This is a genomic window from Streptomyces sp. SM11 (assembly GCF_002910905.1).
Taxonomy (GTDB): domain Bacteria; phylum Actinomycetota; class Actinomycetes; order Streptomycetales; family Streptomycetaceae; genus Streptomyces.
Window position 1 is genome coordinate 1 of sequence record NZ_NEUE01000151.1, and the last position, 48,719, is coordinate 48,719.

Genomic DNA, 48,719 nt, shown 5'->3' on the forward strand with positions numbered 1-48,719 from the left:
CGGGGGCCGCCTGGACCGGGGCGTGGGCCTCGGGGCCCGGCACGTACCCCATCGGCACCCCGGCGGCGGGCGGAACGGCGAACGAGGCGGCAGCGGCGGCCGAGGCCCCGCGCTCCAGCCGGTCGAGCCGGGCCTGCAGCGACCTCTCGTCGTCGTAGGCGGCGGGCAGCAGGACCCGGGCGCAGATCAGCTCCACCTGGAGGCGCGGCGTGGTGGCCCCGCGCATCTCCGTGAGCCCGTCGTTGACCAGGTCGGCGGCGCGGCTCAGCTCTGCGGCGCCGAAGACGGAGGCCTGGGCCTGTATGCGCTCGACGACGTCGGCGGGGGCATCGATGAGCCCTTTCTCCCCCGCGTCCGGCACGGCGGCCAGGATCACGAGATCACGCAGCCGCTCCAGCAGGTCCGCGACGAAGCGACGCGGATCATTGCCGCCCTCGATCACCCGGTCCACGACCTCGAAGGCTGCGGCCCCGTCGCCGGCGGCGAAGGCGTCGATGATCGAGTCCAGCAGCGAGCCGTCGGTGTACCCGAGGAGCGAGGTCGCCATGGCATACGTCACACCGTCGTCGCCCGCGCCGGCCAGCAGCTGGTCCATGACGGACATCGAGTCACGCACGGACCCGGCCCCGGCCCGTACGACGAGCGGGAGGACGCCGTCCTCGACGGGGCTGTTCTCCCTGCCGCAGACGTCGGCGAGGTAGCCGCGCAGGGTCCCGGGGGGCACCAGCCGGAACGGGTAGTGGTGCGTACGCGACCGGATCGTCCCGATGACCTTCTCGGGCTCCGTGGTCGCGAAGATGAACTTGAGGTGCTCCGGCGGCTCCTCGACCACCTTCAGCAGGGCGTTGAAGCCCGCCGGGGTGACCATGTGCGCCTCGTCGATGATGTAGATCTTGTAACGACTGGAGGCGGGCCCGAAGAACGCCTTCTCGCGCAGGTCACGGGCGTCGTCCACACCACCGTGCGAGGCGGCGTCGATCTCGATCACATCGATGGACCCCGGCCCGTTGCGCGCGAGGTCCTGGCACGACTGGCACTCCCCGCACGGGGTGGGCGTGGGCCCCTGCTCGCAGTTCAGACAGCGGGCGAGGATGCGCGCGCTGGTCGTCTTCCCACAGCCGCGCGGCCCGCTGAACAGGTACGCGTGATTGACCCGGTTGTTCCGCAGGGCCTGCTGGAGCGGGTCAGTGACATGCTCCTGACCGATGACCTCGGCGAATGACTCGGGGCGGTAGCGGCGGTACAGCGCAAGGGACGACACACCTACGAGGTTATCGGGGCCGACCGACAACCGAACCCACACCGCCCGAGCGCCCGCTCCCCAAGGCTGGACGTTCCCCTTCCCCAGGCCCGCGGAGCCCACTCCCGAGCTCCCGGCGAGCCTGCGCACCCGACCGGGCAACCGGCCCCGGAACGCAAAGGGCCCCCCACGCACCCGCCAGAGCCGACCTACCCTTGCTGCCTTCCGGCCCTGGGGGAGTTCAGTCAGATAGCGCCACGTGAGGGGCTGACGCCCACCTTAGCGGATCCCCACCCCCTCCGGTCCACCCGCCCACCCCGCCGAACGACAACCGAACGGCCCCGCAGCCCCTCTCCGGACGATCTTCGGGGAACGTGTTCGCGAGCACCCTCCAACGTCTTGTATTGTTTGCGGCGGAGGATTCGCCTAGTGGCCTAGGGCGCACGCTTGGAAAGCGTGTTGGGGGCAACCCCTCACGAGTTCGAATCTCGTATCCTCCGCCATTGCTCTCACCGGGCAATACGTCGAAGAGCCCCACCGCTTGCGGTGGGGCTCTTCGACGTTCGTAGTCTCATCTGCAGTCTCAACGAGACTCTTCGGAGCCCTCCGTGCTGTTGTCGTCAGCGTCGTTGGCCACTTCCCAGATGAGTCCTCCGACCCGCTGCGCGACGTCGGCCAGGATGCCGCCCGTCACGTGCTGGTACCGGGCCGCCATCGCCGTGGACGACCAGCCCATGATCTGCATCACGACCCGTTCGGGAACACCGAGGATGAGCAGAACCGTCGCCGCGGTGTGCCGAGCATCGTGCAGGCGCCCGTCCCGAACCTTCGCATCGATCAGCAGCCGCTTCCAGGCGTCGTAGTCCGTGCTCGGCACCAACGGCTCCCCCACGGGAGAGGTGAAGACGAACCCAGACTCTCGCCAGTCCTCCCCCGCGATCGCCCGTTCGCGCGCCTGCTCTCTGCGGTGGAGCTCCAGCAGCCTCACCAGTTCGTCAGGGACACCGATGACGCGTCGGCCGGCGCGCGACTTCGTGCTGGCCGTGTCCTCGTTCTTCCTGACCCGCTTCTTGCAGTACCCCGGCTTCGTGCCACAGTCGCCGCCGCACCCGTGGAGGTACTTCGGCCTCAGCCTGTTCTTCCTGACGCGCAGGACTCCGCTGCTCGTATCGAGGTCCGCCCACCGCAGCCCGAGCGCTTCCCCCTGCCGGAGCCCCAGAGCGAGCGCGATGGACCAGCGAGCGCTGTTTCGGAGCTTGGCGGCCTCCGAGAGCAGGCGCTGCACCTCTTCGATGTCGTACGGCTCCACCTCCTCTTCCTCGATCCTCGGCGGGACCGCGAGGGTGGCGACGTTCCGTGTGACGTGGCCGCGACGCATCGCGTGATTCAACGCGGTACGGATGGTCCGGTGCGCCTGGTGCGCGGTGGCGGGCTTGCTGCCGTTGGCCAGCATCCGGCTGTAGAAGCGCTCCAGGTGTTCGGGCTCCAGCTTGTCCAGCCGGTGAGCCCCGACGCCCGGTACGAGGTGCACCCGTACGGCCACCTCATAACCGGCGTACGTGTTCTCTCGCACCGACGGCTTGGCGATCTCCTCGACCCAGTGCAGCAGCCATGCATTGACGGTCCACGGACGTCCGGGCTTTCGCACCTTGCCTTCGTCCCGTTGCTTCTCCAGCGCGCGGACCTTCTTGATCACCTCCCCTTCGCTGATCTTGCTCATGACGTGGCGCCGGTCCGACTTGCCGTCGTCACGGATGCCGACGGTCACACGTCCGTGCCAGTAACCGTCACTGCCGAGATAGATGGATGACGCCCCATCCGGGCGCTTGGGCCGCTTGGCCATTGGTGCTCCTTACGCCGCGGCGTGGTTGTTGCGGGTCTGCATGCGCTCGTTCAGGTAGTCGATGAGCGCTTGAACGGGGACACGTCGGCTGCGACCGAACGGGACCGTCTGGACGGCTCCGTCACGGATCAGGCCGTACATCGTGGTCCGGCCGATGCTCAGGCGGCGGGCAGCTTCCTCGACTGTCACGGCGAGGAGCGTGAGGTCGAGGTCCTGCGGGTTCTCGTCGTTCTTCAGCAATTCGAGCTGGGGCATGGCACTCCTCGGTGCGGTCATGCGAGCTGGTGTGTGTGGAGTCCGCATTGCTGTGTGTCGCGACTCAAGCGGCTCAGGGGCCGTTCCGGGGCGGCGTGAGTCGCTTGAGTCGCGACACGGGCTATCGCCGATCGGACGGCGTGAGGGTGATGCCGGTGTACGTGGGCACCTGCCGGCCGTACGCGTCGCGGGGGCGGGCCCGGTGCAGTTGCGGGACGACGGAGAGCAGATTCCGTCCGAACATCTGCTTGGTCCCCACGGCCCGTACGCCGTTGTCCTCGGCCCACTCGCGCCAGACCGCCCACAAGGTGTCCACGGGGACCTCGCAGGCGGCACCGACCGTGCAGCGCTCGCGAATGAATGCGCTCGTGGGCGAGGCGGTGTCCTGCATCGTGATGACCGCTTCCTGCGAGGAAGGCGGGTCCGTGATCCGGCCGATGCTCTGGAGACGGGCCAGCCCTTCCAGTGCCCAGTTGAGAATGCCTGGCATCTCGGCGGCCAGCTTGTCGGTGAGGTTGGTGTCTTCCTTACCGAGCCAGGACACCGTCATGTTGAGCACGATGAACCGGCGGGCGATGACCCCGGAGGAGTCCCCGAAGCTCGGCAGCTCGTTGGTGAGGATCATCAGCCGCGTGGGCAGTTTGCCGGTCCACGGGTCGCGGAACTTGCGGTCGATGTCGATGGTGTCCTCACCGGAGATGGTGAGCAGCCGTTCGACGACCTGCCCGCCGTCCTTGCCGGACAGACGGGCGTCGGAGATGACGGCGAGCGGCTTGCCGAGCAGCGTGGACAGACCAAAGTTGCTGCCGAGACCGGCGAGCGTCGGCCCGGCGAGATTCTCGCGTCCGACCAGTTCCTTGAGGACCCGGGCGATGGTGCCTTTACCCGAGCGGGAGGGCCCCTTGATGAGCAGGATCTTCTGTTGGTCGGTGCGGCCGGAGAGAACGTAGCCGAACCATTCCTGCAGCGCGTCCAGGGCGGCTTGGTCGTCGGGCCAGATCTGCCGCAGGAAGCGTTCCCACGTCGGCGCCGTGGCGGCGGGGTCGTAGTGGAACGGGACGGAGACGAGGTTGAAGAAGCCGGGTGTGTGCGGCAGCAGGGCCCGGTCCCGGATGCGGAGCAAGCCGTTCTCACAGGCCACGATCGGACTGCCGTCCTTGCCCGCGGCGTCCTGCTCGACCCACGAGGGAGCGTCGGTGTCGGTGGGCAGGAGCGTGATGGCTCCCAGGGCATCGAGCAGGTTGCTGATCTTCTGCTTCGTGGGCGACCAGTCGCGGATCTCGGGCTGGCCGTCCTTACCCGGGACGCTGTAGGTGGCGTACTCCAGCCGCTTGTAGAGCGAGGACCGCATCTGCTGATCGTCCAACTCACGCCAGCAGGTACCGGTCCAGCGCATCCACGATCCGCGCCAGCGACGGCACACAAGCCGCTGGTTCTCGTTCTGCCAGCTCGGGAGCAGACGGCGCGCCACGGCCATCGGATTGGACGGCACGGGCAGTTCCTCCCGGCCGGTCATGCCGCACTCACCTCCAGCGCGCCGCCCCGGACGAATCCGGACCGGATCGCGGTGCGGCACTCTCCGGCAGGCAGGCCGATCGACTGCCCGGCACTCATCAGTTCGCTGCTGACGGCGGCCTCGGTGAGGTCACCACTCCGGATCATCCGGGCAAGGGCGTAGGCCGCGAAGTACACGGCACGATTACGACCGCCCTCGCGGGCGGACAGCACCTTTTCGAGCTCCCCGCGCAGAGCAGCGGTGCTGTAGGCGGTGGCGTTGCGCATCCGGGCCGACAGCTCAGACAGCGGCATGGGGGCCGGTGCGGGCTTGGGGGTGAGCAGGTCACTGAGCCACGCAGGGAGGGGGGCCGGAGACGCGTCGTGAATGATCTCGTACGACGCTCCACCTACGGTGCTGCCGGCGCCCACCACGTACCCGCCCCAGGCCCGGGTGTCGACCTTCCAGCCCAGGACATCGGCCGTACTGCGTAGCTGCTTTCCGGCAGGCGCGGTGAAGTACAGGTGCTGGCCGCCACGGCGGGTGCGCACCGTGTACGTCTCGGTCGGCAGCCGTTCCCCGGCGCGCTCACAGAGCATGGCGAACACGTCCAGACCGTCCGCTGCTCCCGCCCAGGCGGTGGGTGGGGTGTCGGTGTCGTCCTTGGGCAGGTCGAGGTCCAGGACCACGAGGTTCGCGGGCCCGGTGGCGATGCCGACGTTGTAGGGGACCGTCTGCCAGCACGTGGCGATGTTCCCGGGGTCGGTGGTGGCGCGCTGCTCAGGGGTGCGGTGGCCACTCGCGCAGCGGCCGGTGCCGGGGCAGTGGCGTTCAGGGTGCCCTGCGGGCCGCTTGTCGTCCGGCCGGAGGGGGAAGACGTGCCAGCCTCGCTCGGCAGCAGCCAGGGCGGCGCTCAGCAGCGCTGGGGCAGGGGTTGGTGTCATGCTGGGGGTTCTCCTGTTTCCGCGAAGGGACAAGGGAACCGGGGCGGTCGCGGTCTTTGGCGAGAGGCGACCGCCCCGGGCATAGCTACTGCTCGTCGGCCCACAGGGCGTACTGCTGGCGGACGTAGTGGCGCGGGTCGCAGATGGCGTCCGGGTCGTCCAGGTCCATCAGCCGCGCCGCGGCGAGTTCGGCCGCTGCGATGGCGTCCCCGCCGTGGCCCGCGGCTTCTTCGGACAGCGCGATGCGGTCCAGGAGCGCGGCCTTGCGAAGCCAGAACTCCCGGCCCATGCGCGTGCCGAACGGCTTGTCTGCTGCGGTCTGAGCGGTCCATCCGATTTCACGGACGATGCCCGGGGCTTTGGCGTATGCCGCGCTTGGGGTCGGCCACTGTTCGGTGCCAGTGCTCATGTTCAGTGCTCCTTGGTGGTGTCGGTGGCTGGGAGTTCGGGGAGTCCGGCGTGGGTGAGTACGGCGGGGTCGAAGCCGGGCAGGGCGGCGCGGGTGATGAGTGCGGCGGCGAGGTGTTCGGCGTAGGCGGCGCCGGAGCGGGCGACCTCGATCTGTGCACCGGCCCGCAGTGCTTCGACGCGTTCGACGTGGGCGTGGTCCTCGCGGCGGATCGTGGTCTGCCGCTCAAAGGCCGCCGTGTCACGGCGGTCGGTGCGCCAGTAGCGGGCGGCGAGTCCGTAGGCGACGGCGGTGGCCACGGCCCACAGGAGGACCGGGAGCGGGAGGCCGTCGGCGTATCCGGCGACCCCGGCCAAGGCCAAGGTTCCCGAAGTGGCGAACGCAGTCCCGGCAAGGACCCCGTCGCCACCCCCACGTCCGGCGGCGGCGAAAGCGCCGGCCGTTGCGGCACCTGCTGCGAGGACGACCACCAACGCGGCGTTGCCGGTGGAGTGTTCGGCGCCGTTGGCGTTCCAGATCCGTCCGAGGATCAGCACGGTGGAGGTGGCGATGGCGGGGGCCACCTTGGGGGCGGCGAGTGCGGCCCAGTGGCGTTGGATCAGGGGTTCGTTCATGACGGTGCCTCCTACAGGTCGGGGATGGCGTCGATGACGGCGGTGGTGAGTTCGTTGATCGGGCCGGACGCGCCGGTGGAGGCGAGGAAGAACCCGAACATGACGGCGATGAACGCGGAGCCCCAGCCGAGGGTGTTGGAGCGCAGAAGGAAGAACAGGACGAGTCCGAAGAGCAGGACGAGGGAGACGGTGACAGCCACGACGGGAACTCCTTGGAAGCTGATGGGGAGTGCTGGGTAGGGTGCGGGGCCCCGGGTGCTCGCAAGTTCGGGGCTTGGACCGGCGGTCAGGCTGGCGAGCGCCTGACATGGTCGGGATCGCCTCAGGGCGGGTGACCGCCGGTCCACTGCGTGGTTAGCGGGTGCCGTCGCGGTGGAGGCGGGCGGCGACGTTGTAGAGGTGGCGGCCGATCCGGATGCGTTTGCCGGTGGCCTTGCAGCGGCGGCAGTCCTTACCGCGCTTGGTGCGGCCCTTGCGGTCGGTCTTGGTCGCGAAGCCCCAGCCGCGGCACTTGCGGCAGTCTCCGAACGGCGAGACCGCACACAGACCGCTGTAACTGAGGGTGATGAGCAGGAGGAGTGCGCTAGCGAGCAGGGCAGGGGTCATGAAGGGCCTCCCGGGCCTGTTTCGGGGGTTTGCGCAGGTGGGGCGCTAGAGGCTAGTAAGCTGATCAAGCGGCAGATGTGCCGCTAGCGGTGCCGCTAGACCTAGCGGGGTGTGCTGCTAGGTCTAGCGGCGAAACCGGCTAGCCCGCGTCCCGGTTTCCGTCACGCTCCGCAATCACGGTGAGGATGTGGGAGCGCTCGATGCCGCGCCGGTTGGCGCCCTTCCCGGCCTCCGTCTTGCCCCAGACCTGGCCGGTGCTGACGCCGTGCGGCTTGAGGGCGGCGGCCAGCTGCTCGGGCTCCCAGCCGCCGTAGACGTCCGGCCGGAGTTCGGCCAGGCGTGCCACGACGACTTCGGACCACAGCTTCGGCTCTTCGGCCGGCACGACCGCGAGGATGTCCGCGAGGAGATCGAACCCGGACGACTCCCGGTCCTCGAAGACCTCCCCGGCCGCGTGCCCGGTGAGCGTTCCGGCGGCTTCGCGCAGGCGGCGGGCCCGCAGCCCGATCACCTCAGCCGTCGGGGCATCGACGTAGACGGAGGAGACGATCCGCGCGTCGGAGCCTTCGCCAACGAAGTAGTGGATCCCCTTGTCCTTCCAGCTGAACATCGTGGCCCTGATCCCCCGCTTGTAGGAGGAAGTACCGAGGACCATGTCGTTCTCCAGCTGGCCCATGACCTTCAGGCACCACCGGGCCGACGCGTTCGCGCTGATGCCGGTGGGCAGGGCCTTTGCGTCCGGGCGCTGGGTGGCGAGCAGGAGCACGATGCCGGTGGCGGGGCCGCGCTTGACGAGGTCGGTGCAGATCTCTTCGAACTCCCCGCCGTGCTTGGGGTGCTCGAACCAGACCTGGCACTCATCCACCCCGATGACGATCGGGTGCAGCCCGAGCTTGGGCTTGTTCGCCAGCTCGGACGTCACCTTCGACTCCGGGCAGATATCCCGCGGCAGGGACCGGATCATCTTGGCCCTGCGGCGGAGCTCGGTGCGCAGTTCCCGCAGGTCAGCCAGGGCGTATTCGATGTCCTCGTCATCGTCCCCGGCCCGGTGGCGGTGCGAGACCCGCTCGCCTACCGGGTCGAGGTCGCCGGTGCCCTTGAGGTCGTAGGTGTGCAGCTCGGCGCGGTTGTCGAGGGCGGCGATGAGCAGGAGCAGGCGGAGCAGGAACGTCTTGCCCATGCGGGGGATCGCTCCGATGACCCCGGCGATGTACATCAGGGTGATCTCGACCCACCGGCCGCGCTGGTCGGTGCCGAAGGAGACCGGCTTGAACAGGTCGACGGACCCGCCCTTGATCAGCGGCCATGCGGGCTTCGTGGCCGTGGACATGTCCTGATCCCCGACCCAGAGCACCAGGCGGCCGGTGTGCTCGTCCGGGACGGCTTCGGGCCACACACACCCGAGCGGGCGGCGCAGCCCGGATGCCAGCTTGTCGCGGCGCTCGATGACGTCGGTGACCGTGACGCCGTAGGGGAGGTCCCCCTCCGCACGCCATCCGGGCCCGTCACGGGTGATCGGGGCGGTGAACGTGAACCCGTCCCGGCCCTTGCTCTGCACCTGATTGATCGCCGTGATCCCGAGAGCCCCGAGTGCCCGCAGCACGATGTCACTGGTGAGCTTGGGTGCCTTGGTCATCTCCACGGCGCGGGTGATGACCGGTGCGTCGGCCTGAGTGCCGGCCGACCCGAGGGCCAGCAGCAGAGCCCCCACCGACAGGGCCTGGAGCCATCCGGGGGCCAGGACGTAGATGGCGAGCGCGATACCGAGTCCGACGAACATGCCGAGCACCGCAACGAGGGTGCGCAGCCGGACCCGGCCGTCCCGCTGGCGGGAGAGCTTGAGGTACTCGGCTGCGTCCTCGCGCCGGACGGAAGCGAGCCGGACCGGCTCGCCCTCCCGGTCGGCCACCCACCGCATCGTCCCGCCCATGAACTTCGCCGCCCCGACCGGGGCTTGGAAGGTGAGGCGAGCGGCGTAGTACGGGGAGCGCAGTGCGTGGTATCCGGCAAGGTGGCCGTAGTGGCCTGCGGCCCACCGGGTCGCGGTCCGCAGCTCGGTGGTGGAGCGCAGCCACGCGGGGACGATCGCTCGGCGCTTGGCTCCGATGATCCGGCCCATGAACCCGGGCCCGACTTCGGCCGGACCATCGACCATCACCGGCTCGTCCGGGTCGCCCGACCCGTCACCCGACCGCGCGTGAGCCGAGTCGGGCGACCGGTCGGCTCGCGGGTCGGCCGACTCGGTCCGGGCCGACCGTGCCTTGTCGAGGTCGACTACTTCCCCACCCGAGTCGGGTGCGGTGGGGGTGTTCATGTCGGCTTCGAGTCGGTTGAAGAGTTCGCTTTCGTCGTCGTGATTCACTGACTGTCCTTCCTGGACAAGGGAGTGGACACGGGCCCGGCCGACGCTGTGAGAGGTGAGCGGTCGGGCCCGTGGTTCGAGGATCGCGTCCGTGAGAGGGCTCAACGCTCACAGTTCTGTGAGCGTGATCCTTTGTGGATTTCAGGCGGCGCGCTGTTCGTCGAGGTAGGCGCAGGAGGGGCACATGCCGAGCGACGTCGGGATGCAGTACCCGGCATCCGTGCGGCACTTCGGGCAGGTCCGGCGGGCGAGCATCGCCTTTGCGAGCGCCGCGGTACGGCCCGGGGTCATCGGCCGGACGGGCTTGGCCCGGTCGATGCGGTAGAGGTAGGCGACGGTCATACCGGCTTTGCGGCGGCGCGAGCGGCGCATGATCTGCGCGGCCACCTCCTGCCCGCCGGGCCGCAGCCCGCGGGCACGGAGCTGGCGGCGGGTGGCATAGCCGTCGGGTGCGTACTTCCACGGGAACGTCGGTATCCCGTGCAGCGCCCCGGTCGGGTCGTAGCACTTGCCGAACGCGGGGGACATCAGGCCGCGTCCCGCGGTCCTGCAAGTGCGGTGCCGCGTCGGCCGGCACGACGGCCGGACCACGTAGCGAGCAGCCTGCCGAGCCCCGCCCGGCGAATACCGGCCCGGCCCTGCTTTGCCGCGTACATCGCCTCATCCGCCCGCCGCAGCAGACCAGAGAGATCCTCACCGGGGTGGTCTGCAGCCCGGACCCAGCCGAGCGACACCGTGGTGTGCACCACCGGATCCAGACCGTCTGCGGGGCGGGCAAGCACGCCGTGCAGGACCGCGAGGAGGTCTGAGACGGTGCCGTGGTCGTCGATGACAACGGCAGCGAACTCATCGCCCCCGAGCCGTCCGGCGACACCGGCCCGGCCGACGTAGTGGGCCAGCCGGTCCGCGGTTGCCCGCAGCAGGGCATCCCCCGCTGCGTGGCCGTAGTTGTCGTTGATCTGCTTGAAGCGGTCAACATCCGCGAGGACCACCACCGCCCGCGGATCCCTGAGCAGAGTGGAGGCACGGCGGGTGAAGCCGTCCCGTGTGTGCAGCCCGGTGAGCGGGTCCCTACGAGCGCTACGCAGGGAACGGCGCAGCCACAGCGAGTGGACCGCCCATCCAGCCGCGATCGGCCCACCAGCAGCGAGGGCGGATAACAGGGCGTTCATGCCGCCACCGCCCCGTCCGTGTCGTCACCGTCGTTGTCCTGCTCGGTGTCCACGGAGTGCAGCGGGAGAGCGGCGCGCTCGGCCTTGAGAGTGTCGCGCAACGTACGGGCGGTCGCCGCAGAGACGCGCACCGCCATGCGGATGCCGTCCGCGGTAAGGGCCGCGTCCGGCCACGCCGTGGTGACCTCCCTGGCCTCGGCCAGGGTTTCGTCCGGCGTCCGCCGCGGCTTCGGCTTCGGCTTGACGTTGCGGCGAGCAGGCTTTGCAGGCACCCTCAGCTCCGCCTTGGGTTCCTCGCTGCGCTCCTGCTCCGGGGCCGTTACCGAGTCCTTGGCAGGCGTTTCCTGCTCGGTGGCGGGGTTGAGCTCGCCGAGCTTGAGCAGGACACGTTCCCTGCGGGGCGTCTGCGAGCGCCACCGGCGGCCGTGCCGCTCGCGCAGCTCGGCACGGGCGAGCAGACGTTCCCGCTCGCGGGCCAACGCATCGGCGTAGGAGGTGACCTCCCACAGCGTCATCCGGCGCCACAGGGCGAACGTGGAGGGGAAGGCGAGCAGCCACCGGGAGGCGCGGATCTTGTCCATGCGGCGGCCGGTGACGGCGCCGATGCGGGAGGCGTAGATGTGGGCGCCGATCTCGGAGAACACCACCCACAGCAGCGGCATCGTTCCGTGCGCCACCTTGGCCCACAGGCCGTGTCCGGCGGAGATGTTCAGTCCGCAGGTCACCAGGGTCAGGATCCAGGGGACGAAGCGGACCCAGGCCAGCGCCATGTCCATCCGGATCAGCAGCAGGTTCGCCACGGAGAACACCGGGATGGACACGTCCATGCCGACCGGGACCATCCACGCTTCACTGAACCCCCACCGGGCCGCCGCAGCCGAGACCGCGTCGAACGAGGAGATCAGCCCCAGCGCACCGACACCGGCTGCGGCAAGCGCACCGACACCGGCCAATCCCAGTTCCGGACGGGTCAGCGGAGGAACCGCCGGCCGAACCACGTCGTGCGTTGTAGTCGTCATGCCGCCGCACCGCCCCGGTACTGCCGTCGGCCGGCCGCCCGGCGGGTGGGGAGGAGCTCGACATTGAAGAGCTCCGGGGCATGAGCCTCGATCGCCTCGGCGGCGGCCTGGCTCACGCGGTCGGGCAGGTCGGGGTTGTCGGCGAGGATGCCGCGGGCCGCATCCAGACGGGCCGCCCGCTCCATCTCACTCTCACCCTCCACACCCAGCCAGAGATCCAGCGGGGTACCGAGGGCCAGTTCTACGAAGTCGGTGTCTGAGACGACCTGGTGGCCGCCGATGTACATGCGCATGAGAACTCCAGGACTACGAAGGGATCGGAAACCGGGGCGGTCGCGGTCTTTTGGCGAGAGGCGACCACCCCGGGTGCAGCAGGATCAGACGGCGGCGATGATCAGCAAAGCGATCAGCCTCCGAGCGGACAGACACAGGGCTTGACCTGCCGGCCGATGCCACGGCCAACAGGTTCCGAGCCTGGGGAATCGGGCGCGTCATCGTCGCTGCTCTGACGCCAGCAGGGCGGCGCGCACACGGGTGGCACCCAGAGGTGTTCTCAGGTGTTCTCCAGAGCCGTTGCGCAGAAGGTTGGGCGCCGGGTGACATCACCCGGTCACCGCGGGGACGAGGACTTCCACCCCGTCATTCGTTCTTGGCACGCTGTTCAGTTCTCAAGCCACGAGCGCTTCCTTCGAACCCGTTTCACGGAGCTCTCCGGGCGCAGGTTGAGCCGTTCGCTACGATCACCCCGAGGTGATGCAGTACCTCTACTACAGGTACTGCATCGATTGCCGTCAAGCTCATCGACGGAACCTCTGGGCTCTGCGCCGGAACTTCTTGGCGCACCATCAGCATCGCTGCAGGCCAGGGGCGTTGGTCACCCCCTCCGTAGACACCTTGGGTACATCTGGCTACCTTCGAGAAGTCCCAAGACGTCCCACCGGGGGTAGAGATGACCAACGAACGCTTACGGTCGGCGCTCCTCGCGCAGGGCATGACCGTCCGCGACCTGGCCGAAGCCATCGACGTGAACGCCAAGACAGTGGAGCGATGGATCACGCAGGGGAAGGTGCCGTACCGGCGGCATCAGTACGCGACGGCTTCCGTGCTCGCCGTGGACGTCACGACGTTGTGGGACGACGGCAGGTCTGTCGACAGCGCAACCGACCTGAGCAAGGCGGAGATCGTCACGGTCTATCCGCACCGCCACATGGTCCCGAACGGACTGTGGCGGGAGCTGTACGCGCGGGCACGCAGCCACCTCGATGTGCTGGTCTACTCCGGGCTCTGGCTCTCGGAGGACCCCCTCTTCCACAACCTGCTGAAAGCCAAGGTTGAGAGCAACGCACAGGTGCGGATCATGCTTGGGGACCCCGGCTGCGACGCTGTGCGGCAGCGCGGCATAGACGAGGGGCACCGCATCATGGACGGCAAGATCCGCAACGCCCTGGTGAACTACCAGCCGCTCTTCACGAGCCACCCAGATGTCGGCTTCCGGCTCCATGACGCCACGCTCTACAACTCACTCTTCCGGTCCGACGACGAGATGCTCGTGAACACGCACGTCTACGGCATCGGCGCCTACATGGCCCCGGTCCTGCACCTGCGCCGGCTGCCCGGCGGCGGCCTCTTCGACACCTACGCCCGTAGCATCGAACAGACCTGGGGCAGCGCACGCCCGATCACCGACGACGACATGGTGGGAGCCTAAACATGGGACGCATCGACTACCTTCACGACCCGGACGCCCCGCCGGCCAACTCGGTGGTCCCATCCGTCGTGGCATTCGTGCGGAACGACGAAGGCGCTGTCCTGCTCATTCAGCGCTCGGACAACGGCCGTTGGGCACTGCCCGGTGGCGGCCACGACGTCGGCGAGTCCATCAGTGACACGGTTGTGCGCGAGGTCTGGGAAGAGACCGGCATCAAGGCCGAAGTCATAGACATCTCTGGGATCTACACCGACCCCGGGCACGTGATGCTCTACGACGACGGAGAGGCACGCCAGCAGTTCAGCATCTGCTTCCGCGCTCGCCCCGTCGGTGGTGACGTACGAACGAGCGACGAAACAACTCAGGTCCGCTGGGTCACCCCAGCGGACCTGTCCACGTACGACATCCACGCGACCATGCGCCTCCGAATCGAGCACGCCATGGACGAGGCGCGGCCGGCGCCCTACATCGGCTGACGCTTGACCTCTGCAAGCCGCAGCACGACCCGCGCAGTGCAGGCGAGAATCTCCGGTTCCGCGCGACGAATGAACGTACCGATGAGACTGTCCGGCCCATACCGGCCGGTGATCTCGTTCACCCGGTCCACCGGGTTGGTCGACGTACCGTCTGGCGTCGTGTTCATGTCGCAGTAGCAGAGCGCGTCTGCAAGGTCAGGGTGCTCGCGCGGGAACTCGGCCTCCAGCTCGTCGCGCATCCCGCGCGCCTCGGCTTCCATCCACGCGCACGAGTGGTGAGCGACGAGGCGCACGATGCGCTCGTCCGCATGCGCGACGTCCCGGAGGTACCGCGCGCCATCCAGCGGATGAAAGCCGGTCTTGGCCAGGTCCGGCGCGTACCCGATGTCATGCAGGACAGCCGCGGCCTCCAACAACTCGGCATCGTCCCCAAGGATCGGGACCAGGGTTCGGGCCCGCTCGGCCACCCCCTGGCAATGCGCCCACCGACGCGGCAACGGCTCGGCAAGCAGCTTCTCGGCGAGGGGGTAGGCCCACGCGGTCAATCCCATGGTCGTCAAGATTCCGAAGACTCCGTTCGCTTCGGCAGCGCTCGGACAGTGCGCTGCTTGCCTTGCCGAGCCTCAGACAGCAGGCCAGCAGATTCCAGCTTGTCGAGCGCCTTGCTCACCGTGGGCCGCGAGACCCCGAACCGCGAGCTGAGTTCGGTCGTACTCGGGAAGCGTGCCCCGATGGCGAGCTCGTCATCAGCGATGACGTCCGCCAAGCGCTCATCCAATGGACGCCTGTCGACAGCTTCGCCACGCCTGATCACTCGCCAGCGCCCCCCGGGCACCGGCGCAGCCAAACCGTCCTGTTGGAGTGCACCGAAGACACGGAGCGCTACGCCCCGCGAGACCCCGTGTGCGCTCATCAGTTCCGCGGCAGACGGCAGCTCAGTCATTGCTTCATCAGCCTCAACCTGAGCACTGACCAAATCAGCAATTTTCCGAAATGTTCCCCGAGGGCTGGCTTGCTGCGACACCCGCGCTCCCCACTCCATCTTCATTACCTCAAGCCTGCCACGCTCCGGTGACGATCTGCGCGGCCTGCCACCTACTTACATTCCCCTACCTAGAGATTATCGAATCTACGGACCGAAAATCTTCGTCTAGAGGCACTCTCGAAGGGGGGAGCGTCGTGATTAGAACCTCCTCAGCCGCTCCTCGCCCCTGACGGGCGGAAGCTGTATACCGAAGGGACACGACGCGCTTCGTGATTCTCCACTGTTTAACCCCGAGAAGTTCTCTTTCGGTCACGCTGGGCGTCATTTGATCTGCGGCATACAGAAAACGACTCTGCAACAACTCTGGTTTGGCGTCGTAAGACAGAACCCACCGAAACTGCATTCTTCGAGTAAGATAGTCGGCAAGCCTGTAATGCATAAGATTGTCGGACCAGTGCAAATCTTCGACAGGTGCACCAACTCGGTGATGCATATCGAACGACTTCTGGTAAAGCTTCTCAGACTTTTCCAGGTATGGCGGGTCTAGATAGGCGACCACACGATCCGGGATTAGGTCTGCATACCATTCCGGAACGTCGGCCAGCGTATCCTTCCAATCCTTACACCAAACATCTACTAGCCGATTCGTGTCGTAGAGATGTCCTACGTAACGGATACGATCAGACAGTGCATCGACATTGAAGCGACACCCTATGCCGTAGGCAGATTCCTGCTTTCGGCCGCCAATTGGCCCTGCACTTCCGTGCAGAATCCCAGAGAATGTAGTGCGATTAAGAAAAAGGCATTTCATTGCTGTTTCAAACCGGGCGGATGATTCAGACATTCCCGGAGACGGCGCCCAAGCGCGCCAATAATCCCAACGACTTAGAGCAATATTTCCACCCTTGGCAACATACCTTTCATGTTCCTCGACCATCCTGCCGACAAAGTTTTCCGTCTCAGCTGCAGCAACCTGCCAAAATGCAGCCACAAGAGGATCGGCATCTGCGAGAAGAATTCGGTTAACTACCCCGGCACCCACGAGTCGCAGCGATGTGGAGGCTCCGCCAGCAAACGGTTCCACGAGAAGATCGATTTTCCCGACTTGCGAGGAACCTCTAGCCGCGCCAATCAGATTGCCAATAAGGCTCGAAAGTCCTGTTTTAGCACCGGGATACCTTAGAGGGGTCTGGTATCTCCCCTTCGCAAGCGGGTGCGACAGTGGGCGAATCGCCTTCCCTGCTGTCACTCGACCCGAAATGCTCCGCGGTGCACTAGGGATGACCACTAGGCGATTTGGCAACCTTGGGGACTGGATGGGCAATTCGGGTCGAACCCCAATATTGCCTGGCGAACCGTCCAAGCTCATCCAGCCCCTCCCGCGAGCTTCATTTTTAAGACTTCGGCATGCTTCCCAAGCCTAGCTTGTGCTCCGCAACCAACCGCAGCACGTCAGTTCCGACACCGATCGGGAACGCTGCCTTCCCATGGGCTACGGCAACAGGAATGATGCCATCCTGGTACATCGACGATCCCGTGCGGTCCACCACATCGAGGATCGCAGGCAGAGTCGGATACCCGTCCGGGCCCGGCAGTCCACCCGACGAGTCGTATGCCGCACCTGCAACCGGCATCACCGTAGGAACGACGACCCGACCATCCTTAGCCCGGTAAACGAACTTGCGTCCCCAATACGTTTCCTTACCGTAGCCGGCAGGGTTTTCCGAATTAGTGACTACCTTTACAACGTCCTGGTCGCAGATGAGCAAGTCGCCAGGCTTAAGAACGTCGTGGCGGGCGAGCTGCCGTGCGTAGTCCACCATCGCGCCGGACTTTTCGAGCCCGCAGACGTAGGGCCCATCCCCTGGCGTAGTTGCCGCCATTGCCTGAAAGTACTCTTGTGCCCGCCCACGCAACTTAGCCGGTGGCCCATACATGGCCAGGGGCCCATCTACGATGAACAGCGTTGAACATAGCAGGTCATCCCGCGACTGCTCCCACAACAAGCTAGTGAGTCCTACTAGCACGAGAAGCTCCAACACTGACATGAGGCGGCCGAGGGCCGACTCATTACTTCCTTCCTCCATAACTTCTTCGTGGATGCGAAGGACATCAGTCGGGTAAAGAACCTCTTGACAAACAGGACAACTGGCGCCTCGGGCAGGGACTGGCACGTCTTGGGCGGTACACGCACTCGCGGGGCAGTTGACCGGGAGGTGTCTTGCAGGCTTCCCCGGCGCTCCGTGCAGCAGGAACAGGAGATCCAGAAGTGACTGGTCTAGCCTATTGACCTCGACCTTCTTAGCTCGGAATATGCGGTCGAGGTTTTCACGCCACGATGTGTCAATGCCAATGTCTGCCCGAGTGTAGGCGCCGGCCACCGGGAGGTCGAGAGAGACAAGAGCTGTGTTGACTGCATTCTCTATGGCCACAGGGTCAACAAAGCGTGCAGCTTTTTGAGTCTCCATAGCAGCGAGGTCCACGTACGCAGCTGCTGCCTGGGCATAGCCGTAGACGACTGACGGCAGGCCATCCCGAACCTGCTCGGTCACACGAGATCCATCGATCGCAATAGCAGAAGATAGCTGAGGGGCCCCTGTGGAGAACGCGATCTCGCCAGCTCGTTTTACCTTCGGCTCCAACCAGCCCAGGTCGCCTAGGTGCTCCGCGGGCACGTAGAAACTCGACTTGTCGGCCAGTGCCCGCATCGCTGCGTTCGTGTGTCCCACACGAGAAGCTCGCTCGTATGATCCATTCACAGTTTCGTACGGCATCGCGTCCCCTACGCCTTCCGCGGAGCGGGGACAAGCGCGGCGTCCCCTGCCGCGGCCCTTGCTTCGTTCACAAGGGCCAAGTCGTACCTGTCGATCTGTACTGGAACTACAAAAGGAGAGGAAAGCGTCTTGAGACGCACGTACCCCCGGTCCTCCGACGAGATGATTGCCTGAGCGAATGCAGCGAAGTCGTAGAACTTGGAAAGTTCTTGTACTTCCTTGGTGTTGTTGAGGTGAGCAACCACCCAGTTAGCCGTGTTTGCCTTTACCTGGTGGGCAACTCCCGACACCTCCTGAGTGGCATAAGTCATGCCAATGTTGAGTTTAGCTGCCTCCTTGGCAAGCTTGACCCATACATCGTTATCGTCCTTGTACTTGTCCGACGAGAACAAGTTATGCGCTTCCTCCAGCATCACCTGGATGGACGGCGGATTATCACCTGAAGTGAAAACCGACGTCTGCTTAGCCAGAAGACGCCGCGTGATGCTCTCAGAGAGGGTCTTAACGATCGGCGGTGAGCCTACGTGAAGGTCAACAATAACGATCTTCCCCTCGGTCAGGTGGGTGTAGATCTCCTCAGATGGGTCAGCTTGGGTGGCCTCATTGTGGAAGTCGTTGAGGTCCAAAAGGTTTCGCCACCCGCGGACGTTACCGGATTGGCCAGTCTGTCCAGTGTAAATCGGCTCCGTCGACGTCCAGCGGACGTCATCACAGAATTCTTCAGCTTCCACATTTCCGGATGACCGCAGCGCAATAATTGCGTCAACCACAGGCCGGATGTTCGGGCCCTTCACAGAGAAGGAGCGCGAACCCGCGGGAGTGAAGTAGTCAGTGCCGGTCTTGTTGGTGATAGCTTCTCGCAGCTCTTTCTTAATGGAAAGAAGTACGGAGAAGGGGTACGTATTGCCAGCGTTGTACTTCGGTAGCGTAAAATTCGCGCGAATCAGAGACGCGTACAAAATGAGGCGCCCTCGCTGCGCACGCGTCGTCTCACCATAGTTTCCAGGAACATCATTAAAGCGAGTGACAGCGAAGTCATTGATGTACCCGGCTGAACCGTCAGAACGCAGCTTATCGGCAATCAACCCTTGCACGGCCCCAACCTGGGCAGGATCGAAGAAATTGATCCCGAGCGGCCGCACGTGCGAGGCCGACCCGTCCGCCCCGAACTTGAAGATGCGGACGTGCTTGTCACCAATGGCAGCAATCTCTGTGCCATCCTGGGTGTTTGGGTTAGCGTATTCCCCCTGCGGATCAAAGATCAGCTGACCAATGGGCTTACCACCCTGCGCCCGTTGCCTTTCAGACACTGCGAATGTGCGGGCAATGATGATCTTAGCCGTGTTCGACTTGCCCATTCGTGTCATGCCGAGCAGGCCCGTTTTGGTGCCGATGAAGTCATGGATGTTAATCATGACCGCGGAATCGTCCTGACCCGCAACCTTGGCACGTCGCCTGGTGGCCGAGTAGCGAACTGACCCGATCCGCACCTGTTCAACGTCACGATCCGACGGCTTCAGATACGAGGCGATCTCGGAAAGTCCATCTCCGATGGGCTTCAAAACTCGGTATGTTGATGTCGCGTAGAAGTTGTCAACATCGGAGCCAAATTCAAGACGCTTACGTCCATCGACGTCGGCCTCATAGAAGGTACCGAGAATACGGCAGCGCAGCCCAGTGAAGGAAACTCGGTTCTTAGTAAACGGATCAAGGTTTACGTCGAGGACGACCGACGGTGACGCGTCCCCATTATTAGAGAGTGCCGCTCTCAGCGCTTCCTCACGAACTGCATGGAGATCAGATTCCATTGCAAGCGAGGCAGTGCCATCAACGCGCAGAAGCAGGATCTCGTCATCGTCACGCGAGTCGCCATCGATATCACGCGCCGTTGCCAACAGAAACGTGAATTGCGGGATACCTCCAGCTTCAAACTTCCATTTATCATGGGTCAGGACGATCGCCTCGCTGTAGTCGAGCCGATGGACGGCACCGATGCGCATGGAGCGATCTTTTGCGAGCAGCGTAGATTCAAGCAGGGCACCAGCCCCAACGCCGGGAAACAGCGAGACAGACATTCTTCCTCCCCTGAAGGATGCGTGTGGATGGAGTTTGTCACACTTGGCACACCTCTTTAAGGGAATCAGCAGATGAAACGTTCAGCTCTCAGGGCTGGGTGGCTGAAAAATGACAGAATGGCTGGAATAAGCCTCCGCCGGTCGTATCCATGGTTGGCAATCGTGCACACCACACGTTGGACCTAGCTCACAGGCGCACAGCCAGGGCGTGGTGGCTGAAGCGTCGGACTCCTCTTTACGGTGGCTGCCTGGATCGTGCTTCGGTGCGTCGCACATACGCCTTCCAGACGCTAGCGCTGTGTAGAAGCCTCGCTCGGGTCAGGAGTTACCTGACCTCTTGGTAGGGGGTTCGGAGTGGCATCTCAATCCAGGTGCGGCGCACGCACCACGGCCGGCACAGCGTGCCGGAACCTTGCAGTGGTTGGCACGTCTCGCTGTGCGAAGCATCAGGGCCCCTGGTCGGCCTACGGAGTCGCACAACGCAAAGAGAAGGAAGCTAAGGCGAAGAAGCGCAAGATCCGCAAGAAGCGGTAGGTGCTGACACTGGGCCTCGGGAGGCAGTCGGCGCAGTCTCATCCGTAGTCTCGTTCACAGCCGTACGCGGTCGTTCATCTTCCCGAAGAGCCCGGCTGTGACCTGCCACGTGGACGCGTACGAACCAGGTCGAACGCGGTCGTGCAGAGTTGGAAAGCGTGTTGGGGGCAACCCCTCACGAGTTCGAATCTCGTATCCTCCGCCATTGCTCTCACCGGGCAATACGTTGAAGGGCCCCACCGCTTGCGGTGGGGCCCTTCGGCGTTGTCTCAGCCTTCGTTGTTCTGGTCTTTGTCCATAGGGGCGTTCGGTGCGGGCCCCCAGATGGCGTCCGCGATCTTCTGCGCCACCTCCTTCAGCATGGCATCGGGCACGTGCAGGTACCGGGCACGCATCCGCGAGGACGTGCCTGCCTCCCAGCCCATGATCTGGTCGATCACACGGTCCGGGATGCCCAGCAGCATGAGGACGGTGGCAGCGGTGTGACGGGCGTCATGCAGCCGCGCGTCACGTACCCCGGCGTCCTCCAGCAGCCTCTTCCAATCGTGGTAGTCGGTGTTCGGGCTGAGCGGCCCGCCGAGCGGCTTCGTGAACACGTAGTCCGACTCGGTCCACAGGTTGCCGGCGGTCTTGCGCTCCCGCGCCTGGACCTCCTTGTGTTTGCGCAGCATCACGACCAGAGGGCCCGGCAGGGGCACCGCACGACGGCCGGCGCGCGACTTGGTGTTCTTCGTCTCGCGCCGCACCTGCTTACGGTCCGGGCAGTACCCGGCTTTCCGGCCGCAGGGGGCTGCCTCCTTGCACCCGTGCTCGTACTTAGGGCGCAGCCGGTTCCGGCGAAGCTTCAGGTACTCGTGGTCCAGGTCCACATCGACCCAGCGCAGCCCCAGCGTCTCCCCCTGCCGAAGGCCGAGCGCCAACGCCAACATCCAACGGGCGCTGTTGCGTCGCTTGTTCACCTCGATCAGCAGACTCTGTACCTCTTCGACCGAGTAGGGCTCGATCTCCTCCTCCGGCTCCTCCACCCGTGGCGGCTTGGCCAGAGCGGCGGCGTTCTTCGCGGCGTGGCCACGGCGGACCGCCTCCCCGAAGGCAGTACGGGCGGTCCGGTGTGCCTGGTGGGCAGTGGCTGCCTTACTGCCGTTCTTCTGCATCCGGCGGTAAAGGCTCTCCAGGTGTTCCGGCTCCAGGCGGTCGACGCGGTGTTTGCCGATGCCAGGTACGAGGTGCACGCGAACCGCGACCTCGTACCCGTCATAGGTGTTCTCGCTGACGACGTCCTTGGCGATGTTCTCGACCCAGTGCCACAGCCACTTCTCGACTGTCCACAGCTTGCCGGGCTGCTGTGCAGTTCCCTGGTCGCGCTGCTTCTCAAGTCGTTGCACCTCGGCCTTTAGCGCGCCTTCGTCGGGGCGCGTGATGTGCCTGCGGTAGGGCTCGCCGTTGTCCTTGTATCCCATCGGCACCCGGGCGTGCCAACGGCCGTCCTTGCCGAAGTAGACGGCTGTTTCGCCGTTCGCTCGGCGCGTGCGCTTCTTCTCCGCCACTGGCGGACTCCTTCGAGTTCAGGTGTGAGCACGGGACGCCACCCGGTTGGGGGTGGCGTCCCATGTGTGGGGTGGTTCAGGCGGCGTGTTGCTCAGCACGGCGGCGTGCGAGGTACGCGGCCGGGGCGTCGGCGGGGACGCGGCGGAGGGTGCCGATCGTCAGCGACTCCAGGGCCCCGGAGCGGATGAGGGCGAAGCAGGTGGTTCGGCCGACGCGGAGGCGGCGGGCTGCTTCTTCGACGGTGAGCAGGATCAGGGTCGGGTCATCTGCCGCGCGGGATGCGGCTGCATGGAGGTGAGGCACGGACTCGCTCCTTGGCGGTGAGGTACTGGCGAATGTGTCCGAGGCTGTGATCTCTGCGTCACCACGTCATCCGCGTCACTCTTGGCCGCTGACCTGCGGTGACGTGGTGACGCAGCCAGTTGGAGGTGCGTCATCGGTGACGCAGGCGTGCGTCATGGGGTGGTGAGGGGTGACGCAGATGACGCGGGGTGACGCAGCCGAAGCCGTCCTGCGTCACCTCGATAACCGCAGCTCAAGGGCTATTTCGGGCCCCGTGGTGACGCGGGTGACGCAGCCTTCCCTTTCTTAAGAAAAAAGAGAGGGGGTGTCTGTTGTGGTGTGGTGCTGCTTCGGGAGTGAAGTGGGGAGCCGCTTCGCGGCGCGACCTTCGGGCGGCGTTCCGCCGAACAGCAAGAGGAGCACGCCCCCCGTTTGGGCGGTGGTGCTCCTCTTGCTTGTCCGTACCCGGGTGGTCGGTGAGGGTCAGAGCGACTGTTGCTCGTGGGGCGGCAGGGCCGGGCGTCGGGTCATTTCGACGTACCGGCCTTCCTTGGTGCGGCCCCAGTCGACGAGGACGCCCCGGGCGGCGAGGGTGGGTTGGAGGCGCTTGAGGCGGTCGGAGAGGACTTTCCCGGTGGTGGGCCACCCTTTGGGCAGGGGGCGGAAGTCGTCGCCGCTGTAGAGGCCGCTGAGGAGGTGCAGCCACTCCGAGGACGTCATGCGTGTCTCGGTGCCGTGGTCGAGGGTGGTGGCGTGCTTGAGGACGGTCTGCGCGAGGAGGTCGCCTTCGATGACGTCGTCGTTCAGCTCGTCCAGGCTGCTCCGGTAAGCGGGGAGCGTGCCGAACCCGGTGGCGGCGTCGATCTGCGCGCACAGGTGCGCGAAGTCCGCCATCCGCAGATCACTCGGAATGTCCGCCTCGGTCGCCCTCACCTTGACCGTCAGATCGAGGAGGGACCCGAGGATGACCGGCAGGGCCGCTTCGAACTCCCGCCACAGTTCCGCTTCGGTCCGCCGCACCTTCGGCCGTTCCAGCCGCAGCGGCAGGAGACGTTCGGCGAGATCGGGGCGGATAACGCCCACGTCGATCCCGGTCAACAGGAGCGGCCGGCGGTAGCGGGAACGGACGACATCCCCGTCACTGAACAGGGCCCGCTTGATGCTCTCGGCCCCGGTGACGATGCAGCACATCAGGTCGGACAGGTCCGGGGCCAGGTGCGAGAGGTTGTCGAGGGCGGTGACCCATCCTGCGGCGACGGCCGTGATCAGGTTCTCTTCGTCCTTCGGGGCCCGGCGGAGGTCGCCGGTCATGCCCTCGATGATCCGCACCAGCATCCGGCCGGCCGTCGACTTCCCCGCGCCCTGCGGTCCGGTGAGGAACGGGGCCGGGACGGGGACGGACGGGCCGAGGCAGCCGACGAGCCAGGCCAGGGCCAGGCTCTCGGTTTCCGCGGTGGCGAAGTTCGTGAGCCGCAACAGGCTGTCGATGCCCTTGCCCTCGGTGTCCCGGGCGGGCATCGGGAGTTCGCCGGTGAGCTGGGTGCGCCGCCAGCACACCTCACGCGGGTCCGGCACGAGGACGTCCCACCCGTTGGGGTGGATGCGGACGGACTGACCGTCGTCACGGCCCAGGTCCAGCCACGTCGCCCCGTCGAACCCGGGGGCCACCCGGATGTGGGTGGGCTGGACGTCCTGGCTCAGTGCGAGTGCTTCGATCAAGTCCAACGCCTCCTTGAGCGATGTCCCGTTGAAGACGCCGACCCCGTCGTTGAAGAGGTCGACCATGAGTTCCTGCCGGTGGCTCCCGGTCGTGCCCTGGGAGCGGATCGGGCGGGCCACGGGGTGGCCGAGCCGCTGGGCGTAGACGGTGCCCTCGGTCGTGCGGAAGTACCGGAAGTGCGACTGCGCGTACTCGGTGATGACCTCACGCGCCGGAGTCTTCTCGTCCTCGGACATGTCACATCCCCAAAGCGGCACGGGCATTGGACCACGCATCCGCGCAGTGCCGGGGGCTCTCGCCCTTGGCCTGCGCCGCGGTGAACAGCCGGGCGGCGTGGGTGTCGGTGAGGCACCCGCACCGGCCGTGGGCGGACAGCACGGCCAGGAACGTGCGGTACACCGTCGCGTGCACGCTGCTGTCCGCCTGGGTAATGCGCTGTTCCGCCATGGCGATGCCGCGTTCGAGGTAGGCGGGGGTGCGGTGACGGCACTCCCCTACCCCGGTCGGCACGGCCACGGTGACGGGCCGGACCGGCGACGGTTCCTTGACGATCAGGGCGCGCACCGTGTCAGGCAGGGCGGTCACGGTGCCGGTGCCGGGGCCGAGCCACCGGGCGTAGACCATCGTGGACTTGATGTCCACGCCGTCCCGCACCGCGTTCGCGGAGGTCATCGCGCCCCGGTAGATCCAGTGTTCGCCCCGCGTCGTGGGCACGGTCCGCGTGGCGGGGAGCGTCCGGCGGGCCCACGCGATGGCGTCGGCGTGGTCGAGGTCGACGACGGTGAGCCCGATGCCGCCGGGGTGGTAGGCCACCGCTGCCGCCTGCTTCCACACCGGCGCCCATGCTGGGCCGGTGATGACGTCGGGGTCGGTGGTGGCGGCGGCCCACGCGTGGCACGGTCGTGGGCAGTGGCACGGGCCGGGGGTCTTCATGTTCGGCCGGCCGCCGCACGCGTTGTCCTTGCACGCGGGGCAGTTCCCGAACGGGACCTTCCCCGCCCGCAACGGCAACACCGGGACGGACCGGTCCGCGAGGCCGAGAGCGGTGCGCAGGTGTGCGCCCTCTCGCCGGATCAGGGTCGGTTGGGTCATGCTGGGGGTCTCCAGTTCTCTGGATTGGTGACGAGAGCGGCCCTGCGACTTTGGCGAGACGGGGGCCGCTCTCGGTGCGTGTGGTGGTGTGCGAATCAGGCCCGTGGAGGGGTGCGAGCGGGCGGCCCGCATCCCCCTTTACCGGCCTTACCTTGCAGGTCAGGGGCCCTTACCACCCCCTTGACCGGGGTAAAGGGCCCCCGCTACCCGGGGCCGCTGCCGGACCGTGCCGAACCGGCCCTGGGCGGGGGTGTGTGGTGAGGGTCGGGTAGGGGGAGCCCCCTCTACCTGCCGGTGCTGAGAAGGATTTCGGCGGGGACGGCGGCTTCGATGTCGCGCCGCTGGTATCCGGCGCCGTTGCTGCCGCTGATCTTGACTTGCTTGCTGGTGCGCTTGACTCCGGCGGCTTCGAGGGCGGCGGCGAGTGCTTCGGCGTTGAAGTCGCCGTATTCGTCCTCGTCGAGGTTCACGAGTCCGTTGAGGAGGTCGGTGGTGAACATGCGCGGGCTGTGGCGCATGACTTCCAGCGTGTCGGAGACGATCGCGGGGACGGTGACGCCGGCCGCGTCGGCGGCGGCGGTGACATCGCCCGCGGCTTCCCCGGTGAGCTGCCCCACCTGCTCCCGCAGGACGCGGCCCTTGCGGCACAGGACGGCGAATCCCGTGCCGTCGAGGTAGTCGGCCCGCACCGTCACGTAAGACGCCGGACCGGTCACCAGGACACCAACGCCCTTGTGCTCCTCGGACAGGACCGACGCGTCGGCACCCTGGGCGGCTTTGCCCTTGCCGAGCACCATGTCGGAGGACGCCCGGTCCACGACCTGGGTGCTGTAGCGGATGGTGATGATCTCGCGGAGCTTGGTCGGCACGCTGTCGGCGTCGGGACGCTGGCTCGCGAAGTTGCTGACGAACCCGGCGGCGGGCCCGCGTCGGGCGATGCGGCAGAGGTCGTTGATGACTTGCTCGCGGTCCTCCCTTTCCATCGCGGTGAAGTACTCCTGCAGCTCGTCGATGGTGACGAAGATGACCGGCAGGTTGTACTTCGCGACGATGTCCGGCGTCAGCTTCCCCTCCGGGCAGACGGAGGTGGGCAGGTCCCGCAGCAGCGCGAACCGGCGCTCCATCTCCGTCAGCAGTTCCGCGAGCATGGCCTTGAGGGCTTCGATCGCGTCGTCCTCGGCGCCCATGACGAGGCGGTGGGCGACGGCCTTCATGGGCATCCAGTCCGCGCCGCCCTTGCCGTCCGCGACGTAGTGGCGCACGAACGGGTCCAGCAGCCCGGCGGCGGTCAGCAACCGTTGGGAGAACGTCTTGCCCCGGCGGGGCAGACCGCCGAAGAACATGGACTGCCACATGACCGGGATCTCTACCCGGACCCCGCGCGCGTCCTGGCCGAACGGGACCGGCTCCCAGATGCTGAACCGCTCCACCTTCTCCAACGGCGACGGGTTCAGGGGACCGAGGTAGGGGTCGTCGTCCGCGACCCACATGCTGACGCGGCCGGCGTTGCCGCCCTTCGCGGCACGGACCCGGGACATGATGACCTGGATCTCATCAACCCCGAGTTCCTGGGCGATGACTTCCCGCTTGGCGAGGACGTCGGAGGCGGTCTTGCCGCCGCCCCGGGGGAGGTCGAAGATCACGGCCCAGCCACGGCCGTCGCGGACCGGGCCCATCGAGCAAGAGACCTTCGGACCGTCCTCGTCACCGCTCTTGCCGCTTTTCAGGAGGCCGGCGGCGCGAAGCGCGTCGTTGAGCTGCTGGGCGGACATGTCCACCCGCAGCGGCGGAGCACCCTGGTCCAGGAACTGCGTCTCCTTGCCCCGCCCCAGGTAGGCGAGCGGGGTGACCACGGCGGTGGCGATACCGGTCTGGAGCATCGGGTCCGCCAGGGCGAAGCCGATCGCGGCAGCAGCCACACCCACGGCGGCGGCACCGAACCGCCAACGGCGAGTGCGGGTCCGCTCGGCGTGGGCGATCTGCAACCGGGTCGCCAGCTCCACATCCTCCGGCCGCGCCTTGGACTGCGCCCGCAGGGCCTTCACGGCGGCGGTGTGGTCCTGCGCGGACAGCGTCGGCCACAGCCCCACCGTCGCCCGGTAGAAGCCGCGCGCCGCCAACAGGACGGTCTTGACGAGGTACTTGGGGGTGCGCAGGGCGTGGTAGCGGGTGTGCCACCACGACAGGCGTACCAGGGCGGCGGCGTTGGCCTTGATGGACGCGGCCGAGCGGGCCCACGCGGGCAGTACGGGGGCGTCGGGGACGGTCAGCCAGTCGGCCAACGGGTTGTCGGCCCGGTCGACCGCCTCCACCTCGTCACCGTCGACAACGGCGGGGGCGGGGGCCTTGACCAGGCTCACCGGGTCGGCGGCGGTGGTGTCGGGGGCGGGGCGGTGGTCGTCGAGGTGGTGCACGGTCCCCATTCCGGGGTCCGCCACGGCGGGTTCGGTCATGATGAACGTGCCTCTCCGGCTCGTTGCTGCTGGGTTGGGGTGTGATGGGGGCGGCCGGTGTCCTTGGCCGGGTCCGGCTGCCCCCGCTCAGCTCTGCTCGGCCTTGTGGACGGCCCGCTCAGCGAGGCGGACGCGCTGCTCGGCGGCCTTGCGGGCCTCGCGGGCGGCGGGCTTGTCGGCGCGGGGAGCGGTGCGCTCGGCGGCCTTGGCGGTGGCGAGGTCCTGGCGGACGTCGGCCTGCACCTTGTGCAGCGCGGCGAGTTCCTGCGCGCCGCGGGCGGCGGCGGCCTCGTCGATGCGCTCGATCTTCCGGCGGATGTCCGGGTCAACGCAGTCCGCGAGAGCCTGACGGAACCCCTGACGGAACAGCTTGGAACGCTGACGGGACTCGGCCTTGGTGTAGCTGTGCACGGTGAACCTCCCTGGTGGGGCCGGTCTGTCCGGCCCTCCGCCCGCCCGGTACGAGACCGGACGGACAGAGGGCCGTCAGCGACGGCGGCCCCTACGCAGCGAGGACGCGGCGGCCTTGCCCTCCGCACCGCCGACCGACTTCACGACGGTCACGACACCCCAGGCGCAGACGGAGGCGACGAGGGCGAGAAGCGCGAGGTTCGCGGCGATGGCGGTGAGGACGCCGACGAGGAGGGGGCCGAAGTAGACGCCGGCGGCGACGGCCCCGGCGCCCATGCCGGAGCCGAGCGCGAGGCGCTGCACCGTGCGGTCCGGCGGTGCCTGGTGGACGTGGACCACCTGCGGCACGACGTTGGCGGGCTGGTAGGTGGCGGGAAGGTGGTCGGTGTAGGCGGGGGTGCCGTCCGGGAGCTGCACGACGGACGGGGGCCGGGGGGCGGGCAGGTGGGGTTCCATGCGGTGGCCTCTCAAGGGGAGTCGTGGCAGGGCACGCACATGCCGAGCGACCGGGGGATGCAGTACCCGGCATCGGTGCGGCAGTTGGGGCAGGTGCGGCGGGCCCGCATCGCCGCAGCCAGAGCAGCGGCACGGCCCGGGGTCATGGGGCGGACGGGCTTGGCCCGGTCGACGCGGTAGAGGTAGGCGACCAACGGGGCCTTGCGGCGGCGGGTCCGGTGGAGTTCGGCGACGACGTCCTGACCACCCGGGCGCAGCCCCAGCGCGCGGAGCTGACGGCGGGTGGCCAGACCATCAGGGGCCAGACGCCACCGGTAGACGTCGGCCATCAGGCCGCCGCGACGCGTTTCCACGCGCCCCGCAGCCGGACCTCGGATGCGGAGTGCCCGGCGGCCCGGAACCGGGTGGACATCTCCCGGTAGGACAGGGCCGGGGTCTCGCTGTGCCGGATCTCATCCACCAACCGGTCCAGCTCCGCATCCGTGAGCGCGGGCGTGGCTTCCAGGGCGGGGACTGGGTTGGTGGGGCCCCAGACGGGCAGCTCCCACGTGGGTGTGACGCCGGGTGTGACGCGGGTCGTCACGCTGGTCAGCGCCCTGCCGGTGTCCTTCCCGGACCGGGCGCTCTCCAGCGTCGACCAGGCCCGGGCAAGGGTGGTGGCGGTCTGTGCCTGGACGCGTGCGACGCGCGCCCCGGCCTGCGTCACAGCCGCCAGCCGCGTCTCCTCCGTCCCCGCCTCAGCTCGCAGCCGCGCACGGGCGACCGCGGCTTCGTCTCGGGCTTCCTGCTGGATTCCCTGGATCGCCTCCAGTGCGGAACCGGTCAGCGCGGTGCGCTCCCACAGTCCGTGGACCAGCCACAGGGCTTTCGCGGCCAGGGGCAGCCAGGCGACCGCGAGCCATGCGCCGGCGCTGCCGTCGGCGGTGACGGCGTGGGCGACCAGGACGCCGGTCGCGACCAGACCGAAGCCCCAGCCCACCGCCGTGACCGGGGTGGAGTGGTCGCCCTGCGCGGCGAGTCGACGTTCGTAGGCGAGAGTGGCGAGCCACCCCCCGTCGATCCCGAGACCGACCACCAGGGCGATCAGCCACGGCATCGATGTGCCGAGCCACATCACGACCACGGCCAGCGTCAGGACCATGGACACTGCCGTCATCGCGACGGCGGGAAGAACCGTCTTCGCGCCCTTGGCACTCATGACTGCTCCCCCCGCCACGGGAAGGGGTGGGTGTGGTGGGCGGTGCGGAAGATCCGTCCGGCCATCCCGGCGGGTGCGTCGGGCTTGGCGACCGGGCGGGCGCCGCTGATCGAGGCGAGCATGCGGGCGGCGTGGTGCTCGCACCCGTCGGCACCCGCGTTCTCCGCGTCGACGACGGTCACGACGACCGGGCCCCCGCACGGCGTCGCGTCCTCCGGGTGTGCGGCCGGGCACTGCACCGGAGTGCCGGCGGGCGGCGCGCCGACCATCTCCACCAGCTGTTCCACGGTCACCTCAAGGCGGCCGATCATCCGGGCCATGGCGGACACGTCCAGCAGGCTCATGGACTGTGCATCTGTCAGGGCTTGGCGGGCGGCGAGGATCCGGCTGCGGCCGTACGCGGTGAGATCGAAGCGACTCATCAGGCCGCACCCCCCGACAGGCTCACGACGGCCGAACGGTTGGCCAGCTCCCGACGGGCCGCCAGCACCCGCCGGCGGGCCCGGCGGATACGCCGCTCGTCCAGCTCCGTCGGCGTGCGGTCGATGGTCATGATCTGCGCGTCCAGCAGGACGACGTCCGCCAGAATCAGCGGCATCTCCGTGTCGATCGCGTCCAGCTCGGCGTCCGACGGCTCACCGTCGAACGGGGTGGCCGTAACAACGGCCTGAAGTGCTGCGATGCTCTTCATGAGTCGTTCTCTCCCTGTGAAGGTGTGGCGGCTCGACAGCGGCCCCGGGGTGCATCCCGGGGCCGCACTGCGTCGTGAAGTGGTGGGGGTGTCAGGCGGTGGCGGCGGCGCGGACGAGGTCGTCGGCTGCCTCGATCGCGGCCTGGCGGTAGAAGTCGAGAAGTTCGCGGTTCTCGGTGTTCCGCAGGGCGTACGTCGCGCCGACCGCGTCCTGGGCGACCCCGGCGAGGTCGGGGGCGAGGATCGCCAGCGTGGTGAGCGGAGCGGTCAGGGCGGAGCGGGTGCTGTGACTGGCCGCACGGGCGGCCTGGTAGTCGGCGTCCGAAGCGCCGGACAGCCGCAGGTCCTCGCGGACCCACATCGACCGGCGGTGATCGGCCAGCGCCACCGTCAGCGCGGTGACCGCAGCGATCCGGTCCCGCCGCTCCTCGTAGCCACGAACCTCGGCACGGTCCTTGCGGGCGGTGCGCTGCTGGAGCACGTAGGCGGTCACCGAGCCCAGCAGGGTCCCCAGTACCGCGATCACGCTTCCCCACATGGTGAGCCCCTCTCGATAGATGAAACCGGGTGTCCGGCTCCCCTCCGCCCCGCCCGTACAGCACCGCATGAAGCGGACTGGACGGGCGGAGGAGGCAACCGGCCGCAGCGGTCATGGGCACTGCGGAGGGGTTGAGCACGCGGGACGTGTCCCGCGCTGCCGCCTGCTTGTGGCACAGGAGAGACGGCGAATCCTTGGCACGCTGTTCAGTTCTCAAGGAACGGACGCTTCCTTCGGACCCGTTTCACGGGGCCCTCCGGACGTTCTTGCAGCTCAAACCACGGATCACTCACCCCCGAACAGGGCGCTTAGGGGGGGTTGCCGAACCGCTTGATAGGTACCGTAGGCAAACCCGAGGCGACGCGCAACCCCCTCTCGCGGTACAGTTCAATAGCCCCCCTAAGCGAGGAGTGGAGAACCGTGGACGAGGACATGACGCGGGTCACTGAGATTGCGCAGCCCGTGGCGCGGGCCAAGGCCGCAATCGACCTGATGGGGACCTATCAGTCGTGGGTACTGGAGCTGTCCCGAGTTAGGCGTGAAGCCATCGAAGAGGCTCAAGCCGCCGGCATGACACAAGCGGAAATCGCGAAAGAGCTGGGCGTGTCCCGAGGCCGCGTGGGACAGCTAGCGTCGGCCGGCCCCCCGCCGGAACGCGCCTTCTTCGGCACGGACCGGGTGACCATCTCGTTGGGCGGGAAGTACGAGGCCGGTAAGGGTCCCGACCAGAAGCCGAGCGAGGTCGTCACCAGGGAAGACCTCAACAACTTCGAGCATCTCCGAGGGATGCTCGCCGGCATGAAGCTCGATGCCGGGTACGAGGTGATCCCGCCCTCCGGCATCGTGAACCTGAATCGCGAGAACCACATCGTCGTCTGCGGGCCACGGCTGTCCCCCATCGTCGCCCAGGTGCTAGAGGGGGATGACAACCTGCGCTTCGAGAAGGACAAAGCCTGGCACCTGGTCGACCGGAAGGCAGGCACGGAGTACCGGTCGCCGATGGACGAGGACGGCTCAGCAGGCGACTTCGGGTACCTGGGTCGGCTTCCTCGTCTCGATGGGCGCGGCACCTTCCTGTACATCGCGGGTGTCCACGCCATTGGGGCCAACGGCGTCGTTCACTACCTACAACACAACCTGGCTGAGTTGTACCGCGAGGTTCGTTCGCGCCGATTCTCGACCCTGATCTCCTGCCGCTACGACCCGAAGACTCTTGAGGTGCTTGAAAGCCGCAGGGTCACTCCGCTGTACCGACACGAGAGCTGAGCATGCGCGTCTCCATTGACACACTCCCAGGCGGAGCCAACCCGAATGAAGACTGGGTGGCGGGCACACCCTCGCTGGCGATCGTCCTTGACGGGTTGAGTACCGCCGGCCTCAGCACTGGTTGCAGCCACGGAGTTCCGTGGTACGTCGCACATCTCGGGGGACAGTTGCTTGCGTGCCTTGCGGACCCAGACCGGTCACTCTCCGAAGGACTGTCAGAGGCCCTAGAACGGGTTGCTCACCTGCACCCTGAGTGCGACCTAAAGAACCCTGGTACCCCGTCTGCCACTGTGGCCGTTCTCCGTCGCCGGTATGAGCTGCTCGATCATCTCGTGCTGGCGGACTCCCCCATCGTCCTCGCTACCAACGAGGGCTTCACGGTGCTGACTGATCTGCGCGTCGACTCTGTACTACCGGAGCTACGAGCCGAAGTAGAGCGGCACGAGACCCACACCGCAAGGCACCGGGAGGCGCTGCAGCGATTCGTCCTCGCGCAGCGGCAGGTCCGTAATACTCCTGAGGGCTACTGGGTGGCTGCTGGGGACGCCAGAGCAGCAGCGCACGCCCTGACAAGCAGCACCCCGCTCAAGGAGGTCCATGACGCAGTAGTCATGTCAGACGGGGTGTCGCGGCTTGTCACGGAGTACCGGACAGCGAGCTGGGCCGATGTGTTCACAACCCTGAGGTCCAGCGGCCCCCGACAGTTGATCCAGAATGTGCGGGATACAGAGGCCACAGACCCTACCGGGCGCCGGTGGCCCCGGTACAAATCAGGGGATGATGCCGCAGTGGCCTACTGCCAGTGGTGAATCCGGTGGCTTGGCTCGGATTGCTTGCGTAGCGTCCAGTGGTGCTTATTGACCGGGGTTCTGAGGACGCGATGGATCTGCAATCTACAAACGCATGCCCAGACTGGCGGACTTCACCGCCATCCACCTGACTATCGTCGATAACTCGCCCACCGACTTCGTTGACTTCGCCGGTTTCTAAGCAAAGAACGCCGACGGAGGCGAAGCTCAGCGTGACAGCGTGATGACAGTAGGCAAATTTGGTGCTAACTATCGACGCCCTCGTCACCGAAACCTTCCCGGCGCCCAAGGGCGGGCTCCAGGCATCACGGGGGAGACATCGGGCATCAATTCCACCAGATATGCGGATCACCTCTTTCTTCCTCGGTGATAGTTCTACCAACGTCACGTTGGCGCGCACCTCTAATGAAATATTCAGAGTGCATTTTCCAATGATGTGCGTAGAAATTTCGAAAAATAAAATCCACGAATTTACCCACACGCAAGGGTGCCGCACACGCGATTCGACAGTTAGAGCTATTGATTGTCAAATGTGCTGCAGGGTGTCCGGGCGCAGCGTTATCGGGGTCGTAATCAAATCGCACTGGAGAGTGCAACACCATACTGGTCGGGTCTGTCTCCATATGTAAATCGACGACATCAAGCACCGCATCACGCAAAAGCATTTCCGGATCTATTCGATACGGACACGGAACGTAGGCGAGTCGATGTCCAGAGATTCTACCGTCACTGACTTCATACGTGATCTGCAGTAGAGCTCCGTCGAAGAGGAGAGCAGAATAGGCGCCAGCCTCTACCCAATTACGATAGTCCTGGAGGCTTGGATCTTTTCGACTTACCAGAAAAGGGCGGCCGGCGTGAACTGAATGCCAGGAAACTCGATTGCCGGAAACCGACACCTGATTCCGATAAGGGACGATTCCCGCAATGGACAGGTAGTCCAAAACGTTGACTACCTCATCGCGGATCGCCCTAGTCGTCGTCACCCGTGAACTCTTCCTGCATTCTGGCTACCAGTCGAGTGCGCAGAGACAGCGGCAGATCATGCAGCTCAATCTCATCTTTCTCAAACGCATCGATGAACGCTTGCAGTCCTTGAGTTGCCCTCTTAACGGACTCCTTTGTCACACCGGTGCGATCTTTATAGATATGCCGCAGTTTAGCCAGCTTTTGGGCGGTGGGAATCCTAAAGGAAAGCTGGAAGTTCGCGCTCTGCACAGCCTCTGCCTCTGTGGAGATGAGGTCCATATCCGCGCCCCATCCAGCAATCCTCACCCAGGCACGGCTTCGCGTAATTGCCGTAAAGAGAGTGTTCCGCTGCGTGACCGGGTTATGTGAGCTGGCGGCCTTCTGCGCGTCGACGACATACACCATTGGGGCCTCGTTGCCCTTGGCGCGATAAATGTGTGCAAGCGCTACAGAGCCTGGCACGAAGACGGTGTCGACGCTGGTATTAACGCCTACAAGGTGGGAGTTGATGCCGTACGCTTGGAGTGCCTGCATCAGCTTAGGCGCGCGAGACTTTGCCCGCATCACGTCAGGCAAAACAATCAAAACGTCATCAGCTTCGAGCTCGTCGTCGGTTAGATTCTTCCTGATCTGACTGGCTACCCAGGCGTCTTGCGAAGTTTGATCGTCGAATTTCCTGAGGAATACAGCATCAGTTTCCTTGAGGAGACGTGGGAAGTACGCCGGGTAACTTGACTCTGAACGCTTTAGCGTGACCTGTTCACCTAGCCCCAATTCGCCGCGTACTACGTTGTAGCCGATTTCCTTCCACAATTTTGGATCGTCGAAATGTTGCACTAGGCCGCCAGCACGATAAACGCCGATCCCGAGAGCGTGAGCAGTGGCCAAAGCCCAAGGCGTATTGCGGTAGCAGACGGGCAATACAATATCTCTGCGGGGTTCATTATCACCCGATGCGAGACTTACCAAGCTCTCTCCGGAGGGACTCTTACCGAACAGATCGTCCGTACTGGGCATAGCGGTTTCTGAGAGCTTCTGAAGTTCGTCGAATCCCCAAACAATACGCTTTGGGTCCTTGGTCAGCAAGTAGACAAGCTGAAAGAACTCGGGCGGAAGGTCTTGAGCCTCATCAATCAAAACAGCATCGAAAACCGGCTCGGGATTGCTTTGCTGAGCGACAGCAAGAAGCTCTCTGCAGATGCCCTGAAAAGCGTTATCCATCCCGTAGGTTGCGCGAGCGTAATTGTAGTCACGCGGCGTCACTCCGAGGGCAGAAGCCATCTCGCTGTACACACCTGCACGCGCACCCGAACCCCACGAATGCATAATCTGCAAGCGCTGTTCATCAGGACGGTCATTGCTATATTCGAATGTGAACCGAGTAATAAGGTCATTGATTTGTTGATATAGTGCTCGCGAATGGAAGGTGACCGCAATACGCCATTCCGGATGTTGCGTGTGTAGGTAAGCCGCCTTCAGGGCGAGCACAATGGTTTTGCCGGACCCTGCAAGACCTCGAATCCTCTGAGGCCCCTCAGGCGTTTCGATTGCGGCAGCTTTTTGCCACCGGTCCAGGTTGGCGATACCTCGTTCGATCTCCTTGAGTACCGCACCCCGAGAGGATTCCTGCCGTACAGAAGCCCTCTTCTTCGCTGGTTTGATATTTGTGACCCGTTGAAGCGCCGCCTGAAGCGATCGTTCGATCTCTTCATTTACCGCTGGAAGTTGAGAAACCCATTGCGCAATCTGGTCAATACTTGTGTAAACGCCTTCCGTCTCATGAGGCGGAAGACTGATCGGGTCAGCAAATACAGTAACGGTGTTAATGTCCAAGTTAAGCCGACGCCCACGGCGAAGCGAGTCATGCTTGCTTAGCGTGCTATCCAATACGGCATAGAGGCGATCTTGGGATGCAGTGAACTTTTCCCAATCTTCGTCATTCTCAGGCTGCCCATCAGCAAGAAGAAATGCTACTAGCCCGTGATCGCGGCTTACGAGGAGAGCATCCACTTCGACTCGGTCATCTGCCGTTGTCAGAACTGGGTATCCCAAGTAGATAGTGCCGTTGTTGACGTGCGGCTTGAGCGTTTCTGCGAGTCGTGACGCGGTCGCTCGATCTCGACTCTCGCCATACACAACTTCCAACGACATAGGGAAAATCCTTCGATCGAACACTGGGCGCGGCTTGGGATGTAGTTCGTAAATACCCAGACATTGGGTGAATCGATGTGCTAGTTGTAGCCGTCTGGTGATGCGCAGGGCATGCGGCGGCCCTCGGCCGTTGCCTGACAGTTGATGGACTGTCGAGGTAGCTCTTCCCAAGAGTAGCCACGACTGTTGCAGAGTACTGCTCGAAGGCGGCACTTGACCCTCAGCCCCTGTTCGCCAGCGGGTTGCCACTCTTCAGGCCGGCGCTCACGAGGGACGTAGGGGGGGCGTTGTGGGCGAGCAGCTGTAGTAAGACCACACCTCCTTCGTACTCCCGCACGAGGCTTGAGCTCTACCCGAGAGCGTCTTCGTGCCGCCGCTTAGCCGCTACCTTGAGTAGTCGCCGTAGCTGCTCCCGGTTCTCACCGTAGGTCTTCAGCGCGTGGCAATTTGGGCAGAGAGCGATCATGTTCCATGGAACATCGGGCCCGCCCTTGGTCAGATCACGCACATGATCCACCTGAAGGATCGGCAGTCCGGCGGTCGTCCGCTCTTTGGGATGTCCCTCGCACTTAGGGCTTTCGCAATCCCCGTTGCTTCTTGCGATGACAGCCGCTCTTGCGGCGGGGTCCCGAACAAAGCGGTCGGCGAGTGTCGGCTTCTTCAGCTGACCTCGCCGTGAGGCGTTCGCTTCCGCCCTGCGCGCCAGGCGTTTGTACGCGTCCCTATCGCTCTCCAAGGCGTCACGTTCTTTAGGGTCTACGTCACCAGGACGGTAGTTGACGGTGTCGTCATGCAACTCGCCTGTGTCAGCCTCTAGCGCTGCCACGACGTCCGGAGGCCACGTCTCAGGCTGCGGAGAGGGGACGGGGGCCAGCACCCAGAGGAACTCACGTCGTGGCCGCTTGTCCTCTCCGATGCCCCACCGAAACCGACGTTGAACGATGACAACCCAGGTCTCGAAACTCCAGTCCTCCTGGAAAGGCTTGTGCCAGTAGCGCAGAGGTCGACCGGCAGCCTGATGCTCCGCCATGAGCTCGTTGCCGTCGGTGATCTTCTGGTCGCCAGACAGTCCATCTCCGACGTAGGCGACCCAGTTTGTGTCCGGGATACGGCCGTCGTCATATGGCCCTTTGTCGTCCGAGAAGGCGCTCAGGATCCCGTCTGCGAGGCAGCCGATTCCTCCCATCTTCTGGCCACCGTAGACACGCCAGATGGCGTCCCGATCCTTGAACCGCTCACCGAGCACCGGACGCAGAGCATCCGCCCACCTGCCGGCGAGCGAATTGTGTAGACCGAGGTCTTCCAACAGCCCAGGAGGGAGCGGAAAGAAGTAGCGCAGGAGCAGCCCTGCCGCGGCACCCGCGGCGACTTCAGGCTGTGACAACAGCAGCGCGTAGTCATCCTCGCGGAGACCACCTGCCGGATCTACCCCGTTCAAGGACCCCAGGGTGGGACGGCGCCCCCGACTGGTGAGAGTGAGCTCGTGTCCATGGTCCACAGTCCACAGGTCGTCATGCACCAGTGCCCAGAACGGGTACCTCGTGGCGTCAACACCGTCCTCGGCCTGGCCGTACTTCTCCATCAGCGGCGCCATGGCGTCACGTGTCGTCGACCACGACTGCATGCGCGGCGCCCCCGCCAGGGCCTGCCCAATTGCCCATAGGAGAAGCAGCGGGCGGTGGAGCGGCGGTCCCCCCGCACGCCGTGCCGGCCGGACGTCCCCAACCCGCCGTTGGAACGTCTTGGGCGGCTCCACGACAGTGAACCCCTCCCTCCTCAACCAAGCCACGGCACCCTTCAGACCACCACTGAGCTGGTAGTGCTTGAGCGCGCTTCCGAAGTCGTAGAGATGCGCAACACCCGCTATGGCCTTGGAGTCGTACTGCCTCCCCTCATGCAAAAGCAGGTACGTGACAGCCGCGCCGTAGCCATAGGTCTCCCGAAATGCTTCAGGACCGAGGCGGTCGTGCTCTGCAATCGCACGCAGGATGCCGGCGCGCGTGATCTCAGAAGGTGCCATGGCCACACGGTAGATCACGGCACTGACAACGAACCTGCGTCGCATCCTCGGGGTGTGAGGCTGTCTCCTCGCTCGTTGTCCTGCTCTTTGTCCAGTTCGCTCACGGCCGACGTAGTTCGCCGTCGTACGTCGGGCCTCTCTGAGCTGCCGCGTGAACGCACATGAACCTCCACGAACCGGGACTCGCACAGTTGGAAAGCGTGTTGGGGGCAACCCCTCACGAGTTCGAATCTCGTATCCTCCGCCATTGCTCTCACCGGGCAATACGTCGAAGGCCCCCGCAGCTCGCTGCGGGGGCCTTCGACGTTGAGGGTTGCAGTTTGGGTTGCAGTCGTCACGGTCCCCGCCGATCCGACGCCCGCTGCACGCACTGCGAAGACGATCCCCGCGTGCCATCACCTGCTTGGCCCCATGTCGAGCCGAGAGGCACCACCCGTGGACTCTGGTGCCATCTGTCCGACCGCTCCACGGATGTGCGGCGCTCAGTCACCCCACGAGACGGTGCGGCGCCGAGTAGCATCATCTGACCGATATGACGGGCCATCAAGCACATCAGGGCCATAGGGGTGGAAGGTGGCAGTCGAGCCCGTGTCCATGAAGCCAATCAGTCCGGCTGCGTACGGTGCGCTGGGGGCGGCCCTCAAGCACATCTTCTGGTACAAGAACGACCTGGAGGGCTTCATCCGCCGGTGGGCTAAGGGCCACCCGGAGCTGGTTGCCGGGATCAACTTCTCCGGGTACAAGTGGCAAACGGCCGAGGACTTCGTAGATCGTCTCCATGCAGATGAGACGCGCTATACGGAGCTTGCTCTACGGCTCATGGTTGAAGTCTCAGAGATGACCAGCTTCCCCAAGCTGCGGCGACTATCGGACGCCGACTCACTCATAGCCGAGGCGCGGGAAGCCGTTTTCGAGCTGAAAAAGTGCATCGACCGCCACCGCGGCCTGATCGCTGACGATGCCAAGTTCGCCAACGACCTCGCGGCTCACCAAGCGGTCACGGACAGCCGGCGCAGCTTCTCCGAGCGGCTGAGCGAGCTGAAGAGCGAGTTCCTGCGCCTTGAGGCAGAACCCAACCGCCAGAAGGCTGGACGCGAGTTCGAGCCCTTCCTCAACCGGCTGTTCCGCCTGTTCGACCTGGACCCAAGACTGTCCTACAACCTGTCCTACGAGCAGATCGATGGGTCCATCACGTACGACACTGACGTCTATGTCGTAGAAGCGAAGTGGCTCAAGGAACCAGTCGAGGTCCACTACCTCGGTAGCTTCGTCGAGAAGGTGCGGCACAAGACCACGAACACGCTCGGGCTGTACATCAGCGTCCATGGCTTTACCAAGGGGGCCAGGGAGCGCTACGCCGACGGCACCTGCTTCATCACGATGGAGGGAGTGGACCTCTTCGTAGTGCTGGATGGCCACATCACGCTCGACGAACTTCTCAGCCGTAAGAAGAGACATGCCAACGACACCGGAAGCTGCTACTTCCCTGCGTCACTGATTCTGAGCGAGTAGCCAGCGCACGAGAGATCGACGACGCCGGGCAGATGGCTGCGTCAGCGGGTGACCTGAAACCCACGCGAGGGGGAGGCCGAGGAGCTTCCCCCACGGCCTCCCCCTCGCACTCGGTGCTTCTCGCTGCTACTGATACCTACTGGCAGGCGGCCCCTCCGGCAGTGGCCAGAGCAGGCCACCGATCTTGTCGGCGGTGTCCGTGAGCACCCGGTTGGTGAGGTGCTGGTAGCGGCGGCGCATCCGGGCGGACTTGCCGGGCTCCCAGCCCATGATCGCGTCAACGACCGTGTCCGGGACGCCAAGGATCAGCAGAACGGTCGCAGCCGTGTGGCGGGCGTCGTGGAGGCGGCCCGCGCGCAGACCGGCCGCCTTGAGGAGGTCCTTCCACTCGTGATGGTCGGTGTTCGGGTTGAGGGGCTCGCCAGTCGGGGAAGCGAAGACGTACCCCTTCTCCGTCCAGAGGTCGCCAGCCAGTCGGCGATCCCGCTCCTGCGCGCGTCGGTGCTGAAGCAGAAGCTGCACCAAGGGCTCGGGAATGCCGATGGGCCGACGGCCGGCGCGGGACTTGGTGTCCTTCGTCTCACGACGGATGTTGACCTTCTGAGGGCAGTAGCCGGGCTTGCGCCCGCAGCGGTTGCCGCAGCCGTGCTCGTACCGGGGCCGTAGCCGGTTGCGGTGGACCGTCATGACCCGCAGTTCGAAGTCAATGTCCGTCCACTTGAGACCGAGGACCTCACCCTGACGCAGCCCCAGGGCAAGAGATACGACCCAGCGCGCCGGGTGCCTAGTCTTGTTGGCCAGGTCCAGAAGCTTGTGCACTTCCTCGACCGTGTAGGGCTCGACCTCTTCCTCCTCCAGTCGCGGCGCCTTGGCGACGGAGGCGGGGTTGACGGTGAGATGGCCTCGGCGCACTGCTTCGTTCAGAGCCGTGCGCACGGTCCGGTGAACCTGGTGCGCGGTGCCGGCGGCGCTGCCAGCCTTCTGCATCTTGGCGTAGAAGCGCTCCAAGTGCTCGGGCTCCAGCTTGGGCAGGCGGTGCGCGCCGAGGCCGGGGATGAGGTGGTGGTAGACGGCGACGCGGTAGCCGTCGATGGTGTTCTCGCCCACGTGTGATGCGGCGATGTTCTCGACCCAATGGGTCAGCCAGGTTGTGACGGTCCAGGTCTGCCCGGCCTTGCCGACGGTGCCGGAGTCGCGTTTGCGTTCCAGTTCGCGGACCGCCTTGGTGGCGTCGGCGCGGGTCTTGCGCTTGACGTGGCGCCGGTCGGGCTTGCCGTCGTCCTTGACGCCGACGGTCACGTAGCCGTGCCACTTGCCGTCCTTGCCGAGGAAGATCGAGGAGGCACCGTTGGGCTGGCGCGTTTTGGCCATGTCCGCCCCCTTCAGGCCGCGTGGGCGGCGGCCGGGGCGGCTGCCTGGGAGCGGTCAGCCAGATAAGTGGCCAGGGCCTCGACCGGCACTCGGCGCAGGCGGCCTATGAGGACGGAGCCGATCTCGCCGGAGGCGATGAGTGCGTACATGGTGGTACGGCCGACGCCGAGGCGGCGAGCGGCCTCCTCAACGGTAAGCGCGACGAGGGGCGCGTCAGAGATGGGTGCCGTGTGTTCCAGCACGAGTGTGCGGAGCCGCTGCTCGGGGACCCCGAGCGCGTCGGCGATAAGGGTGAGCGGGGGCGGAGCGGTGGGCATGAGGGATCGCCTTTCGGCGGTCACGGGGCAACGTGACCGCTGGACTGTCCGGGATGGGCGGTGGGCTTAGATCGGTGTCCGCGTTGGTGGCCCTCGGTGTTCGTAGCACCAAGGGCCTGCGGTGGATGGGCTTCGAAAGCCATGTTCAGACGCCGGGAAAGATCTCCGCCGAACGGTTACTCGTCGGCGGAACCGCTGCGGAGCGGATCCTCGGGTGAGTTCGGAGCCGGGTAGAAGGAGAGGCTCCCCGGGTCGGGCTCGATGCCGAGGCGCTCGGCGATCTCGTCGTATCGGGCCTCGGCCGCCTCAAGTCTGGCCTTCGCGGCGTCGGCGAGGTCTTGGGCGACTTGGTGCTCCTGTTCGGCCTTCTGAATGTCGAAGGCCGCCTCCTGCAACTCCCAGTGAGGATCGTCGCGGCTCGCGACGGCTTCGAGTAGGAAGTTGCCAGCAGGGACGCCGAGAGCCTTGGCGAAGCCGAGGGCCTCGTTGAAGCTGATGCTCCGGGCACCATTCTCGATCTTGGCGATCTGGGTCTGGTGCATCTTGAAGCCCAGGCGACGCATGCGCTCTGCCATGTCCTCCTGGGACAGGCGGGCCGTCATCCGCAGGACCTTCAGGTTGTGCGCCACCAGGGCTTCGCCCTCTGGCGGAGCCCAGCGTTGCGGCTTGGCGTCGTCCACTTCTTTCACCTCCCTCCTCTTCTCGACAAACGGAGGTCGCCACACCTCCACCCTTAAACCGTACCAGCATGGATACCCCAACCCACAAGGGAATACACGCAAATGTGACACACGTCACTATGTACCTGAACGGCAATCATGCCGCAAGAGATTAACTTTTCAATGCCCTGAACGCTTGACTTGAGGCGGACGCTCGTGCACACTTATGCCATAAGGGCATCCTCGAACGAACCGCCAGGAGGTTAACCGCGTAGGTGCCCCGAGGAACGCGAAAACCCCCGGCGCTACGAACACCGGGGGCTGCAGGAAACCTCGCCACCGCCCATCCCAGGACAGTCGACCGCGGCGGACCGGGTTGCCCCCCGGAGCCGCCGAGTGAGGATCTCCGTGAACGAGAGTACCGCCCCCGCCGCCCCTGTGGCACCCCGTCCGAGCGGCACCCCATCACCGCACCGTGGCCAGCCGGACGCCGCCGCGCCACTGGACGAGCTGCGCACCGCCTTGGCCCGATTCGTGGTCCTCCCGAGCGAGCAGGCACTGGACGCAACCGTGCTGTGGATCGCGGCCACCCACCTCCAGCAGGTGTGGCAGCACGCCCCGCGTCTCGCTGTGGTCGGCCCGGCGAAGCGGTGCGGCAAGTCCCGCCTGCTCGATCTGCTCACCGAGACGGTCCACAAGCCCGTGATCACCGTGAATTCCACGGCAGCGGCCATCTTCCGCTCGATCTCGGACGAGCCGCCGACCCTCCTCGTGGACGAAGCCGACACCATCTTCGGCAGCCCCAAGGTCGCCGAGAAGAACGAGGAGATGCGCGGCCTGCTCAATGCCGGGCACCAGCGCGGCCGACCGGTACTGCGGGTCGTCGGCAAGGAGCACACGCCCCACTCCTTCGCGACCTTCGCCATGGCAGCGCTCGCCGGCATCGGCGACCTGCCCGACACGATCATGGACCGGTCCGTCGTGATCCGGATGAGGCGCCGCGCGGAGGGCGAGCAGGTGAGCCCGTACCGCACACGCCGCGACAGCCCCGCCCTGCGCTCCCTGCGGGCTCACCTGGCGCGCTGGACCGCCTCAGTGGCCGAGCAGGCCCTCCACCTGGAGCCGAAAATGCCGGTCGAGGACCGGGCGGCCGACACGTGGGAGCCCTTGGTGATCGTCGCGGACCTCGCGGGCGGCACCTGGCCCGAGCGCGCCCGCACCGCGTGCGAACAGATGGTCACCGCCGAGGCCCAGGCCGAGGAGGACAACCCCTCCAACGCCCGGATCCTCGCCGACATCCGCCGCGCCTTCGCCGCCGCAGGTGACCCCGAGAGCGTGTCCACCGACGCCCTGCTCTACCGCCTCAACTCCGAACCCGAAGCTCCGTGGGCCGAAGCCGGACGCGGTGGCCTGAGCCCGCGCGCCCTGGCCGGGCTGCTGCGGGAGTACGGCATCCGCTCCGGCAACGTCCGCATGCCCGACGGCAACCAACTCAAGGGCTATACGCGGACGAAGTTCACCGATGCCTGGAAGCGCTACTGCCCCACCGTCCACCCCGAGATCGGCTCGGACGGCAGCAGAGACACACCGACCGAGTGACCTTCACGGGTGCCGTCGACCGCTCGTCGACGGCACTCGCACCGGGCCGACCGCCGTGAAGCGCCGGCCTGCCAACGCGAATTCTGCGGGCGGCCTGCCCATATCCGTCTCGTGGCGTCCTTGCCGTCCCAGCCACGTAAACGCAGGTCAGAGGCGGTCTCGCCAAGACGCCACAGCGTCCCAAGACGGATGGCCATCCGTCTTGGGACTCGAAGCGACAACACGGCACTACTGGTGCGCCCGCCCACCGACGTGTCCGCCTGCCGATCGTGACCACTGGAAGGGACACGTCGCGCACGGTGCTGAGACGTCATGCCACCGGCTGCCGTACTGCCTCTGACCTGCTGCTTCAACGGCAAGACGGCCAAGACGGATCGCCACGCACCACCTTTCACACCATGCCCCGAGGGGAACCCCACGCCCATGCCCGACTCCGCCATACCCACCGCACCGGCCAGCCGTCACCGCGCCACGTGGTGGGACCGGCTCGCCATCATCCTGCTCGGCATCGCCGGATGCGCTCTCTCCTACGACGCGCTGCGACAGATGGCCACGGCCGTGCACATCCGCGACCAACTGGCCTACCTCTTCCCCGTAGTGATCGACGGCTTCATCGCTTACGGCGTCCGCGCCCTGCTGGTCCTGCGCGAAGCGCCGATGCCCGCACGGCTGTATGCGTGGACACTGTTCAGCACGGCGACCGCCGCCAGCATCTGGGCGAACGGTCTGCACGCCCTCGCCCTGAACAGGCCCGGCGCAGTCACCCTCCGCCTGGGCGACGGCACCGTCACGGTGCTGTCTGCCATCGCGCCGCTCGCCCTTGCAGGAGCGACCCACCTGCACATCCTGATCACCCGCTACGGCGGTACCTCCACCGTCCGAACGTCGTTGAACGCAAACGTCCTTGAGTATCAGGACGGTACGCAACCGGTACCAGAGCGACCGGCCGGGGTTCCGTACACCGCCCGCGCGGACCTTCCCACGGCAGTTCGTCCCAGGCAGCAGCAGTCCACTCGCATGGCCACGGGCACCGCCCCCTTGGCCGCGGCCGACGAAAGCTCGTCCGAAACCGGATACGACGAGGATGCCGATCGCGACGAAGCCGACGTCGAACTCGGACGGGGACGAGAAGCCACAGGCCAGAGCTCCCTGGGGGATTCCGGTCGCCCTCCGGCGACGAGCCTTGGCGGACGTCCCGCGATGGCTTCCATCGCCGAGCTGGCACGCGTCATCGGCGCCGCTCATCCAGGGAGTTCCGGACTGACCCGCGACAGCGCCCGTAAGGCAATCACCGAAGCCGGACTCGGCGCCGGCACCGGTCGGCTCGCCGAAGCGATGGCGCTGGTACGGGACAGTGCCGACGCCCGTCCGCACCCGGACAGCTGACCGGCATCGCAGGGCGCTGCCCGGGACCGAACCAATTCCGGACAGCGCCTGCTTCCCGGTCCGCTACACGAGGTGTCCGGCCGGGCCAAGCCGTCGACTCCCCGGACACTCGCCCCAGCCACCGCAGACCACACTCAGAGAGGACCCTCCAGACTCCCGTGCGCCGCAATCCGTTCTCCCGCAAAATGACGTCCTCCCAGTCCTCGCCGCCCCGTAGTCTCCGCTCAGCGCACCCGCCCACGTCCGACCAAGGCTTTGACGGAGACACCCTCCAACGGACAGCGGAGCGAGCTGGGGCGAAGTCCACATCGCCTGGGGGCGATGCGGACTTCGCGCTCGGATCCGCCCCAGCGGGGGCGGATCCGGCCCCGGCCCGAGGGGCCGGGACCGAGGATGGCAAGGAGGCCGAGCGCGGCCCCCACCAGGACAAGCAGCCGCCCGTCGAGCCGAGCGAGCCAACCCCCGACCCTGCCGTACATCAAGCGCCGACCGTGAACGCCGACGTGTTCATGCAGCACGGTGTCGCCGCCAACGATGTCCCTGCCCCTGTTCATGCCGACATCGCGCCCGGCGCCGAGCGCCGCCGGCACCTGAGTGAGATGCTCTACCGGCCCCGCTCCGGGACCAAGCGCACTCTGCAACTGACCTGCTCGGCCGAACCGGCGGAGCGTGCGTTCATCGACCTCGCCGCCCGTAAGGCGAAGCGTTCCCGTTCGGCGTACCTCATGGACTGCGCCCTCACCTTCGCCCATGCCTACCTGTCCGACCGCCGTCCTGAAGGCGGCGCTCCGCTCCCGTCTCCGCAGGCCACCCAGGACCTGATGGTTCTGTTCGGCAAGCTGGTCAGGGAATTCGGACGCGTGGGGAACAACCTCAATCAGCTCGTCCGCACCGTCCACCAGGGCGAGCTGCCCGATCGAGCCGAAGACACCCTCAGCGAGTTGCACCAGGTCGCCCAACGCGCTCGCCTGCTGCTGGACCAAGCCCTCGCTGGGGGTGGTCGCCGTGGTGCCTGACGTCTCCACGGGTGACCGCAGCCGTGGCCTCCTGTCCTACCTCTTCGGCCCCGGCCGCCGTAACGAGCACACCGACCCGCATATCGTCGCCGCGTTTGCGATGCCCGGCATCAACGACCCCGGCCGTGTTCCCTTCGACCAGCACCACGGAGCCCTCAGCGAGCTGGCTGACTACCTCGACCAACCCGTAAAGCTGCGCGAACAGCGGATGGGAAAAAAGGTGCCGCAGCACGTGTGGCACTGCCCCGTCCGTACCGCACCTGGCGACCGTTACCTCACCGACGAAGAGTGGGCGGAGGTCGCCCGCCGCATCGTCCACTCCACGGGCATCGCCGAACACGGCGACGACGCCGCGTGCAGGTGGATTGCCGTGCGGCACGCCGAGGACCACATTCACATCATGGCGACCAGCGTCCGCGAAGACGGCCGTCGCCCCCGCAACAAGGGAGACGGCCGACGGGCCCAGGCCGAATGCCGCAGGATCGAGACCGAACTCGGTCTGCGTCGGTTGAAGCCAGGAGACGCGACCGCGCCGAAGACGCCGTCCGGGCCGGAAGTCGCCAAGGCCGAACGACAGGGCCGCAAGAACACAGCCCGGGTCTGGCTTCGCGAGCACGCCTACGCCGCCGCGGCGGCAGCCCGCGACGAGGACGAGTTCTTCGCCGTACTGACGTCTCTCGGGATCAAGGTCCGCCCCCGTCTCGGTCCCGTCACTGGAGAGGTCACCGGCTACAGCCTCGCCACCGCTGACGACACCGATGCCAAGGGCGAGCCCATCTTCTACAGCGGCTCGGCACTCGCTCCGGACCTGTCCCTAAACCGGCTCCGTGAGCGCTTCGGCCTGGCCGATGGCAAGGCTGCAGGGCAGGCCACGGCGTTGCACACAAGCCGTACGGACGCAGGCGCCTCCTGGCGGCAAGCCGATGGGGAGCTGCGCGCCGCCTACGTGCTTGTCACCGGGACCACCAGTGGAGCGGCAGCCGATAAGGCCGATGCCGAAGTGCAGGCTCAGGCTGCGGCATTCGCCGAGCTGTTGCACAACACCGCAGTCTCTGCGCCGCGCCAGCTCCGGGCAGAAATTCAAGCGGCAGCTATCGCCTTCAACCGCGCCAACCGCTCCGCCATCCGAGCCGACCATCGAGCCGCCGACGCTCTGCGTCAGGCCGGAAGGACGCTGCTGAGCTCGCCCACCGGCAGGGACGGCGACTTCGTCGCCGCCGCGCTCACCTCTGCCGTATTCCTGCTCATCGCCCTCGTCGAGTGGCACGCCCAGCGTGGTCACGCGCAGCAGGCGGCAGCGGCCCAGCAGTCCCTCGTCCACCTCCGGGCCGCCCAACAGCATGCCGCCCGACCGGCCCTCGCCCAGCTCGCCGCGCGTGCCCCGAGTCCCCAGGCACAGGATCGGCTCGCCGCAGCCGTCCGAGCCACAATCCCCGACCACGCGCATCGCATCCTCGCCGACCCGGCTTGGCCCGCGCTGTCCACTGCCCTCGCCCAAGCCGAGTCCGCCGGCAACCCGCCGCGCCGGGCCTTGGCCGTCCTGTCAGAGCAACGGGAGCTCGACACCGCGGACCGACCGGCCGAAGTCCTGGTCTGGCGCTTGCGGACAGCCACCGCCGAGCGAGTCAGCCAGCGAGCTCGGAGCGCGGCCACCCGTAGTGCTCGGACCGACCTTCTGACGAAAAGGACGGGAGTACCTGCCGTTTCGGCCGTCCAACCGCAGCCGACAAACATAAAACGCCTTGGTCCAAGTCACTGACGTGGACTTTCCCCAGTAGAACAGTGTCTTCTCAACCTTCACGCGTGACCGGAACAAGGAGCTTCTTCGAGTTGGCTACCGGTCGCGTGGTGATCGTGAGGCGCAACGGACGAGGCCCCTGGGCAGTTGATCGAGATGTCTGACGTCTCAATCGTGTTGCTCGGGGGCCTCGTTGGTCATCCATTCTGCCGGAATCGACCTGCCGCACGCACTCATGGCATGGGGCACTCTGCTGATCATCACCCGTGAGGTCGACCGGCGCTGCAAGCCCCATCCGTCCCAGCGCGCGATGGTGCACAGATCTACCTGCGCGAACACACCTCTCTCGCGAAAACCGCCGCCGGGTTCGGGAGCAGCGAGTCCACCTCCCACGCCTACACCAATGACGTCATCGACCTGCTCGCCGAACCTGCACTGGGTCTGCTAAGCCGCTGCGCCAGGGCGCGTGCGTTCTCATGCGGCGAGACGAGTGACTTGCCCGTGGACGGCCCCTGATGGCCTGCTTGCCCGGGTCTGGACGTGACGAACGCGACCTCTGATGATCAAGGTTCTCGAAGCCGTTGATCAAGAACAGGGGTCGCGTTCGCGTGTCATCCTCCCTGATCGATGTCCTGCAGCGCCACCGCGGGAACATCGACCTACCCGAACTCGCCTCGCTGTCCCAGGTCTTGGACCGCCTGCCTGATCCGCGGCGGGTGCGGGGCCGCCGGTACCGGCTGGGCGCCCTGCTTGCCTTGTGTCTGCTCGCGGTGCTCGGCGGCGCCACGACGCTGGCCGGCATCTCCCGCTTCGCCGTCGATGCCGCCCCTGAAGTGCGGGAGAGGATCGGGCTGCGTGGGCTGCCACGTGCGACGACCCTGGGCCGTCTGCTGTAGCGGCTGGACGGCGATGTCCTGGATGATGCTGTGGGCGCCTGGCTCGCCCGGCACGCGATGGACCCGGCCGCTGACGCTGCGGAACTGGTGGGCGTGGCTGTTGACGGCAA

46 protein-coding genes, 1 tRNA gene, 1 other RNA gene and 1 pseudogene are annotated in these 48,719 nt (G+C 66.2%); 11 read left to right on the forward strand and 38 right to left on the reverse strand.

Annotated features, from left to right (window positions below):
* Together B9S58_RS12760 and ffs are read right to left on the reverse strand one after the other, a co-directional pair.
* A partial coding sequence (locus tag B9S58_RS12760; protein WP_146063499.1) for a DNA polymerase III subunit gamma and tau occupies positions 1-1,261 on the reverse strand: 1,261 nt, incomplete at its 3' end.
* A 155-nt stretch (positions 1,262-1,416) separates the two neighbouring features.
* An RNA gene (gene ffs, locus B9S58_RS12765) (signal recognition particle sRNA small type) lies at positions 1,417-1,511 on the reverse strand.
* A 144-nt stretch (positions 1,512-1,655) separates the two neighbouring features.
* Here ffs and B9S58_RS12770 point away from each other — a divergent pair.
* Positions 1,656-1,743: transfer RNA gene (locus B9S58_RS12770), tRNA-Ser, on the forward strand.
* Between the two features lie 80 nt (positions 1,744-1,823).
* Here B9S58_RS12770 and B9S58_RS12775 read toward each other — a convergent pair.
* From B9S58_RS12775 to B9S58_RS12835, 13 genes are all read right to left on the reverse strand, one after another.
* Positions 1,824-3,083: a tyrosine-type recombinase/integrase gene (locus B9S58_RS12775; RefSeq protein ID WP_103532234.1), complete on the reverse strand. Its 1,260-nt coding sequence runs from the start codon at positions 3,081-3,083 to the stop codon at positions 1,824-1,826.
* 9 nt (positions 3,084-3,092) lie between these two features.
* A complete protein-coding gene (locus tag B9S58_RS12780) occupies positions 3,093-3,338 on the reverse strand; it encodes a helix-turn-helix domain-containing protein (protein WP_258044432.1) in 246 nt (81 codons plus the stop codon).
* A 121-nt stretch (positions 3,339-3,459) separates the two neighbouring features.
* Entirely contained in the window at positions 3,460-4,854 is a 1,395-nt protein-coding gene (locus B9S58_RS12785; RefSeq protein WP_103532236.1) for a phage/plasmid primase, P4 family, read from the reverse strand.
* Entirely contained in the window at positions 4,851-5,777 is a 927-nt protein-coding gene (locus B9S58_RS12790) for a bifunctional DNA primase/polymerase (RefSeq protein WP_103532237.1), read from the reverse strand. The genes B9S58_RS12785 and B9S58_RS12790 overlap by 4 nt, the downstream gene beginning before the upstream one ends.
* 85 nt (positions 5,778-5,862) lie before the next feature.
* A complete protein-coding gene (locus B9S58_RS12795; protein ID WP_103532238.1) occupies positions 5,863-6,186 on the reverse strand; it encodes a hypothetical protein in 324 nt (107 codons plus the stop codon).
* Between the two features lie 2 nt (positions 6,187-6,188).
* On the reverse strand, positions 6,189-6,800 hold the full coding sequence (locus B9S58_RS12800) for a hypothetical protein (RefSeq protein WP_103532239.1): 612 nt from the start codon (positions 6,798-6,800) through the stop codon (positions 6,189-6,191).
* Positions 6,801-6,811: 11 nt separating this feature from the next.
* Positions 6,812-7,000 (reverse strand): hypothetical protein, encoded by a 189-nt coding sequence (locus tag B9S58_RS12805; protein ID WP_103532240.1) that lies wholly within the window; start codon positions 6,998-7,000, stop codon positions 6,812-6,814.
* 154 nt (positions 7,001-7,154) lie between these two features.
* Positions 7,155-7,406 carry a hypothetical protein gene (locus tag B9S58_RS12810; protein ID WP_103532241.1) on the reverse strand — a complete coding sequence of 84 codons (252 nt, stop codon included), beginning with the start codon at positions 7,404-7,406 and terminating at the stop codon, positions 7,155-7,157.
* A 139-nt stretch (positions 7,407-7,545) separates the two neighbouring features.
* Positions 7,546-9,768, reverse strand: coding sequence for a cell division protein FtsK (locus tag B9S58_RS12815; protein WP_103532242.1), 2,223 nt, complete (start codon positions 9,766-9,768; stop codon positions 7,546-7,548).
* Positions 9,769-9,909: 141 nt separating this feature from the next.
* Complete coding sequence (locus tag B9S58_RS12820) at positions 9,910-10,296, reverse strand: RRQRL motif-containing zinc-binding protein (RefSeq protein WP_103532243.1); 387 nt, start codon at positions 10,294-10,296, stop codon at positions 9,910-9,912.
* Positions 10,296-10,940, reverse strand: a complete 645-nt coding sequence (locus tag B9S58_RS12825) for a GGDEF domain-containing protein (protein ID WP_103532244.1) — start codon at positions 10,938-10,940, stop codon at positions 10,296-10,298. Before B9S58_RS12825 ends, B9S58_RS12820 begins: the two co-directional genes overlap by 1 nt.
* The gene (locus B9S58_RS12830; RefSeq protein ID WP_103532245.1) at positions 10,937-11,959 is read right to left on the reverse strand and encodes a DUF2637 domain-containing protein; all 1,023 of its coding nucleotides are present in this window, start codon (positions 11,957-11,959) and stop codon (positions 10,937-10,939) included. The genes B9S58_RS12825 and B9S58_RS12830 overlap by 4 nt, the downstream gene beginning before the upstream one ends.
* Positions 11,956-12,252: a hypothetical protein gene (locus B9S58_RS12835; RefSeq protein ID WP_103532246.1), complete on the reverse strand. Its 297-nt coding sequence runs from the start codon at positions 12,250-12,252 to the stop codon at positions 11,956-11,958. Before B9S58_RS12835 ends, B9S58_RS12830 begins: the two co-directional genes overlap by 4 nt.
* A 656-nt stretch (positions 12,253-12,908) precedes the next feature.
* On the opposite strand from B9S58_RS12835, the gene B9S58_RS12840 reads away from it, so the two are divergent.
* The gene (locus tag B9S58_RS12840; RefSeq protein WP_097967341.1) at positions 12,909-13,667 is read left to right on the forward strand and encodes a helix-turn-helix domain-containing protein; all 759 of its coding nucleotides are present in this window, start codon (positions 12,909-12,911) and stop codon (positions 13,665-13,667) included.
* Positions 13,668-13,669: 2 nt separating this feature from the next.
* Positions 13,670-14,143, forward strand: a complete 474-nt coding sequence (locus B9S58_RS12845; RefSeq protein WP_103532247.1) for an NUDIX domain-containing protein — start codon at positions 13,670-13,672, stop codon at positions 14,141-14,143.
* Here B9S58_RS12845 and B9S58_RS12850 read toward each other — a convergent pair.
* The 17 genes from B9S58_RS12850 to B9S58_RS12930 form a co-directional block, all read right to left on the reverse strand.
* Complete coding sequence (locus tag B9S58_RS12850; RefSeq protein ID WP_181009285.1) at positions 14,131-14,694, reverse strand: HD domain-containing protein; 564 nt, start codon at positions 14,692-14,694, stop codon at positions 14,131-14,133. The genes B9S58_RS12845 and B9S58_RS12850 overlap by 13 nt on opposite strands.
* A gap of 5 nt (positions 14,695-14,699) precedes the next feature.
* On the reverse strand, positions 14,700-15,191 hold the full coding sequence (locus B9S58_RS12855; protein ID WP_308457901.1) for a GntR family transcriptional regulator: 492 nt from the start codon (positions 15,189-15,191) through the stop codon (positions 14,700-14,702).
* A 61-nt stretch (positions 15,192-15,252) separates the two neighbouring features.
* Entirely contained in the window at positions 15,253-16,497 is a 1,245-nt protein-coding gene (locus B9S58_RS40185) for a DNA adenine methylase (RefSeq protein WP_107494936.1), read from the reverse strand.
* A 25-nt stretch (positions 16,498-16,522) separates the two neighbouring features.
* On the reverse strand, positions 16,523-17,680 hold the full coding sequence (locus B9S58_RS37490) for a hypothetical protein (RefSeq protein WP_146063500.1): 1,158 nt from the start codon (positions 17,678-17,680) through the stop codon (positions 16,523-16,525).
* A gap of 230 nt (positions 17,681-17,910) precedes the next feature.
* Positions 17,911-19,977, reverse strand: coding sequence for a helicase HerA domain-containing protein (locus B9S58_RS12865; RefSeq protein WP_103532250.1), 2,067 nt, complete (start codon positions 19,975-19,977; stop codon positions 17,911-17,913).
* An 803-nt stretch (positions 19,978-20,780) separates the two neighbouring features.
* Positions 20,781-22,058, reverse strand: a complete 1,278-nt coding sequence (locus tag B9S58_RS12875) for a site-specific integrase (protein WP_103532252.1) — start codon at positions 22,056-22,058, stop codon at positions 20,781-20,783.
* Positions 22,059-22,134: 76 nt separating this feature from the next.
* The gene (locus B9S58_RS12880) at positions 22,135-22,362 is read right to left on the reverse strand and encodes an excisionase family DNA-binding protein (protein ID WP_103532253.1); all 228 of its coding nucleotides are present in this window, start codon (positions 22,360-22,362) and stop codon (positions 22,135-22,137) included.
* A 462-nt stretch (positions 22,363-22,824) separates the two neighbouring features.
* Complete coding sequence (locus B9S58_RS12885; protein ID WP_103532254.1) at positions 22,825-24,297, reverse strand: ATP-binding protein; 1,473 nt, start codon at positions 24,295-24,297, stop codon at positions 22,825-22,827.
* 1 nt (position 24,298) lies between these two features.
* On the reverse strand, positions 24,299-25,153 hold the full coding sequence (locus B9S58_RS12890; protein ID WP_103532255.1) for a DNA primase: 855 nt from the start codon (positions 25,151-25,153) through the stop codon (positions 24,299-24,301).
* Positions 25,154-25,437: 284 nt separating this feature from the next.
* On the reverse strand, positions 25,438-27,606 hold the full coding sequence (locus tag B9S58_RS12895; RefSeq protein ID WP_103532256.1) for an FtsK/SpoIIIE domain-containing protein: 2,169 nt from the start codon (positions 27,604-27,606) through the stop codon (positions 25,438-25,440).
* 87 nt (positions 27,607-27,693) lie between these two features.
* Entirely contained in the window at positions 27,694-28,017 is a 324-nt protein-coding gene (locus B9S58_RS12900) for a hypothetical protein (RefSeq protein ID WP_103532257.1), read from the reverse strand.
* A gap of 75 nt (positions 28,018-28,092) precedes the next feature.
* Positions 28,093-28,473 (reverse strand): DUF6251 family protein, encoded by a 381-nt coding sequence (locus B9S58_RS12905; protein WP_103532258.1) that lies wholly within the window; start codon positions 28,471-28,473, stop codon positions 28,093-28,095.
* 11 nt (positions 28,474-28,484) lie between these two features.
* Positions 28,485-28,802, reverse strand: a complete 318-nt coding sequence (locus tag B9S58_RS12910) for an RRQRL motif-containing zinc-binding protein (RefSeq protein ID WP_103532259.1) — start codon at positions 28,800-28,802, stop codon at positions 28,485-28,487.
* A complete protein-coding gene (locus B9S58_RS12915) occupies positions 28,802-29,671 on the reverse strand; it encodes a protein spdB (protein WP_103532260.1) in 870 nt (289 codons plus the stop codon). Before B9S58_RS12915 ends, B9S58_RS12910 begins: the two co-directional genes overlap by 1 nt.
* Positions 29,668-30,093 (reverse strand): hypothetical protein, encoded by a 426-nt coding sequence (locus B9S58_RS12920; RefSeq protein WP_258044438.1) that lies wholly within the window; start codon positions 30,091-30,093, stop codon positions 29,668-29,670. Before B9S58_RS12920 ends, B9S58_RS12915 begins: the two co-directional genes overlap by 4 nt.
* Positions 30,093-30,362: a DUF6284 family protein gene (locus B9S58_RS12925; protein ID WP_103532262.1), complete on the reverse strand. Its 270-nt coding sequence runs from the start codon at positions 30,360-30,362 to the stop codon at positions 30,093-30,095. The genes B9S58_RS12920 and B9S58_RS12925 overlap by 1 nt, the downstream gene beginning before the upstream one ends.
* Before the next feature lie 91 nt (positions 30,363-30,453).
* Complete coding sequence (locus B9S58_RS12930) at positions 30,454-30,900, reverse strand: protein kilB (protein WP_103532263.1); 447 nt, start codon at positions 30,898-30,900, stop codon at positions 30,454-30,456.
* Between the two features lie 420 nt (positions 30,901-31,320).
* Between B9S58_RS12930 and B9S58_RS12935 the strand changes: the two genes are divergently transcribed.
* Entirely contained in the window at positions 31,321-32,166 is an 846-nt protein-coding gene (locus tag B9S58_RS12935) for a sigma factor-like helix-turn-helix DNA-binding protein (RefSeq protein WP_103532264.1), read from the forward strand.
* 1,135 nt (positions 32,167-33,301) lie between these two features.
* Here B9S58_RS12935 and B9S58_RS12945 read toward each other — a convergent pair.
* The 3 genes from B9S58_RS12945 to B9S58_RS12955 all read right to left on the reverse strand — a co-directional run bounded on the left by B9S58_RS12945 (position 33,302) and on the right by B9S58_RS12955 (position 38,115).
* The gene (locus tag B9S58_RS12945) at positions 33,302-33,961 is read right to left on the reverse strand and encodes a DUF2290 domain-containing protein (RefSeq protein WP_103532266.1); all 660 of its coding nucleotides are present in this window, start codon (positions 33,959-33,961) and stop codon (positions 33,302-33,304) included.
* Positions 33,948-36,095, reverse strand: coding sequence for a DEAD/DEAH box helicase (locus B9S58_RS12950; protein WP_103532267.1), 2,148 nt, complete (start codon positions 36,093-36,095; stop codon positions 33,948-33,950). Before B9S58_RS12950 ends, B9S58_RS12945 begins: the two co-directional genes overlap by 14 nt.
* 349 nt (positions 36,096-36,444) lie before the next feature.
* Positions 36,445-38,115, reverse strand: a complete 1,671-nt coding sequence (locus B9S58_RS12955; protein ID WP_103532274.1) for an HNH endonuclease signature motif containing protein — start codon at positions 38,113-38,115, stop codon at positions 36,445-36,447.
* 573 nt (positions 38,116-38,688) lie between these two features.
* On the opposite strand from B9S58_RS12955, the gene B9S58_RS12960 reads away from it, so the two are divergent.
* Positions 38,689-39,627, forward strand: coding sequence for a restriction endonuclease (locus B9S58_RS12960; RefSeq protein WP_258044440.1), 939 nt, complete (start codon positions 38,689-38,691; stop codon positions 39,625-39,627).
* Between the two features lie 126 nt (positions 39,628-39,753).
* On the opposite strand, the gene B9S58_RS12965 is transcribed toward B9S58_RS12960, so the two are convergent.
* The 3 genes from B9S58_RS12965 to B9S58_RS12975 all read right to left on the reverse strand — a co-directional run bounded on the left by B9S58_RS12965 (position 39,754) and on the right by B9S58_RS12975 (position 41,995).
* Entirely contained in the window at positions 39,754-40,998 is a 1,245-nt protein-coding gene (locus B9S58_RS12965; RefSeq protein WP_103532268.1) for a tyrosine-type recombinase/integrase, read from the reverse strand.
* Positions 40,999-41,009: 11 nt separating this feature from the next.
* A complete protein-coding gene (locus B9S58_RS12970) occupies positions 41,010-41,315 on the reverse strand; it encodes a helix-turn-helix domain-containing protein (protein WP_073767940.1) in 306 nt (101 codons plus the stop codon).
* 176 nt (positions 41,316-41,491) lie between these two features.
* Complete coding sequence (locus tag B9S58_RS12975) at positions 41,492-41,995, reverse strand: helix-turn-helix domain-containing protein (RefSeq protein ID WP_073722126.1); 504 nt, start codon at positions 41,993-41,995, stop codon at positions 41,492-41,494.
* A gap of 300 nt (positions 41,996-42,295) precedes the next feature.
* Here B9S58_RS12975 and B9S58_RS12980 point away from each other — a divergent pair, with 300 nt between their 5' ends.
* The 6 genes and pseudogenes from B9S58_RS12980 (at position 42,296) to B9S58_RS13005 (ending at position 48,609) form a co-directional block, all read left to right on the forward strand.
* A complete protein-coding gene (locus B9S58_RS12980) occupies positions 42,296-43,573 on the forward strand; it encodes a DUF3631 domain-containing protein (protein WP_103532269.1) in 1,278 nt (425 codons plus the stop codon).
* Between the two features lie 423 nt (positions 43,574-43,996).
* The gene (locus B9S58_RS12985; RefSeq protein ID WP_103532270.1) at positions 43,997-44,959 is read left to right on the forward strand and encodes a DUF2637 domain-containing protein; all 963 of its coding nucleotides are present in this window, start codon (positions 43,997-43,999) and stop codon (positions 44,957-44,959) included.
* A gap of 491 nt (positions 44,960-45,450) precedes the next feature.
* Entirely contained in the window at positions 45,451-45,975 is a 525-nt protein-coding gene (mobC, locus tag B9S58_RS37940) for a plasmid mobilization relaxosome protein MobC (protein WP_181009288.1), read from the forward strand.
* A complete protein-coding gene (locus B9S58_RS12995) occupies positions 45,965-47,734 on the forward strand; it encodes a relaxase/mobilization nuclease domain-containing protein (RefSeq protein WP_103532276.1) in 1,770 nt (589 codons plus the stop codon). Before mobC ends, B9S58_RS12995 begins: the two co-directional genes overlap by 11 nt.
* A 172-nt stretch (positions 47,735-47,906) precedes the next feature.
* Positions 47,907-48,160, forward strand: a pseudogene (locus B9S58_RS13000) (IS5/IS1182 family transposase); the annotation flags it as partial.
* 161 nt (positions 48,161-48,321) lie between these two features.
* The gene (locus B9S58_RS13005) at positions 48,322-48,609 is read left to right on the forward strand and encodes a transposase family protein (RefSeq protein WP_181009289.1); all 288 of its coding nucleotides are present in this window, start codon (positions 48,322-48,324) and stop codon (positions 48,607-48,609) included.
* Positions 48,610-48,719: the final 110 nt, after the last annotated feature.

Excerpts from the sequence above, each read along its gene's own strand:
- B9S58_RS12775 (WP_103532234.1), bottom strand. The coding sequence starts at position 3,083 with ATGGCCAAGCGGCCCAAGCGCCCGGATGGGGCGTCATCCATCTATCTC.
- B9S58_RS12780 (WP_258044432.1), bottom strand. The coding sequence starts at position 3,338 with ATGCCCCAGCTCGAATTGCTGAAGAACGACGAGAACCCGCAGGACCTC.
- B9S58_RS12785 (WP_103532236.1), bottom strand. The coding sequence starts at position 4,854 with ATGACCGGCCGGGAGGAACTGCCCGTGCCGTCCAATCCGATGGCCGTG.
- B9S58_RS12790 (WP_103532237.1), bottom strand. The coding sequence starts at position 5,777 with ATGACACCAACCCCTGCCCCAGCGCTGCTGAGCGCCGCCCTGGCTGCT.
- B9S58_RS12795 (WP_103532238.1), bottom strand. The coding sequence starts at position 6,186 with ATGAGCACTGGCACCGAACAGTGGCCGACCCCAAGCGCGGCATACGCC.
- B9S58_RS12800 (WP_103532239.1), bottom strand. The coding sequence starts at position 6,800 with ATGAACGAACCCCTGATCCAACGCCACTGGGCCGCACTCGCCGCCCCC.
- B9S58_RS12810 (WP_103532241.1), bottom strand. The coding sequence starts at position 7,406 with ATGACCCCTGCCCTGCTCGCTAGCGCACTCCTCCTGCTCATCACCCTC.
- B9S58_RS12820 (WP_103532243.1), bottom strand. The coding sequence starts at position 10,296 with ATGTCCCCCGCGTTCGGCAAGTGCTACGACCCGACCGGGGCGCTGCAC.
- B9S58_RS12825 (WP_103532244.1), bottom strand. The coding sequence starts at position 10,940 with ATGAACGCCCTGTTATCCGCCCTCGCTGCTGGTGGGCCGATCGCGGCT.
- B9S58_RS12830 (WP_103532245.1), bottom strand. The coding sequence starts at position 11,959 with ATGACGACTACAACGCACGACGTGGTTCGGCCGGCGGTTCCTCCGCTG.
- B9S58_RS12835 (WP_103532246.1), bottom strand. The coding sequence starts at position 12,252 with ATGCGCATGTACATCGGCGGCCACCAGGTCGTCTCAGACACCGACTTC.
- B9S58_RS12840 (WP_097967341.1), top strand. The coding sequence starts at position 12,909 with ATGACCAACGAACGCTTACGGTCGGCGCTCCTCGCGCAGGGCATGACC.
- B9S58_RS12845 (WP_103532247.1), top strand. The coding sequence starts at position 13,670 with ATGGGACGCATCGACTACCTTCACGACCCGGACGCCCCGCCGGCCAAC.
- B9S58_RS12850 (WP_181009285.1), bottom strand. The coding sequence starts at position 14,694 with ATGGGATTGACCGCGTGGGCCTACCCCCTCGCCGAGAAGCTGCTTGCC.
- B9S58_RS12855 (WP_308457901.1), bottom strand. The coding sequence starts at position 15,191 with ATGAAGATGGAGTGGGGAGCGCGGGTGTCGCAGCAAGCCAGCCCTCGG.
- B9S58_RS40185 (WP_107494936.1), bottom strand. The coding sequence starts at position 16,497 with ATGAGCTTGGACGGTTCGCCAGGCAATATTGGGGTTCGACCCGAATTG.
- B9S58_RS12865 (WP_103532250.1), bottom strand. The coding sequence starts at position 19,977 with ATGTCTGTCTCGCTGTTTCCCGGCGTTGGGGCTGGTGCCCTGCTTGAA.
- B9S58_RS12885 (WP_103532254.1), bottom strand. The coding sequence starts at position 24,297 with ATGTCCGAGGACGAGAAGACTCCGGCGCGTGAGGTCATCACCGAGTAC.
- B9S58_RS12890 (WP_103532255.1), bottom strand. The coding sequence starts at position 25,153 with ATGACCCAACCGACCCTGATCCGGCGAGAGGGCGCACACCTGCGCACC.
- B9S58_RS12895 (WP_103532256.1), bottom strand. The coding sequence starts at position 27,606 with ATGACCGAACCCGCCGTGGCGGACCCCGGAATGGGGACCGTGCACCAC.
- B9S58_RS12905 (WP_103532258.1), bottom strand. The coding sequence starts at position 28,473 with ATGGAACCCCACCTGCCCGCCCCCCGGCCCCCGTCCGTCGTGCAGCTC.
- B9S58_RS12910 (WP_103532259.1), bottom strand. The coding sequence starts at position 28,802 with ATGGCCGACGTCTACCGGTGGCGTCTGGCCCCTGATGGTCTGGCCACC.
- B9S58_RS12915 (WP_103532260.1), bottom strand. The coding sequence starts at position 29,671 with ATGAGTGCCAAGGGCGCGAAGACGGTTCTTCCCGCCGTCGCGATGACG.
- B9S58_RS12920 (WP_258044438.1), bottom strand. The coding sequence starts at position 30,093 with ATGAGTCGCTTCGATCTCACCGCGTACGGCCGCAGCCGGATCCTCGCC.
- B9S58_RS12925 (WP_103532262.1), bottom strand. The coding sequence starts at position 30,362 with ATGAAGAGCATCGCAGCACTTCAGGCCGTTGTTACGGCCACCCCGTTC.
- B9S58_RS12930 (WP_103532263.1), bottom strand. The coding sequence starts at position 30,900 with ATGTGGGGAAGCGTGATCGCGGTACTGGGGACCCTGCTGGGCTCGGTG.
- B9S58_RS12950 (WP_103532267.1), bottom strand. The coding sequence starts at position 36,095 with ATGTCGTTGGAAGTTGTGTATGGCGAGAGTCGAGATCGAGCGACCGCG.
- B9S58_RS12955 (WP_103532274.1), bottom strand. The coding sequence starts at position 38,115 with ATGGCACCTTCTGAGATCACGCGCGCCGGCATCCTGCGTGCGATTGCA.
- B9S58_RS12965 (WP_103532268.1), bottom strand. The coding sequence starts at position 40,998 with ATGGCCAAAACGCGCCAGCCCAACGGTGCCTCCTCGATCTTCCTCGGC.
- B9S58_RS12970 (WP_073767940.1), bottom strand. The coding sequence starts at position 41,315 with ATGCCCACCGCTCCGCCCCCGCTCACCCTTATCGCCGACGCGCTCGGG.
- B9S58_RS12985 (WP_103532270.1), top strand. The coding sequence starts at position 43,997 with ATGCCCGACTCCGCCATACCCACCGCACCGGCCAGCCGTCACCGCGCC.